56 protein-coding genes and 1 CRISPR repeat array are annotated in these 57,671 nt (G+C 40.9%); of the genes, 26 read left to right on the top strand and 30 right to left on the bottom strand.

Translation table 11 applies throughout. The features are described 5' to 3' along the window. Window positions 1-114 precede the first annotated feature (114 nt). Complete coding sequence (gene acs, locus V7K98_RS19245; protein WP_335024641.1) at window positions 115-2,088, top strand: acetate--CoA ligase; 1,974 nt, start codon at window positions 115-117, stop codon at window positions 2,086-2,088. Between the two features lie 117 nt (window positions 2,089-2,205). Here acs and V7K98_RS19240 read toward each other — a convergent pair whose 3' ends face one another. Further along, window positions 2,206-2,328 (bottom strand): hypothetical protein, encoded by a 123-nt coding sequence (locus V7K98_RS19240; RefSeq protein WP_335024639.1) that lies wholly within the window; start codon window positions 2,326-2,328, stop codon window positions 2,206-2,208. 221 nt (window positions 2,329-2,549) lie between these two features. Continuing rightward, complete coding sequence (locus tag V7K98_RS19235; protein WP_335024637.1) at window positions 2,550-2,693, bottom strand: hypothetical protein; 144 nt, start codon at window positions 2,691-2,693, stop codon at window positions 2,550-2,552. Between the two features lie 27 nt (window positions 2,694-2,720). On the opposite strand from V7K98_RS19235, the gene V7K98_RS19230 reads away from it, so the two are divergent. Beyond that, window positions 2,721-3,401 (top strand): tetratricopeptide repeat protein, encoded by a 681-nt coding sequence (locus V7K98_RS19230; protein WP_335024635.1) that lies wholly within the window; start codon window positions 2,721-2,723, stop codon window positions 3,399-3,401. A gap of 256 nt (window positions 3,402-3,657) precedes the next feature. On the opposite strand, the gene V7K98_RS19225 is transcribed toward V7K98_RS19230, so the two are convergent. From V7K98_RS19225 to V7K98_RS19215, 3 genes are all read right to left on the bottom strand, one after another. Then, window positions 3,658-5,589, bottom strand: a complete 1,932-nt coding sequence (locus tag V7K98_RS19225) for an ABC-F family ATP-binding cassette domain-containing protein (protein ID WP_335024633.1) — start codon at window positions 5,587-5,589, stop codon at window positions 3,658-3,660. Between the two features lie 70 nt (window positions 5,590-5,659). Further along, window positions 5,660-6,076: a DUF1824 family protein gene (locus V7K98_RS19220; RefSeq protein WP_335024631.1), complete on the bottom strand. Its 417-nt coding sequence runs from the start codon at window positions 6,074-6,076 to the stop codon at window positions 5,660-5,662. A 130-nt stretch (window positions 6,077-6,206) separates the two neighbouring features. Next, the gene (locus tag V7K98_RS19215) at window positions 6,207-7,055 is read right to left on the bottom strand and encodes a prohibitin family protein (protein ID WP_335024629.1); all 849 of its coding nucleotides are present in this window, start codon (window positions 7,053-7,055) and stop codon (window positions 6,207-6,209) included. A gap of 28 nt (window positions 7,056-7,083) precedes the next feature. Here V7K98_RS19215 and V7K98_RS19210 point away from each other — a divergent pair, with 28 nt between their 5' ends. Then, window positions 7,084-7,209 (top strand): hypothetical protein, encoded by a 126-nt coding sequence (locus V7K98_RS19210; protein ID WP_335024627.1) that lies wholly within the window; start codon window positions 7,084-7,086, stop codon window positions 7,207-7,209. A 181-nt stretch (window positions 7,210-7,390) separates the two neighbouring features. After that, window positions 7,391-8,932: a phytoene desaturase family protein gene (locus V7K98_RS19205; RefSeq protein WP_335024625.1), complete on the top strand. Its 1,542-nt coding sequence runs from the start codon at window positions 7,391-7,393 to the stop codon at window positions 8,930-8,932. On the opposite strand, the gene V7K98_RS19200 is transcribed toward V7K98_RS19205, so the two are convergent. The 4 genes from V7K98_RS19200 to V7K98_RS19185 all read right to left on the bottom strand — a co-directional run bounded on the left by V7K98_RS19200 (window position 8,919) and on the right by V7K98_RS19185 (window position 13,923). Further along, entirely contained in the window at window positions 8,919-9,593 is a 675-nt protein-coding gene (locus tag V7K98_RS19200; RefSeq protein WP_335024623.1) for a hypothetical protein, read from the bottom strand. The genes V7K98_RS19205 and V7K98_RS19200 overlap by 14 nt on opposite strands. 616 nt (window positions 9,594-10,209) lie before the next feature. Next, on the bottom strand, window positions 10,210-10,671 hold the full coding sequence (locus V7K98_RS19195; protein ID WP_335024621.1) for a hypothetical protein: 462 nt from the start codon (window positions 10,669-10,671) through the stop codon (window positions 10,210-10,212). A gap of 27 nt (window positions 10,672-10,698) precedes the next feature. Beyond that, window positions 10,699-12,537, bottom strand: a complete 1,839-nt coding sequence (locus V7K98_RS19190) for a bifunctional serine/threonine-protein kinase/formylglycine-generating enzyme family protein (protein ID WP_335024619.1) — start codon at window positions 12,535-12,537, stop codon at window positions 10,699-10,701. Window positions 12,538-13,194: 657 nt separating this feature from the next. Further along, a complete protein-coding gene (locus V7K98_RS19185) occupies window positions 13,195-13,923 on the bottom strand; it encodes an ABC transporter permease (protein ID WP_335024617.1) in 729 nt (242 codons plus the stop codon). Between the two features lie 875 nt (window positions 13,924-14,798). Between V7K98_RS19185 and V7K98_RS19180 the strand changes: the two genes are divergently transcribed. After that, the gene (locus V7K98_RS19180) at window positions 14,799-15,884 is read left to right on the top strand and encodes a glycosyltransferase family 4 protein (protein ID WP_335024615.1); all 1,086 of its coding nucleotides are present in this window, start codon (window positions 14,799-14,801) and stop codon (window positions 15,882-15,884) included. A 66-nt stretch (window positions 15,885-15,950) separates the two neighbouring features. Here the strand turns inward: V7K98_RS19180 and V7K98_RS19175 are convergent, their stop codons facing one another. Continuing rightward, window positions 15,951-17,582: a DUF655 domain-containing protein gene (locus V7K98_RS19175; RefSeq protein ID WP_335024613.1), complete on the bottom strand. Its 1,632-nt coding sequence runs from the start codon at window positions 17,580-17,582 to the stop codon at window positions 15,951-15,953. Between the two features lie 217 nt (window positions 17,583-17,799). Between V7K98_RS19175 and V7K98_RS19170 the strand changes: the two genes are divergently transcribed. After that, the gene (locus V7K98_RS19170; RefSeq protein WP_335024969.1) at window positions 17,800-18,969 is read left to right on the top strand and encodes a cysteine desulfurase family protein; all 1,170 of its coding nucleotides are present in this window, start codon (window positions 17,800-17,802) and stop codon (window positions 18,967-18,969) included. Window positions 18,970-19,037: 68 nt separating this feature from the next. On the opposite strand, the gene V7K98_RS19165 is transcribed toward V7K98_RS19170, so the two are convergent. Next, window positions 19,038-19,853 carry a hypothetical protein gene (locus tag V7K98_RS19165; protein WP_335024611.1) on the bottom strand — a complete coding sequence of 272 codons (816 nt, stop codon included), beginning with the start codon at window positions 19,851-19,853 and terminating at the stop codon, window positions 19,038-19,040. 299 nt (window positions 19,854-20,152) lie between these two features. Here V7K98_RS19165 and V7K98_RS19160 point away from each other — a divergent pair, with 299 nt between their 5' ends. The 3 genes from V7K98_RS19160 to V7K98_RS19150 all read left to right on the top strand — a co-directional run bounded on the left by V7K98_RS19160 (window position 20,153) and on the right by V7K98_RS19150 (window position 21,076). Continuing rightward, entirely contained in the window at window positions 20,153-20,380 is a 228-nt protein-coding gene (locus tag V7K98_RS19160) for an antitoxin (RefSeq protein WP_109011474.1), read from the top strand. Then, window positions 20,381-20,782: a type II toxin-antitoxin system tRNA(fMet)-specific endonuclease VapC gene (gene vapC, locus V7K98_RS19155; RefSeq protein ID WP_335024607.1), complete on the top strand. Its 402-nt coding sequence runs from the start codon at window positions 20,381-20,383 to the stop codon at window positions 20,780-20,782. 117 nt (window positions 20,783-20,899) lie between these two features. Continuing rightward, the gene (locus V7K98_RS19150) at window positions 20,900-21,076 is read left to right on the top strand and encodes a hypothetical protein (RefSeq protein ID WP_334915413.1); all 177 of its coding nucleotides are present in this window, start codon (window positions 20,900-20,902) and stop codon (window positions 21,074-21,076) included. 172 nt (window positions 21,077-21,248) lie between these two features. Here V7K98_RS19150 and V7K98_RS19145 read toward each other — a convergent pair whose 3' ends face one another. Then, window positions 21,249-21,545 (bottom strand): hypothetical protein, encoded by a 297-nt coding sequence (locus V7K98_RS19145; RefSeq protein WP_335024605.1) that lies wholly within the window; start codon window positions 21,543-21,545, stop codon window positions 21,249-21,251. Window positions 21,546-21,662: 117 nt separating this feature from the next. Then, window positions 21,663-22,787, bottom strand: coding sequence for a magnesium chelatase ATPase subunit I (gene bchI, locus V7K98_RS19140; protein ID WP_335024603.1), 1,125 nt, complete (start codon window positions 22,785-22,787; stop codon window positions 21,663-21,665). Window positions 22,788-22,989: 202 nt separating this feature from the next. On the opposite strand from bchI, the gene V7K98_RS19135 reads away from it, so the two are divergent. The 4 genes from V7K98_RS19135 (at window position 22,990) to V7K98_RS19120 (ending at window position 26,730) form a co-directional block, all read left to right on the top strand. Further along, the gene (locus tag V7K98_RS19135; RefSeq protein ID WP_335024601.1) at window positions 22,990-24,090 is read left to right on the top strand and encodes a HindVP family restriction endonuclease; all 1,101 of its coding nucleotides are present in this window, start codon (window positions 22,990-22,992) and stop codon (window positions 24,088-24,090) included. A gap of 4 nt (window positions 24,091-24,094) precedes the next feature. Continuing rightward, window positions 24,095-25,072: a DNA cytosine methyltransferase gene (locus tag V7K98_RS19130; protein ID WP_335024599.1), complete on the top strand. Its 978-nt coding sequence runs from the start codon at window positions 24,095-24,097 to the stop codon at window positions 25,070-25,072. A gap of 10 nt (window positions 25,073-25,082) precedes the next feature. Next, window positions 25,083-25,445, top strand: coding sequence for a hypothetical protein (locus V7K98_RS19125; RefSeq protein ID WP_335024597.1), 363 nt, complete (start codon window positions 25,083-25,085; stop codon window positions 25,443-25,445). Between the two features lie 61 nt (window positions 25,446-25,506). Then, window positions 25,507-26,730, top strand: coding sequence for a glycoside hydrolase family 10 protein (locus V7K98_RS19120; protein WP_335024595.1), 1,224 nt, complete (start codon window positions 25,507-25,509; stop codon window positions 26,728-26,730). A 259-nt stretch (window positions 26,731-26,989) separates the two neighbouring features. On the opposite strand, the gene avd is transcribed toward V7K98_RS19120, so the two are convergent. The 6 genes from avd to V7K98_RS19090 form a co-directional block, all read right to left on the bottom strand. After that, entirely contained in the window at window positions 26,990-27,280 is a 291-nt protein-coding gene (gene avd / locus V7K98_RS19115; protein WP_335024593.1) for a diversity-generating retroelement protein Avd, read from the bottom strand. Between the two features lie 96 nt (window positions 27,281-27,376). Beyond that, window positions 27,377-29,503 carry a caspase, EACC1-associated type gene (locus tag V7K98_RS19110; RefSeq protein ID WP_335024591.1) on the bottom strand — a complete coding sequence of 709 codons (2,127 nt, stop codon included), beginning with the start codon at window positions 29,501-29,503 and terminating at the stop codon, window positions 27,377-27,379. Further along, a complete protein-coding gene (locus V7K98_RS19105) occupies window positions 29,504-29,896 on the bottom strand; it encodes a sugar ABC transporter permease (protein ID WP_335024589.1) in 393 nt (130 codons plus the stop codon). It lies immediately after the preceding gene. Window positions 29,897-30,024: 128 nt separating this feature from the next. Further along, a complete protein-coding gene (locus tag V7K98_RS19100; RefSeq protein WP_335024587.1) occupies window positions 30,025-30,327 on the bottom strand; it encodes a type II toxin-antitoxin system RelE/ParE family toxin in 303 nt (100 codons plus the stop codon). Further along, window positions 30,327-30,593, bottom strand: a complete 267-nt coding sequence (locus V7K98_RS19095) for a type II toxin-antitoxin system ParD family antitoxin (RefSeq protein WP_335024585.1) — start codon at window positions 30,591-30,593, stop codon at window positions 30,327-30,329. The genes V7K98_RS19100 and V7K98_RS19095 overlap by 1 nt, the downstream gene beginning before the upstream one ends. Before the next feature lie 86 nt (window positions 30,594-30,679). Beyond that, a complete protein-coding gene (locus V7K98_RS19090) occupies window positions 30,680-31,417 on the bottom strand; it encodes a Ycf66 family protein (RefSeq protein ID WP_335024583.1) in 738 nt (245 codons plus the stop codon). A 330-nt stretch (window positions 31,418-31,747) separates the two neighbouring features. Between V7K98_RS19090 and gndA the strand changes: the two genes are divergently transcribed. Then, the gene (gene gndA, locus V7K98_RS19085; RefSeq protein ID WP_335024581.1) at window positions 31,748-33,178 is read left to right on the top strand and encodes an NADP-dependent phosphogluconate dehydrogenase; all 1,431 of its coding nucleotides are present in this window, start codon (window positions 31,748-31,750) and stop codon (window positions 33,176-33,178) included. Window positions 33,179-33,440: 262 nt separating this feature from the next. Here gndA and V7K98_RS19080 read toward each other — a convergent pair whose 3' ends face one another. Further along, window positions 33,441-34,601, bottom strand: coding sequence for a serine/threonine-protein kinase (locus V7K98_RS19080; RefSeq protein ID WP_335024579.1), 1,161 nt, complete (start codon window positions 34,599-34,601; stop codon window positions 33,441-33,443). Window positions 34,602-34,694: 93 nt separating this feature from the next. Continuing rightward, entirely contained in the window at window positions 34,695-35,786 is a 1,092-nt protein-coding gene (gene cax / locus V7K98_RS19075; protein WP_335024577.1) for a calcium/proton exchanger, read from the bottom strand. Between the two features lie 578 nt (window positions 35,787-36,364). Between cax and V7K98_RS19070 the strand changes: the two genes are divergently transcribed. Continuing rightward, a complete protein-coding gene (locus V7K98_RS19070) occupies window positions 36,365-39,040 on the top strand; it encodes a DUF3536 domain-containing protein (RefSeq protein ID WP_335024575.1) in 2,676 nt (891 codons plus the stop codon). A 289-nt stretch (window positions 39,041-39,329) separates the two neighbouring features. On the opposite strand, the gene V7K98_RS19065 is transcribed toward V7K98_RS19070, so the two are convergent. Next, complete coding sequence (locus V7K98_RS19065) at window positions 39,330-40,805, bottom strand: AAA-like domain-containing protein (RefSeq protein WP_335024573.1); 1,476 nt, start codon at window positions 40,803-40,805, stop codon at window positions 39,330-39,332. A 499-nt stretch (window positions 40,806-41,304) separates the two neighbouring features. On the opposite strand from V7K98_RS19065, the gene V7K98_RS19060 reads away from it, so the two are divergent. The 7 genes from V7K98_RS19060 to vapC (V7K98_RS19030) all read left to right on the top strand — a co-directional run bounded on the left by V7K98_RS19060 (window position 41,305) and on the right by vapC (V7K98_RS19030) (window position 45,191). Beyond that, on the top strand, window positions 41,305-42,099 hold the full coding sequence (locus V7K98_RS19060) for a peptidoglycan recognition protein family protein (protein WP_335024571.1): 795 nt from the start codon (window positions 41,305-41,307) through the stop codon (window positions 42,097-42,099). Between the two features lie 704 nt (window positions 42,100-42,803). Further along, the gene (locus V7K98_RS19055) at window positions 42,804-43,703 is read left to right on the top strand and encodes a hypothetical protein (protein WP_335024569.1); all 900 of its coding nucleotides are present in this window, start codon (window positions 42,804-42,806) and stop codon (window positions 43,701-43,703) included. Between the two features lie 21 nt (window positions 43,704-43,724). Then, window positions 43,725-44,144, top strand: a complete 420-nt coding sequence (locus V7K98_RS19050; RefSeq protein ID WP_335024567.1) for a hypothetical protein — start codon at window positions 43,725-43,727, stop codon at window positions 44,142-44,144. A 30-nt stretch (window positions 44,145-44,174) separates the two neighbouring features. After that, window positions 44,175-44,372, top strand: a complete 198-nt coding sequence (locus V7K98_RS19045) for a hypothetical protein (RefSeq protein ID WP_335024565.1) — start codon at window positions 44,175-44,177, stop codon at window positions 44,370-44,372. Then, entirely contained in the window at window positions 44,362-44,559 is a 198-nt protein-coding gene (locus V7K98_RS19040) for a hypothetical protein (protein ID WP_335024563.1), read from the top strand. The genes V7K98_RS19045 and V7K98_RS19040 overlap by 11 nt, the downstream gene beginning before the upstream one ends. Window positions 44,560-44,583: 24 nt before the next feature. Continuing rightward, window positions 44,584-44,778: a type II toxin-antitoxin system VapB family antitoxin gene (locus V7K98_RS19035; protein ID WP_335024561.1), complete on the top strand. Its 195-nt coding sequence runs from the start codon at window positions 44,584-44,586 to the stop codon at window positions 44,776-44,778. Between the two features lie 2 nt (window positions 44,779-44,780). Then, the gene (gene vapC, locus V7K98_RS19030) at window positions 44,781-45,191 is read left to right on the top strand and encodes a type II toxin-antitoxin system VapC family toxin (protein ID WP_335024559.1); all 411 of its coding nucleotides are present in this window, start codon (window positions 44,781-44,783) and stop codon (window positions 45,189-45,191) included. Between the two features lie 241 nt (window positions 45,192-45,432). Here vapC (V7K98_RS19030) and V7K98_RS19025 read toward each other — a convergent pair whose 3' ends face one another. From V7K98_RS19025 to V7K98_RS19015, 3 genes are read right to left on the bottom strand one after another with little or no spacing between them, the layout of a single operon-like run. Beyond that, window positions 45,433-45,678: a hypothetical protein gene (locus V7K98_RS19025; RefSeq protein WP_335024557.1), complete on the bottom strand. Its 246-nt coding sequence runs from the start codon at window positions 45,676-45,678 to the stop codon at window positions 45,433-45,435. Between the two features lie 35 nt (window positions 45,679-45,713). Then, entirely contained in the window at window positions 45,714-45,959 is a 246-nt protein-coding gene (locus V7K98_RS19020; protein ID WP_334857208.1) for an HNH endonuclease, read from the bottom strand. A 7-nt stretch (window positions 45,960-45,966) separates the two neighbouring features. Further along, window positions 45,967-47,064 carry a Gfo/Idh/MocA family protein gene (locus V7K98_RS19015; protein ID WP_335024555.1) on the bottom strand — a complete coding sequence of 366 codons (1,098 nt, stop codon included), beginning with the start codon at window positions 47,062-47,064 and terminating at the stop codon, window positions 45,967-45,969. A gap of 123 nt (window positions 47,065-47,187) precedes the next feature. On the opposite strand from V7K98_RS19015, the gene V7K98_RS19010 reads away from it, so the two are divergent. Continuing rightward, the gene (locus V7K98_RS19010) at window positions 47,188-48,696 is read left to right on the top strand and encodes a BamA/TamA family outer membrane protein (RefSeq protein WP_335024553.1); all 1,509 of its coding nucleotides are present in this window, start codon (window positions 47,188-47,190) and stop codon (window positions 48,694-48,696) included. 643 nt (window positions 48,697-49,339) lie between these two features. Then, a CRISPR array of direct repeats spans window positions 49,340-51,324; the repeat unit is 37 nt; unit sequence ATTGCAATTTATCTAAATCCCTATTAGGGATTGAAAC. A gap of 84 nt (window positions 51,325-51,408) precedes the next feature. Here V7K98_RS19010 and V7K98_RS19005 read toward each other — a convergent pair. Further along, window positions 51,409-52,428: a metal ABC transporter solute-binding protein, Zn/Mn family gene (locus V7K98_RS19005; RefSeq protein ID WP_335024551.1), complete on the bottom strand. Its 1,020-nt coding sequence runs from the start codon at window positions 52,426-52,428 to the stop codon at window positions 51,409-51,411. Between the two features lie 54 nt (window positions 52,429-52,482). Between V7K98_RS19005 and V7K98_RS19000 the strand changes: the two genes are divergently transcribed. After that, window positions 52,483-53,211 (top strand): metal ABC transporter ATP-binding protein, encoded by a 729-nt coding sequence (locus V7K98_RS19000; protein ID WP_335024549.1) that lies wholly within the window; start codon window positions 52,483-52,485, stop codon window positions 53,209-53,211. After that, window positions 53,211-54,095, top strand: a complete 885-nt coding sequence (locus V7K98_RS18995) for a metal ABC transporter permease (protein WP_335024547.1) — start codon at window positions 53,211-53,213, stop codon at window positions 54,093-54,095. The genes V7K98_RS19000 and V7K98_RS18995 overlap by 1 nt, the downstream gene beginning before the upstream one ends. 193 nt (window positions 54,096-54,288) lie before the next feature. On the opposite strand, the gene V7K98_RS18990 is transcribed toward V7K98_RS18995, so the two are convergent. Beyond that, window positions 54,289-54,459, bottom strand: coding sequence for a hypothetical protein (locus V7K98_RS18990; protein ID WP_335024546.1), 171 nt, complete (start codon window positions 54,457-54,459; stop codon window positions 54,289-54,291). Between the two features lie 119 nt (window positions 54,460-54,578). Between V7K98_RS18990 and V7K98_RS18985 the strand changes: the two genes are divergently transcribed. Beyond that, complete coding sequence (locus V7K98_RS18985; protein ID WP_335024544.1) at window positions 54,579-54,884, top strand: hypothetical protein; 306 nt, start codon at window positions 54,579-54,581, stop codon at window positions 54,882-54,884. A 191-nt stretch (window positions 54,885-55,075) separates the two neighbouring features. Here V7K98_RS18985 and V7K98_RS18980 read toward each other — a convergent pair whose 3' ends face one another. From V7K98_RS18980 to V7K98_RS18970, 3 genes are all read right to left on the bottom strand, one after another. Continuing rightward, complete coding sequence (locus V7K98_RS18980; protein WP_335024542.1) at window positions 55,076-55,837, bottom strand: metallophosphatase; 762 nt, start codon at window positions 55,835-55,837, stop codon at window positions 55,076-55,078. Between the two features lie 66 nt (window positions 55,838-55,903). Then, window positions 55,904-56,713: a metallophosphoesterase family protein gene (locus tag V7K98_RS18975; RefSeq protein WP_335024540.1), complete on the bottom strand. Its 810-nt coding sequence runs from the start codon at window positions 56,711-56,713 to the stop codon at window positions 55,904-55,906. Further along, on the bottom strand, window positions 56,710-57,483 hold the full coding sequence (locus V7K98_RS18970; RefSeq protein WP_335024967.1) for a GTP-binding protein: 774 nt from the start codon (window positions 57,481-57,483) through the stop codon (window positions 56,710-56,712). The genes V7K98_RS18975 and V7K98_RS18970 overlap by 4 nt, the downstream gene beginning before the upstream one ends. Window positions 57,484-57,671 lie beyond the last annotated feature (188 nt).

Here is a 57,671-nt window from a genome sequence, read left to right as displayed (position 1 = left end):
AAACTAAATAACTCGGCAATTTCCACCTAACTTAACGAAAATCTAAACACCGTGTAGCACAAGTAAGCTAAGAATAGTTTTTAGTAATAATAGCGATCGCACTCATAACTAACCATGCCTGAACCAAATATCGAATCAATTCTCCAAGAGAATCGCCTCTTCCATCCCCCTAGTGAGTTCTCGCAGAATGCCCACATCAAAAGTCTAGAAGACTATCAACGTCTGTATGACAAAGCTAAAGCCGATCCGCAGCAATTTTGGGCAGATTTGGCGGGAACAGAATTAGAATGGTTCCAAAAATGGGATACGGTATTAGACTGGCAACCACCTTTTGCTAAGTGGTTCGTTGGCGGTAAGATGAATATTTCTTACAACTGCCTTGACAGACATCTTACTACTTGGCGCAAAAATAAAGCAGCCTTGATTTGGGAAGGAGAACCAGGTGATTCTCGTACCCTAACTTATGCCCAACTGCACCGAGAAGTTTGTCAGTTTGCCAATGTGTTGAAGCAACTGGGTGTCCAAAAAGGCGATCGCGTTGGTATATATATGCCAATGATTCCCGAAGCTGCGATCGCCATGTTAGCCTGTGCGAGAATTGGCGCACCCCACAGCGTAGTATTTGGTGGTTTTAGTGCCGAAGCTTTGCGCGATCGCTTAATTGATGTTCAAGCTAAATTAGTAGTCACAGCTGATGGTGGTTGGCGCAAAGATGCGATCGTTCCTCTCAAGGAACAGGTAGATAAAGCCTTGGCTGATGGTGCTGTTCCCAGTGTCGAAAACGTCCTCGTTGTCAAGCGCACCGGACAAGAAACTGATATGCAGTTGGGCGGACGCGATCATTGGTGGCATGATTTACAAAAAGGAGTATCAGCCGATTGTCCCGCCGAACCAATGGACAGCGAAGATATGCTGTTTGTCCTCTATACTTCTGGTAGTACAGGTAAACCGAAGGGCGTAGTGCATACAACTGCTGGTTATAATTTGTATACCCATATCACCACCAAATGGATATTCGACCTCCAAGACACAGATGTATATTGGTGTACCGCAGATGTAGGTTGGATTACGGGACACAGCTATATAGTATATGGCCCTCTTTCCAACGGTGCAACAACCGTGATGTATGAAGGTGCGCCTCGTGCTTCTAATCCTGGTTGTTTCTGGGATGTAATTGAAAAATATGGCGTTAATATTTTTTATACTGCACCTACGGCAATTCGGGCATTTATTAAGATGGGCGAACAACATCCCAATGCGCGAAATCTGTCTTCATTGCGATTGCTGGGAACCGTCGGCGAACCCATTAACCCCGAAGCTTGGATGTGGTATCAGAGAGTAATTGGTGGCGATCGCTGTCCAATTGTTGATACTTGGTGGCAAACCGAAACTGGCGGTATCATGATTACACCGCTACCAGGAGCGATCGCCACAAAACCAGGTTCCGCAACTCTTCCCTTCCCTGGAATTATCGCAGATATCGTCGATTTAGATGGAAACACCGTACCTAATAACGAAGGCGGTTATCTGGCAGTGCGTCATCCTTGGCCAGGAATGATGCGGACAGTCTACGGCGATCCAGAACGCTTCCGCCGCACCTATTGGGAACACATTCCGCCCCAAAATGGGAACTATACTTACTTTGCTGGTGATGGCGCTAGACGGGATGAAGACGGCTATTTCTGGGTCATGGGTCGTGTAGATGACGTACTGAATGTATCAGGACACCGCCTTGGTACAATGGAAGTAGAATCAGCCTTAGTTTCTCATCCAGCCGTTGCAGAAGCGGCGGTAGTGGGTAAACCAGATGAACTCAAAGGTGAAGAAGTAGTTGCTTTTGTGACATTAGAAGGCACTTATCAGGGAAGCGAGGAACTGATTAAAGAACTTAAGCAGCACGTCGTCAAAGAAATTGGTGCGATCGCACGTCCGGGAGAAATTCGCTTTACCGACGCTTTGCCCAAAACGCGATCGGGTAAGATTATGCGGCGCTTATTGCGGAATCTAGCTGCTGGACAAGAGGTATCTGGTGATACTTCAACATTAGAAGATAGAAGCGTGTTGGATAAATTACGGCAAGGTACTTGACACTCCCCGCGATAAATCGACGGGGATTCTTGGTTCAACGAGACCACTTAAACTAGGTTCCTTGCGTTACCTAACCCAGAGGTGGGACTCTCCCCAAGCGTTAACTTTGGGTATGCCCTACCCTAGTTGCATTGCTGAGGCAGTGCATTGGGCGGCTATGCCGACTTGTTCGCGCAGCGTCTCCCCTTGGGAGAAGCAACTGCCGTGCAAGTCCTGTTTAGTTTGAAACAAATAGTTCAAAAATCTGATTCGTCTAGCTCCTATAAATCTTTTACCTACTGCTAGGAGGAAACTAGAACAATGCAGTAGAACCGCATAGATGAGGCAGTGCAGTCTTGGGGTCTCCCCAAGTAGAGCAACTGCCGTTCAATTGTCAAGGTTCAGGTGTCTTTCGACGACAAGGTTTTTTAAGTGGTTGATTACCTTTCCACTATCATTACTATAGTGTATTGGTACACTAATTAATTGAAAGCCGTCGTAGAACGACGGGGCTTTAAACCCAATTTTTCGGTAAATAATTCCGAATCATCTTGTAGGGATGCACAGATGTGCATTCCTACTTGTGGTACATCACACCTAACGCACTCACATTTTATGATGGACATAAGAACATTATTGAGGCATTGAGGGCGATGAAGCTGAAGAGCAAACCCAAATCAGCATTTGTTCAACCTTTTAGCTGTATGATGCTGGGTATTTTAACTGTAATTGGTCTATCACCATTAGCGTTAGCCGTTTCTGCAAAAGTTTCTTTGCATTCGCCAGAACAGGATGCAGAGATACAACCACAAAAACTAGCACAGTTTTCAGACACCGGATCGCCAGAGCGATCGCAGATGTTGCAACAAGCCAATGCTTTATTTAATCAGGGAGATTTAACGGGTGCAGAAGAAAATTTACGCAAGTTAGTTAAAAAATTCCCAGATGATGCATTTGCACACTTTCAACTAGGAAATGTGCTTTTTCGGCAAAAGAAACCAGAAGAAGCAATTAGCGCCTATCAACAAGCCATTCGTCTCAAGTCAAAATACGCTCTAGCTTACAATGCGATCGGCATGGTTTATGCTAGCCAAAGTCGCTGGGAAGAAGCCATGACTGAATATAAAAAGGCTCTAGAAATCAATCCTAATTATGGCGAAGCTCTAACTAATTTTGGACTGGTATTGTGGCAAACAAATAAAAAAGATGAAGCACTATCTTCTTTAGAAAAAGCTTTAAATATTTTCAAAGCACAGAATAGAGGTGAAAAAGTTAACCAAGTTGAACGATTGTTAAAAGAGATCAAAACCGATAACGATCCTAATGTTTCCTGAGATAGGACTTACCCAAAATTGTCTCAAAAATCTGATGTGTCGTAACGGTAATTAATGAATTACCGCTACTTCAGAATTTTTTTGCTTAGGGCTTTCCAACAAATAAATTATCCATTTTGTGGGATGGGCATCTTGCCCGTCCCCAATATTAGGACGGGCAAGATGCCCATCCCACAAGAGAATTTGGGATATTTTTTTATTTGGAAGTCCCTTAAGTCCTGTGAGAATAAGATTATCGGGGGATGTAATAGCCTCATTATGTAGCTTCCATCTCAGCCAATTCTAACCAGCGTTCAGTCGCCACATCGATCGCGTGCTTGAGCTTTTCCACGCGATCGTAGAGTTTCTGTACTTCGCTGTAATTCTCCGGTGATACATTCCCTAGCTTTCTCTCAGTTTCTGTCTTCTCAGCCTCTAACTGGGCAATTTTACCTTCTAACTGCTCAAATTCCTTCTTTTCCCAATTGGATAATCTCCGTCGCTTTGTATTTTCTACATTCTTGGGTGAAGCCGCACCATTTTGGACTTCGACATTTTTGGGCTTCTCCTTAGTGTTCGCAGCCTGTTGTTGTGCCTCTTCAGCCTTCTTATAGTCCAGATAAATTGAGTAATTACCTGGATATAGCCGCAGATTACCGCCTTCCTCAAAGGAAAATACTGTGTCGATGGTGCGATCGAGAAAGTAGCGATCGTGAGAAACTACAATTACACACCCGACAAAATCTTCTAAATAATCCTCAAGTACTGCCAATGTCTGAACATCTAAATCATTTGTCGGTTCATCTAAAATCAAGACGTTGGGCGCACTCATCAACACCCGCAATAGAAATAAACGGCGTTTTTCACCACCCGAAAGTTTACTAATTGGGGAATATTGTTGATTACCAGGAAACAAAAACCGCTCTAACATTTGCGAAGCAGTAATTTGAGTTCCATCGGTAATTTTGATAAATTCTCCTTCTTCTTTGATGTAGTCAATCACGCGCTGACTTTCGTTTAAAGCTGTGAGCAATTCTTCAGAATGCTGGTCAAAATAACCAATGTGAATTGTAGTCCCAATATCTGCAACACCTGAATCTGGCTTAATTTGTCCAGTAATAATATCCATTAAAGTGGATTTACCAGCACCATTAGCGCCGATGATGCCGATGCGGTCTTCTGGACTAAATTCGTAGCTGAAATTATTAATCAGGGTGCGTCCATTGTATGCTTTAGAAACGTTATTTAATTCAATAACTTTTTTGCCAATACGACGACCAACTGTAGAAATATCAACTTTACCCTGAACTTCTTTAAATTCAGTATCCCGCAGAGCATGAGCGCGGTCAATTCTAGCTTTTTGCTTAGTACTCCTAGCTTTCGGCCCTTTTTTCAGCCATTCCAACTCCCGCCGCAATAAGCCTTGATGTTTCCGTTGGCTACTTACGGCAGAATCTTCAGCTAAAGCTTTCTTTTCGAGGTAATATGAGTAGTTACCTGTATAGGTGTAAATGTCGCCTCGGTCGATTTCAACGATCCGATTGGTGACGCGATCTAGAAAATAGCGATCGTGGGTAATCAGAAAAAGTGCGCCGCGATAGCGATTTAAATAACTTTGTAACCATTCAACAGAAAGAGCATCTAAATGGTTTGTCGGCTCATCCATCAGCAAAGCATCTGGTTTTGCTAACAATGCTGATGCTAAAGCAATCCGCTTGCGATAGCCTCCAGATAAAGTGCCTATCTTGGCATCAAAGTCAGAAATTCCTAACTTTGTGAGAATGATTTTAGCGTTGGTTTCTAATTCCCAAGCATCATTCGTATCCATCTTTTGCATCACCACAGAAAGGCGAGACATCAGTTGACTATCATCTGGATAGTTAGCTAATTTACCTGATAGTTCTTCATACTCACGCACCAAAGCCGTATGTTCACCACTGTCAGCAAAAACTTGCTCTAAAACTGTGTGATTCTCATCTAAATCTGGCTGCTGGGGTAAATAGATAATTTTAGAACCAGAGTTGATGATAATTTGACCGCTATCAATGGATTCTAACCCGGCAATCATTTTTAACAGGGTTGATTTTCCAGAACCATTAGTACCAATTAAACCAACTTTATCGGTAGCATCGAGGCTAAAGCTGGCATCTTTTAAAAGTTCTTTGATGCCAAAGTCTTTTTTAACCGACTGGAGTGTAATAATACTCATAAAATCTAGTAATTTTTCATTGATAGTTAGTTAGTAGGTAAAGTACATACTCTACCTACATTGCCGAATTCTATACAAATAAATCCAAGGGTAAATGTCCATACATTTCGTTGATTCCATCTTCGTGGTAAGACTGACAAGATACTAATACACCACGATGATGTCCAGAGTATGAATCAAGATAGCATAAGCCATTTTTACCATTTAATTTGATATAAACTGGCCCTTCAGGTGTCAATAAGTTGTTTGGTGGTTCATAACCCAAAGCCAGAGAATAGGTTTTCATCGCCAGTATTCCTTCTTCTGCTGTATCAGCACAAATTCCTAAAATTTGATAATCAGCAAGCTTGGTGAGCAAAATTAGAGCATCACGAGTTACTACTTTCTCTGATGGCTTGAGAATCGGCGCAATATCTAAACAGTTAAATTTATTCAGTAATTTTTTCGCTTCTTCGGCGGTGAGATTTTCAGGATTGAGGCTTGACATAAACTTTGATGATGTTTTTGTTGGTTTTTCTGTTGTGTTTGAGTTGGGACTGGCCCAACTTACTAAGTATTATTTACTCAAATTAAAGCCTCAACAAAGCTCACTTCGACTCCGCTCAGTGAACACAGCTTTAAGGTTGATTTTGGACATTTCCAAGGTTGAATAAGAAAGGAACACCGCTTTTTGAGTCACTACCCATAACGAGGACTTTGGGCATCTGAGCGCCGCCACTTTTCCAAGCTTCAATTGCTTCTTTTTGCAAAACTAACTGTCCTCCTTGGGCTTTGAGTGTCTCTGCTAAAAGTCTTTGAGCTTCTGCCCTACCTTTCGCGCGATTCACATCTGCCTGTGCTTCTTGTTCTGCTTCCCGTGCTACATAAACGGCTCTTTGTGCCCGTTGTTCAGCAATTTGTTTTTCTTCCACTGCTTTGGCAAATTCTGGTGAGAATGCTAAATCAACTACGCTAGTATCTAACACAATTATCCCATATTTGTCTAAGCGATCGCCTAACGCTTGATCGAAGTCTTCTTTTAATTCACTTCTTTTAGTAATTGCCTCTTCTACTGTTCTTCTGGCGGCTGCAATTTTAAATGCTTCTTGAGTCTGTGGTGCAATGATTTTCGATACAATATTCTCTAAAGTTCCTTGTTTCCTTCTAACTTCAACTACCTTTATCGGATCGAGGCGAAAGTTGATTGCAAATCTCGCAGATAAATTTTGCAAATCTTTAGTAGAACTCTCTGCTGGTACTTCAAATTTTTGGACAGTTAAATCATACACATCTATCACTGAGATAAAAGGCGGTTTTATGTGAATCCCTTCCAATAAAGCGCCATCTCTCGCTTTACCCAAGATGCTGATCACTCCTGCTTGTCCTGGGTTGATAATGATAAAGGAATTTAGTCCGAGAACCACTAGTGTTGCTAGCACAATTCCTAAAACTGTGCTTTGCCAATTTCCAAATTGCTGATTTTTCAAATTCCTTTCTCCAATATCAATTAGTCATTTGTCATTTGTCATTTGTCATTGGGCATTGGGCATTGGGCATTGGGCATTGGGCATTGGGCATTGGGCATTGGGCATAGTTATTCACCTTTTCTTCTCGCCTTGTTCCCCATTCCCCATTCCCTAGTTTAAGCTTTTCATTGGTTTGTCTAAATGAAATATTTCATCTCAAGAACTTAGCACTGACGGTTTTATGTCCATCCTTAGTGATGATATCAAGCAATTAGAGCGGTTTCTGGATGGGGGAGCTAATGATATCATCCAAGTTTCCACAACTGTTTTAACTTATTGTTGCAAACATCAGGGATATGCAAAACACAGATATAGTTGTTATTGGTAGCGGTATTGGCGGTTTGAGTTGTGCTGCTGTTTTGGCACGCTATGGTTTTGATGTGATAGTTTGCGAAAGCCACTCCATTGCTGGAGGCGCTGCTCATGGTTTTGAGCGCAATGGCTTCAAGTTTGACTCAGGCCCGTCTCTCTACTCTGGACTATCTTACAGCCCCTCAGCTAACCCTTTGCGACAAGTTTTAGATGCAATTGGTGCTGAATTACCATGCGTCACCTACGATACTTGGGGTTGTTGTCTACCAGAAGGTGATTTTGACACGGCGGTTGGTGCAGAGCAATTTTCTGAAGTGCTGATGAAGTTTTCTGGTGATGATGCTGTTGCCGAATGGCAAGAACTCCAGCGCGTTATGGAACCATTTGCTAGTGCTGCAACTTCCATACCACCAGCCGCATTACGCTTTGATTTTGGTGCAGTTAGAACTGTGGGCCCGTTTCTCCCATCTCTGACAAAAAATGTGGCGAATATAATCAAGCTGACAGGCCCCTTCAGCCGGATTATGGATGGGGTTGTTAAAGATTCCTTTACCCGAAACTGGCTGAATTTACTTTGCTTTCTCCTTTCTGGATTACCCGCAGATGGCACTAGCGCCGCAGAGGTAGGATTTATGTTTGCAGATTGGTATCGGCCAAATGCAATTCTGGAATATCCCATTGGTGGAAGTGGTGCTTTAGTTGACACCCTTGTACAAGGATTGGAGCGTCACGGCGGAAAGCTGATGTTGTTAGCTCATGTGGAGGAAGTGCTTGTAGAAGGTAATCGGGCGGTGGGTGTGCGTCTGCGCGATCGCTCCGAAATTCGCGCTAAACGAGCAGTGATTTCTAATGCCTCGGTTTGGGACACACTGAAGTTACTACCAGAAAAGGCAATACCCAAAAAGTACCGCAGTAAACGACAAGCAACACCAGAATGTGATAGCTTTATGCATCTACATCTTGGTATTGACGCTCAAGGATTACAGTCAAATTTGCGGTGTCATTACATCGTAGTTAATAACTGGGAATTGGGCGTAACAGCACCTCAAAATGTGGTGGTGATCTCCATCCCTTCAGTTCTCGATCCATCTTTAGCGCCAGCAGGTAAACACGTGATTCATGTGTATACACCTGGTAATGAGCCGTATGCCATTTGGCAAGGAATGGATAGAAGGAGTGAAGAATATGCCGAACAAAAGCGATCGCGTGCTGAAATAATGTGGAAAGCTTTAGAACGGGTAATTCCAGATATTCGCTCTCGTTGCGAAGTCACACTTGTTGGTACACCTCTAACTCACGAGCGTTATCTCCGCCGTCATCAAGGTTCCTACGGGCCAGCAATTCAGGCTGGAAGTGCTATGTTTCCTGGCCCCAGCACACCCCTACCAGGACTGATGTGCTGTGGCGACTCAACATTTCCTGGTATTGGTTTACCAGCAGTTGCCGCCAGTGGACTGATTGCTGCCAACACCCTTGCACCGATTAATAAGCATTTAGCAATGCTTCAAGATATCAAGTGTATTTAATTTTTTGAGTATAAAATCTAGTTGCCAAGAGAGCCGCACCTACTGCCAAAACTGCTAGTACACTATCAGGTTCGGGTACGGCAGCAACTTGAGCATCAATTCGTGCAGTTCCAGCAAATAAACCTGTCAAGTTAGGTTTGTTTAGTATCTTTGCAAACTCTGGAGAAACCAGCAATTTAACATCAGGGATGGTTAAATTTTGACCATCAAATACCGCAGGTTCTGGAAGACTCAAATCAAACAAAATTGTATCTAAAGAAAATGTGTCTCTTAAAACAAATCCGCTAGCACCTTCGGTAGTACGCCCCGGAGCAAAACCAATTGAAAAGTCACCAACAGTAATTTGATTATTGAAAGTAACAGTACCAGTATGCTCGATTGTCCCTGAGAGCGGAGTAAAACCGCCCTCGTCGCTAAATGTAAAGTTAGTAGCGGAGTCGATGTTGAAGCCAACTAAATAATTACTCGGAATTGGTGCGACTGTATTATTGCTGCCTGTCAAGTCTAGCCCGATACCTTTAAGAATATCTTCGTGATCGCGATCGATGCTAGTAACTCCTGATATCACTTTAAAAGTTGCAGCTTCTACCTGCATAGGCGCAATTGATATAAAAGCTGCGGTAGTGCAACCAACAATCCCTGCAAACTGAGAAAAACGCATATATATCCTTGACGATATTCGTAATTTATTTTATCTAAAAAAAACCTCATAAAAATCCTCTTTATTAATTTGCAAACTTATGCATTATCGCTAAATGTTTACTCTCAAAAGAGAAAAAACACTTTTTTAAAATCTATATGAGAAAAGTGTCAAGCTAATAACAAAATTTCAGTCATACAGTTATGAATACAAAGTAAAATAAGTAGGCACAAATAAACTTAACTCTTCATGAAGAAGCACAAAAATTAAGGAATAAGGCATTAAGGATAAAATTTTATAAAAATATAGCTACTTTTAATCATGCCCAATATCAATTATTTAGCTTTAAATCTATTAATCATAATGTGGTCAAAGATAAGTTTTTCCTGAAATTCTTGATAAGATTAGGTTAAGAGGCAAAGCACCGTCTTAAAGAATTTATAAAGTAAGTGGCGTGGCAAGGCTAAAATAGTGTAATAGTTAAAGGCTGAGAATAGGAATTTAGCGCCAAAAACTCATAAATCTCAGGCACAAATTTCGTCGCTACGTCAGATGTTTTTTACACTAAGTTGAGAGCAATCAACGCACTGGCGCTTGCAAAACACATAGTTTAATTTCCTCTTGCCTACTTACTTGTTCACAAACTTGTTCTAATCCACCAGCTTATTTTCTCCAAATTAGAATCTATTTCCTGCCAAAAGCTTGCTGATGAGTCTGCTTCTCTTGTTGCTGCGAATATTTTCTCTATACTGTCGAAGTTTTTCTGAATCAACTGCTTATCTAGTTTAGAAATATCTAATTTAAGATATTTCAGACGGTTGGGTAACTCTACTTTCTCTTTTGTCGGCAAGTTGGAAATCTGCTCAACTTCTTCTAAAATTTTGTCTATGGATGCGACGACTTCTTCAAGACTCGGTTTTTTAGTTTGTAATTGTAAATCTTTCTCTTCAAAAGTTTCTTCTTGATTGCCTAACTTCACTATTACTATTTTGACGAAGAAAATATTGTAGTCAACCCCACTAACTTCGCCCACCTGATTATGATATTTTCCACTTTTATTAATAATTACTATGTCACCCTTCTCAATTTTGTCTTTCATAATTTCTACAACCTCTAAATCAAATTGCTAGATAATCTCCTCTACAGAAAATACCACTCTAAAGCCACAAACCCTCAGCCCACCGTCTGACTCATTCCAGCTACGGCTGGCGCTGCGACACAGTTCGGCGTTGAAACTCCAAGAACCACCACGTAGCACTCGGCGATTAATATCACCGCCAGTTTCCCAGGCTGTTCCATCTGAGGGTGCATCGCTATAATTGTTGTGCCACGAATCAGCGCACCATTCCCAAACTAGCCCGTGCATATCGTACAATCCAAAGGCGTTGGCAACTTCAAAACTACCGACGTTTGTTGTTTCTTTACGGAATTTGCTTTTTGGTTCGATAGTGCAACTAACTAACTCAGAGGTAATAGTTTCGCCAAAGTGGAAGGATGTTGTAGTTCCAGCCCGACAAGCGTATTCCCATTCTGCCTCACTTGGTAAACGATAGTCGCGTCCGGTTTTTTCTGATAGTCTGAGACAGAATTCTACAGCCTCATACCAAGATACATTTTCTACTGGTCTATCTAAACCTTTGAATTTTGATGGATGGGGATTTAAAGCTTGTTTGACTTTGGGTAAAGCTGCTACTACTCTCCATTGTGCTTGAGTTACGGGAAATTTCCCGATAAAAAATGGTTCGACGGTAACTTTATGTCGAGGACGTTCGTCAGCATCTCCTTCACACTCTGGTGAACCCATCATGTAAGTACCGCCAGAAATTGATACCATTTCTAATGTGATAGATTTACCCAATTCTTCGGCAAAGAAGTTTGCATTACCAATTACACGGGTTACTTCTCTACCACCTGTGTCTACTGTCACTACGTCAAATTTAAAGGTTTCTAACGCGGGTAATGGTACTATTACTTTTTGTGGTGGCGGTGGTAGTATAGATTGAGATATTGAAGTAATTTTAAGGGCAACAGGTTCAATATTCGATGTTGTAAACTTCAAATCATTGATAACTTCTACTGCTGTTTGATATCTTTCGCTAGGTAGATGTTTTAGTAATTTCTCTAAAATTCTCCCTAAGTCTTCGCTGATAGTAATAGCTTTTTCTTGTAATCGTTCGCGCCACAACCATTTAGCATTCATGGCATCATAAATAGGGTCATTAACCTGTCCAGAAGCATCTTGCAAAGGCAAACATCTAGTTAAAAGACGCACGCAAGTTACACCCAAAGCATACAAATCGCTACCATGACAAGCAAATCCAGCCATTTGTTCAGTCGGGGCATAACCAAGAGTATAAATTACTGTAGCTTGTCTTCCTAAACTGGTTTGTGTTACCTGTTTAGCACCACCAAAGTCAATTAATACAGGCTTTTCATCACTTGCACGGCGAATAATATTTTCTGGTTTGATGTCCCGATGAATGACGTTATGGGCATGAATGAATTCTAGAACTGGTAATAAATCAGCTAAAAGTTCCCAAATGTGTCTTTCACTATAGATTTGTTGCTGAACTTCTTGTAAGAGAGTTTTTCCTTGAATAAATTCTTGAACAAGATACAAACTAGTACCTTGTTCAAAATAAGCTAGTAATCTGGGAATTTGGGTATGATTCTCTCCCAGTTCATACAACCGAAAAGCCTCTTCTTTAAAAAATTCTGCGGCTTTGGTGCGTTGTCCGGTTCCCTGAAATTGTGGGAAAAATTGTTTGATGACGCAAGGGGCGTTTAGTCTGTCTACATCTTCTGTAGCATAGGTTCTACTAAATCCACCTTCACCTAATAGTCTTAATACACGGTAACGGCTTCTTAGAAGTTTGCCAAAGTTGCTTTGTCCGCAACTCACACAAAATCTATTGCTATCAGAGTTGAATGGATTTGAGCAATTGGGATTTTGGCAAATTTGCATAATGAGGGGGAAATAGCATCTTCTCCAAAGTTAGCCCCAATATTATCTAATTGAAAACAGTTATGTACAGAAGCGAACACTGAAGTTTATTCATGTGTTTAAACTTCTTTTAACAGGAAAACAAGAAGATGAATAAATTTTATATAAGTAGGTAGACATAATTAAATATAAGATCAAACCTCACCTTCAATTACTCTCCAAAGTATCGGAGAGGGAAGCCGGTGGCAGGGTGAGGTTTTATATTTAATTTGATCCACTTACTTATTTAGATTGGGACGTTTATAAATATTGGTAAATATGAATACATGAGGAGAATGAATGTAGAGATGTTATACCAATTCTGTATGAACATGCGCCAAACTATATAAGGAACGAACCGCAAAGGGCGCAAAGGACACAAAGAAGAAAGGAAGGAAGCCAAGAGATTTGGCGCAACTTCACGAAGAAATGGTAAGCTGTCGTGCATTTAATTTGGACAGCTAGGGCGGGCAAGATGCCCACTCCACAAGAGATTTATTTTTTTGAGGATGCAAATTAAAGTATTTTCAGCTTATTACATTGCAACGTCTTTTTTAAGATAGCTTTTTTTGAAATCCGAAAAAGTTCACGGAGAACCAAGTTATCCATAATTTTGATTATTAATTACAAGTCTTATTTTCAGCTTTTATTTTCTCCAGAAGCGCGAATTAATTCAGCTATCAAAGCAACGATCGCAGATACTGAAATTAACATGACGCTTAAAGCGTTAATATCAGGCTTGACTCCTGTTCTAATGCGGCTAAAAATCTCCATTGGTAGGGTGTTAGAACCGCTACCAGCAGTAAAGCTGGAAATGAGAAAGTCGTCTAGGCTGAGGACAAAGGCTAAAAGACAACCAGCCAAAATACCGGGCATCAATTGAGGTAGCAATACTTGGATGAAAGCTTGGGTTGGTGTAGCGCCTAAATCTAGGGCTGCTTCTTCTAAATGGGGGTCTAAATTAGTGAGTCGGGAAGCAACCACAAGTCCAACGTAAGCCAGACAAAACACGATATGGGCTGCAACTATCGTCCATAAACTCAGGGGTATGGCAAAGGCGGCTAGACAAACTAGGGTAGCTACTGCGATCGCAATATCTGGAATAATCAATGGTAGGTAAGCAACACCCCGATACAATTTCTTGCCAGGAAATTCGTAACCCGCCAAACCAACCGCCATCAAAGTCCCCAACACTGCTGAAACCCCAACTGCACAGCCAGCAACTATCATACTGTTTTGCAAAGCTGATAAAATGCGATCGTCGCTGAACAACTTGCGATACCAATCGAGGGTGAATCCTTGCCAAGTTGCGCTATACGGCGATTGATTGAAGCTATAAAAGCCAAGTACCAATATGGGCAGGTACATGAACACAAATATCATTAGTGAGAAAACCGCCTGCCATGAGACACGCGGTTTTTTGAGAGATGGAGAGATATTCACGTTTATATTTAATTCTTATTGATAGCAATATAAAATATCATATTTCATGCAATAAGTCAATTACTTAACTCTCCTCTCTATGTTTTGAGCAATTTATTGAACCACAGAGGTGCAAAGAACACAGAGAGAGAATAAAGGAATTTATTGACCAAAATTTTTACCTGCCTTGAAAGGCTTATTCTCTTCTCTCCCTTTCCATAAGTGCTAGGGAGTCTAGTTCGTGGAATGAGTCGGGAGAGTTTAATTTTGGGAATCTTTTTATTACCTTTTAAAGTGAACAAGGATACAGTTAATTGTTATTGCTAAGAGCTTCTAATAAAATTTTGCCGCTTTTGATTTCAAACGAACTACTTCACAAAAGTTTATTTTTTAGTGACAACGAGTTATCTTTGATAGTACGGAAAGCCGTCAGGAGTGGTCTACACACTCTATACTTTAATTAACATTTTGAAATTCGATAATTTACAGATAATAACAGAGTTTTTTAGCCAAATATCACTATATAGCTTGTATTTAGGCAGTTTTTTCAAAATTATATTTGTCAAAAATATTATATTTAAAATTGTACTAAAGCACGAAGATTTAAGAAGTTAGAATACATTTACCTCTTTAGGAGTGGGTAATTTCCGTACTAGGATAGACAAAGAATATAGAAGAAAGAGTATAAGATTTGGTGAAAGTTGTTAATAAGTTTAGTATCTAGAAGTTACTTTCTGATGCCAAGTCAATCAGTTACAAGCACTAAAACAACAGAAATAAAAAACTTCTAAATTCTAGTTTTATTTTTTAGGAGGTTTGTGATGCGAATTGCTCAAATAGCTCCATTATGGGAAAGAGTTCCGCCTCCAGCTTATGGTGGCATAGAACTAGTAGTGGGGTTACTGACCGATGAGTTAGTCCGACGCGGACACGAAGTTACTTTATTTGCATCGGGAGATTCTATAAGTCTGGCAAAACTAGTGTCAGTTCATCCCCGTGCCCTCAGACTCGATCGCACTATCAAAGATTACGGCATTTATGAAATGCTAAATCTAGCTTCGGTGTATGAACGCGCAGAAGAGTTTGATATTATTCACTCTCACATAGGGCATGGGGCAATGGCTTACGCGAATCTCGTCAAAACCCCTACGGTTCACACGTTGCACGGTATTTTCACCCCTGACAACGAAAAGATGTTTAGTTTTGGTAAAAAACAACCCTACGTCAGTATTTCCGATTCACAACGAGAACCAAGGTTAGGGTTGAACTATCTGGCAACAGTCTATAACGGAATTGATGTTAGCAGTTACAATTTTCACGCGCAACCAGAAAATCCGCCCTATCTAGCGTTTTTGGGTCGAATGTCTCCTGAAAAGGGAGCGCATTTAGCAATAAAAATTGCAAAACAAGCTGGTTGGTGTTTAAAAATGGCAGGTAAGGTAGATGTTGTTGATGTGGAATACTTTGAGAAGGAAATCAAACCACACATTGACGGAGAGCAAATTCAGTATCTGGGCGAAGCTAACCATGCTCAAAAAAATGCTCTTATGGGAGGTGCAGTAGCAACTCTGTTCCCCATTACTTGGCGGGAACCCTTTGGATTAGTGATGATTGAGTCAATGGCTGCGGGTACGCCAGTGATTGCGATGAACTTGGGATCTACTCAGGAGATAATTTCCCACGGTAAGACGGGTTTCCTCTGCAATAATATTCAAGAGTGCATTAGTGCGATCGCTCGGGTAGTAGAGTTAGACCGCTATACTTGCCGCCAATATGTCGAAAATAATTTCAGTGTTAACCAAATGACTGATGGTTATCAGGCAGTTTATCAAAAAATAATAGCAGAACGATTTTCTCAAAATGGGCATTCACGCAGTTTGATTGGTTTAAGTAGCGATCGCATTTAATTTGTATGCCTCTCAGATCCCCGACTTCTCAAAGAAGTCGGGGATCTTGTTTTTTAGCAAAGTGTGCTACCAAATTAGGCGATCGCGCCATTTTTCCAATGTCTTCGCTTTAACTCCTGGAATTCTTTCTAAATCTTGTAAAGATGTAAATTTCTGCTGTTGACGGCTAATAATTATCCGTTGTGCTAACTTCTTACCCACGCCAGGGAGAGTTTCTAATTCTTCCAAACTTGCAGTGTTAATATTTATTTGTTTAATTACTTTTAGTTCACTTGATGAAGAACTTTTTATCTGTGGACAGCGTGTTTTTTCTAATTTAACTTTTTCTTGAATTGCTGGTGGTAAGCCTGGTTTTACTTTGGCATAAAGACGAGTAAATTCTCGCACGTAATGGGCAGCAACTATAGGATTTTGAATTACTACAAGTGTCTCATCATTACCATTATTCGCAGCATCTGACCAATTATGAGAACCTGTAATTACTGTTTGGCTATCAATCACACCAAATTTGTGATGTAATAAATCACCCTTGGGTAACAGAGGTACGCCTACGGTAGTAATTGGATTTTGCCAAGGATGATTGTCAACTTCATATTTACATTTATTACTAAGAGCAACTCCCATCATATCTAAGGCTTCACTGTATGGACGGTAGGCAAATTGTGGTTCAATTAAAGCGCGAATTTGCACACTTTGTTGATGGCGTTTTTCTAGAATATCGGCAAGACGTTGATCGGAAAGGACAAATAATGCCATATCAACAGATTTAGTTGCTGAATCTAAAGTTTTACCAATTAAACCATTACTACTGTTACTCCAAGATTGAGTTGGAGAAGTAGGCGAAAATTGCACAGTAATTGTGCTTTGATTTAATGTAATTTGTTTAGGCGATCGCATCGGTTTTTCCAAACCAAATCTACTATCAGGCTTACCTCCTGGCCCATCTCCCCACATAATATTAAACTCTTCTGTAAATAAAGATGCTAGTTCTGGGCTGTCAATCTGCAATAAGTTATTAGCATTGCCTAAAGTGTTGGGATTTGTAAAATCACCATAAGTATCACTTAAAGTAAAATTGGCCGAAGTGATAATTACAATACGATTATCCACAATCACAAATTTGTGATGCATTAAGCTGCTACCTGCTGAACCATCGGCTCGATCGTCTATCCAGGGAATTTTAGCATTCTGCAAAATTATCAAAGCATCTCTTTGATTAATTTCTGCTGGACTGAGTTGATTATCTTGATTAATATCGATAAATTGGCGAAATTCTTTATAGCGTTCCTGCTCCCTTTTATCTAACTTACCTACCTCAGCAGATGTTAAATTACTCCAAGGTCGGCTATAAGTATTTTCTAAAATTATCCTGACTTTTACCCCAGCTTTTTGTCTATCAGCCAGTGCTTGAGCAACTTTGGGTAAACGTAATTCTTGCACAGCCACATCTACTGTAGATTTAGCGTGCGTAATAGCATTGACAATCTGTTTTTCTAAATCATCCCCAAGGCGAGTTTGCTGACGGTAAGGTTCCTTGTATTCTGAAGACTCAGAATGGTTAAAGTAAACTTGAACTAACGGATCTTGTGGTAAAGGTGCTAAACGCTGATTATAAGACTGGACTCGTTGACAACCAGCGAGGGAGAATATCAGTAAAAAGATATATAAAAAATATCTTTGTCTAGAGATAAGTTGCACTGTAATCTGTTAAAAGTGGATTAGGAATGGATAGATTTATCATTCCCAAAATTTTGTATTCTGAATTAAGTAGAAAAATAACTTTCCAACTAAAGGGAAAAATCCACTGCTAAAGGCAGAATTACAGAGATTTTTTCAGGATTTGTCTACTCAAACTGTATATGCTGACAAGATCAGCAGCCTACTACTAACGTGTGTTCTCACCATTATCGGTTATATGCAAATTTATCTAGATTACAGCGCCACTACTCCGACTCGAAAAGAAGCGATCGCAGTTATGCAAACAGTCCTCACTCAACAGTGGGGCAATCCTTCCAGCTTACATGAGTGGGGACAACGGGCGGCAACGGTTGTAGAACAAGCCAGAGTCCAAGTTGCTGGTTTAATTAACGCCGCCAGTCCTGAATCGATCGTTTTTACCTCTGGTGGCACTGAAGCAGATAATTTGGCAATAATGGGTGTGGCTCGGTTGTATGCTGTTCCTCAACATCTAATTATTTCCAGCGTCGAACATTCTGCAATTTCGGAAACAGTAAGGTTGCTAGAAATGTGGGGTTGGGAAGTTACACGCTTGTCTGTAGATGTTAAAGGTAGAGTTAATCCCCTAGATTTAAAGGCGGCGTTGCGACATAATACAGTTTTGGTTTCGATAATTTACGGTCAAAGTGAAGTTGGAACCGTGCAACCGATCGCAGAACTGGGTAAAATTGTGCGATCGCATGGGGCTTTGTTCCATACAGATGCGGTGCAAGCTGCGGGACGCTTACCCATAGATGTGCAAGAACTCCCAGTAGACTTACTTAGCCTTTCCAGTCATAAAATATATGGCCCCCAAGGTGCAGGGGCGCTATATGTGCGTCCTGGTGTGGAATTAATGCCCTTACTGGTTGGTGGTGGACAAGAAATGGGGCTGCGTTCTGGTACGCAAGCAGTACCCGTAATTGCTGGATTTGGTGTAGCAGCAGAGTTAGCAGCGCAAGAATTGGCTACAGAAACACCACGGTTAATTGAATTACGCGATCGCGCTTTTGCCCAATTAGTTGAGATTCCTGGTTTAATTCCTACAGGGCATCCGCATCACCGCTTACCTCACCATATCAGTATGTGCCTAGAAAACGCCGATGGTAAAAAATTGAGCGGTAAAACCTTGGTACGACAGCTAAACCTTGCTGGCATTGGCATCAGTGCTGGTGCTGCCTGTCACAGTGGTAAACTTAGCCCTAGTCCGATATTGTTAGCAATGGGTTATTCCGAAAAAGCCGCTTTGGGCGGAATTCGCATTACATTGGGGCGTGATACGACGCAAGCTGATATAGATTGGACAGTGATGGTGTTGAAGCAAGTTTTGCAAAGGCTAACACCGGATTTGTCTTTAGTTAAGCGTTGATCGCTCATACTAACTAAAATTTAGATACAGCTAGAGTGATAAATCTAATAACTCTCACTCATGTGAAGCTATGGGTAAATAATACCTGTATATAGCTTATCTGATTTGATATCTAGATTATATTGGTCTTGCACAACCTCTCCAATACTAATTAGAGATTTCTCTAATCTAGATTTTGGTAATGGAACTATAAGTGGTTCAGCAAAACTCTGATCGGCAACAATTTCGGCTTTAACTCCATTAAAAGAATCACTTATGCAATATAGATCGGGAATATCACCTGACGCTTCATTTAGTTCCCAAAACAAAGCTTTTGCTGCTTTCCACCAACGGTAAGCAAGCTTGGTGATTTGGGACTTCGTTCCATAAGCATTCCAGATTAGAATTGTTGTAATTGATGCCTGTCGAACCTGACAGCGTAAGATTCGAGCTACGTGGCGATGTTCATTTAAGGTAAACCCATCACGTCGTCTAGGGAGATTAGATGGTGGGTGAAGCCCTTGTGAGGATTGTTTTTGAAATTCTGGCCTAAACCCATTAATAAACTCACCATTCAACTGTTCGCGTAACTCGCTTTTTCCGTAATAACAATTCACTGGATCAAGTTCAGGAGCGTAACCATCCTTAAAAAGGATGTGATTGGGTAAAGTTTCAGCACATACCGCATTATCGAGTTCCCCCTTAAGCTCCGAAACAGTACTCTCAAGTTTACAAGCTAGCTTGCAAACTTTTGCAGTTTTGCCATAACACCAGCTAGAAACAGTACTAAGATTTAGAGCTTCATCTCTCCGGTGCTTAATATATTGCCCAAAATATTTGTGCTGTTCAAAGGTAAATCCCCTATCGTTTTTATTCTTTATCGACTCTCTGGCTGCCTTAACCATACTCAGATCCTCTTATTGTTGACAGACATTTTACCACGTTGATTATTTCACCACGGACATTGATGGTATTGAAGCAAGTTTTGCAAAGGCTGACACCGGATTTATCTTTAGTTAAGCGTATTGGCAACCCTACTAAAATTTAAACCGTGTAAAGTCAAGGAATTCTTCATTGTCAGTGTAGATGTAAAAAATAATGAAACTTATTCAGGGCTTACGGGAAGAAATTAAAATAGAAAATAAGCAAGACTTAATCTACGACTAGGTTATGAAATACTGGCTTATTTAAGGACAACAACATCATGAACACTGCTAAACTCACTACTGATGGCACTCACCAAATCGTTATTTTACCCGAAGACTTTCAACTCACTGGGACTGAAGTTTATATCAAAAAAATTGGTAACGCCATTGTCCTCATTGCCAAAGATAACCCTTGGGAATCCCTGATAGATAGTCTAGACAATTTCTCCGATGACTTCATGACTACCAGAGATCAGCCAGTTATTGACACTAGAGAAAGTTTTTAAATGCGATACCTGCTTGATACGAACATCTGCATTTACCTGATAAAGCAAAAACCCCAAAAAGTACTGGATAAATTTCAAACTCTTAGTATTTCTGATGTAGGTATCTCGTCTATCACCATTGCTGAACTAGAATATGGAGTTGCCAAAAGTCAACAGCAAGACAAAAACCGCATCGCCCTGATGCAATTTCTGCTACCTCTAGAAATTGTCGAATTTAATCAAGCATCTGCAACAATTTACGGCAGCATCAGAAGCGATCTCGAAAGTCAAGGACTTATTATTGGTGCAATGGATATGCTCATTGCTTCTCATGCGGTGAGTTTAGGAGTTACCCTTGTCACTAATAATGTGCGAGAGTTTTCTCGTATTTCTACGCTCCTATTAGAAAACTGGGTTGAGTAGTTGTGAATAGGCGAGGTGTTCGGTATTGTTAAACGAGTTTTTCCCAAAAGGTAATATTTTGAGTCATAAAGGAGTTCAAGCACGACTTATTTTGATTACTTTTGAGGCTCATCTGGAATGAATAAATTCATCATTGGAATTGGGATGTTTATGGGTTCTACGATTGGCAGCTACATCCCAGTATTGTGGGGTGGAAGTTTGCTATCGTTCACCTCGATTTTCTTTAGCGTTATTGGTGGTATTGCAGGGATTTTGCTTGCGTATCGCGTATCAAAATATCTAGGTTTTATCTGAATCGGCGCTCTATTCGATTGTCGCTGAAGCCTTAAACGAGGCTTTTACCATCGGGTTATTCCGAAAAAGCTGCTTTGGGCGGAATTCGACGCAAGCGGATGCGGATTGGACGGTAATGGTGTTAAAGCAAGTTTTACAGAGGCTAACACCGGATTTATCTTTATTTAGACCGTTAAAGACTGTACATTAAGTCAGCAAAACCATAGAGGCTGATGATAAGTAATAGTGATGCTGTTAGTTGGGTAATTCGCGTCTGGTGTGAAGGCGCGATCGCTTCCCGCACTAAAATAGAAATAGATGCCCCTACTACTAGGCTCAAGCCTAAAATTAAATAGGGTCTATCAGGTAAAATAGTCGCTATTGCCAGCATAGCGATCGCTAATAAGAGCATCAATAATTCTACAAACCTGGGCGGATTGTATTGGCTAGATAAAACAAAGCTGTTGAACCAAAAAGACCAAAATCTCATATTCCAGTGCTGAGTAGCTGTTAGCGGGGCGTTTAGCCCGTTATTAGTGCTGAGTTATGAGTGAGAAGTTAGGAAGCCGCGTTTGATTCAAAACTCTTAACTCCTAACTCCTAACTTTTAACCCCTAGCCCCTAACTTTTGACCTGTGCCATTTTTTTGTGCAGTATCACTTTCTGGTAGTTCTACACCAAAGACGCGGCTAAAAACTTTGGCAACTTTGTAGCCAGAATCAATCGATTCTAAGGGGTCTTTCCGCAGCCTGTGACGCAAACATAGGGTAATCACACGGCAGATATCATCAACCGTAACTTCAGTGCGTCCTTCATAAGCTGTTAAGGCTTTAGCGGCGCGGTTACTAACAATGTCACCCCGCAAACCATCTACATCCAGTTCAGAACAGACTTCAGAAATTTTTACCCGTAGATCGTAGTCAATTTTCACTTCTGGCAAAAGCTTTTGAGCATTGACAATTTGCTCTTGCAATGCTTCTTGCTGGGCTTTGCAGCTTTCGAGAAACACTGGAGGATTTTGGTCAAAATCCGCCCGTTGTTCGACGATTTGCACCCGCAAGACTGGTTCTTTGACTGTGCGAATTTCTGCGTGCATCCCAAAGCGATCGAGCAGTTGGGGGCGTAGTTCGCCTTCTTCAGGGTTTCCAGAACCCACAAGCACAAAACGCGCTGGGTGACGGATAGAAATACCTTCCCGTTCTACAGTGTTCCATCCACTGGCGGCGGAGTCGAGTAGTACATCTACAAGGTGGTCATCTAGTAAGTTGACTTCATCCACATAGAGAATGCCCCGGTTAGCCTTTGCCAGCAGTCCTGGTTCAAAAGCTTTGACACCTTCAGATAAAGCTTTCTCGATGTCGATTGTGCCACAAACCCGGTCTTCTGTGGCTCCTAGAGGTAGGTCTACCATTTGGACTTTTTTGTGAGTTACAGGAATTTCCGCCCCTTGTTCTAAGAGTTGGCGGACTTCATCGCTCATTAAGTCGGGGTCGCTAGGATCGCTACTGAAGGGGTCATTGGCAACCACAGAGATTTCTGGCAGCAGATCCGCCAGCGCCCGGATAGTTGTGGACTTACCGGTACCGCGATCGCCCATGATCATTACACCACCAATTTTGGGGTCAATCACGTTCAATAGGAGCGCCAGTTTCATTTCTTCCTGGCCCACAATTGCCGTAAAAGGAAATACCACGCGACGCGTACTTGCCGTGGATTGAGCAGTTGGACTCACTAAATTACCTTAACAATATTTTTCTTATTACAGTTTTCTATTGTGACACAGTTGGGGTGTGGAATAGGTTAGCAATTCTGAAAGTATTATTCAATACATTGCCTTAAGTATATACACTAAAATAATAATCATTTAATAGTGTCGCTGTCAGATAAGTTGTTGCAGAAGATGCTATTTAAATGAATATATAACCGACAAACTAATGAATCAAAATACAGTACAACCTGGTCTTTTTGGATTAGCTAAATCTAATAGGGATTTCTCTCAAGCTAATAGTTGGGGGAAAAATCAATTTAATAATTCTTTCCCTGCTTCTTTGGCTTGTTATATGCACAGTCAAGGGCTACAGCTAGTCTATTTAACTCTTGATAAAAGCCTAAAAATTAAACATGGGAAAATTGATGTTACTGATATTTTTGGTATTACACCACTATCCCCCAACTTATTTTTCGCATTTGAAAGCGACTATCTTCCTTATAGAAAACTAGTCATAGGAAAATTGCCAAGGGTAGATTTAGTTACATTGAATACTTCTAATAGTGATGCTTGCTTGCGTAGCATAGAAATTAAATTAACAGCCTTACCAGATAATTCAACTTGTCGCTTACCCGATCATAAATATGGTTGTGAGATTGTTACTCGTCCAGATACCATAGTCTATCTAACATTAAGTATCGCTGATAAATTTAAAGATTCTAGAGAACAAATACTTAAATATCTTGATCCGGTTTGTAGTGAAATTACTGATTGGATTAGTATTAGTAATATGCTTCCTTATATTTCAAGATTGACAGAGAGTTTAGATAATTTACTTTATGATCATATAGAAATGCAATCTCCATTAGTAATGCAGCCAGTATGGAAAACTGTAGGTAAAACATCAAAGTTATATCAAAACTGTTTAGATATATTTATTTGGAGTGATTTTGGTTTTACTAGGTTGTTTTTTGATATTACAAAAAGATTACCAATTGGGACAGAAAGTATTCAACGTCATGCACGAACTGTAATATGGCTGGCAAGAATGTTATATGAATTTGCTATAAATGGTAAAATACCACACGCATCAATAATTGATATATTGACGTATCATACTAAGAACGATAAAGCTTTTGCATCAAGTGGATTAAATACTCATCCTTATATGATTTGTGATGAATTGATTAAACCTAGAATTACTAAAGAAGAGATTGGGAATATTATTTTAGGTGGAGGACAAAATTACTTAAGTCCTGAAAGAAGATTTGATGGTATTATTCTAAGTAATCCAGAGATATTTGATGAAGTATTAAAAAAAATATAAATGTATGAAAGAAAAATATATAGATGATACCAAAAACTCTTCACTTAGAGTTTTAGACCTTTTTGCTGGTTGTGGGGGGTTATCTTTAGGCTTTCAAAATGCTGGTTTTAATATTGTAGCAGCATTTGATAATTGGAAGCCAGCTATAGATGTTTATCAAAAAAACTTTAGCCATGAAATTTTTGATTACGATCTTAATAATTTGAGTAGAAATTATGAAATTTTTAGAGAAATATGTCCTCAAATTATTATTGGTGGCCCACCATGCCAAGACTTTTCTAGTGCCGGGAAACGCAATGAAAATTTAGGAAGAGGAGATTTAAGTATTGTATTTTCTGAGATAGTTACAAGTGTTCTTCCTCAGTGGTTTTTGATAGAGAACGTAGACTTATTTCGTAAAAGCAATAAATATACAGAGGTTAAACAAATATTGAAAGACGCTGGATATGGTTTAAGTGAAATAATTTTGGATGCGAGTTTGTGCGGTGTTCCTCAAAAGCGAAAAAGATTTTTTTGTTTTGGAGAGCTACAAGGAAAAGATGAAAGTCTAGAACCTTACCTGAAAAAGAGGTTAGCAGACAAACCAATGACCATTAGGGATTATCTGGGAAATAAATTAGAAATTCAATATTACTACAGACATCCAAGAAGTTACCAGAGAAGAGGAATTTTTAGTATTGATGAACCTAGTCCAACAGTAAGAGGAGTTAATCGTCCTATTCCTAAAACCTATAAAAAACACCCTAAAGATCCAGTAACTGTTACAGAAAACTTGCGCCCATTGACTACAATTGAAAGAAGCTACTTGCAGACTTTCCCGGAAACGTTTATTTTTGAAGGTACAAAAACAGACCTAGAACAAATGATAGGAAATGCTGTCCCAGTCAAGCTTGCAGAGTATGTTGCTAAAACTATCCTTGAATATATCAAAGATAGTTTAAATAATTCTATAAGATTTACAGTAGAAAATTGTCTTTCGTAATTAATTTAAAATGAACAATAAAATGGGAGATGAAACCTCTCAAGTTCTTTTTATTTTAGTCATTAGTTTAACTTATATTTTTAAATGTTTACATCAAGTTATTAGTGGAAAATTATGCATCAGTGATTATCGTTTCTATACATTTGTGATTTTATTTTTTGGAAGTCCCAAAGGGAGATGGAATATAACCAATGCCCAATGCCCAATTCCCCATTTCAATCTCTATTGGGCAACTAATGACTATTTGCTACGTCAAGCATCTTATAGGTCTGCTTTAGTTTTTTTGGTGCAAAAGTTCCATAAGCAGGGAACGAACAACTACCAACTCATCAGTTTTGTACTAAGCATAAATACTTGTAGACTATATGCTTAGTAGATTAAATCCTAAAAGCGAACAATGGCGTGTGTGAGTAGCTAATGCATCATTCAAATTTATGAAATCACTTTTTATTGCTCAAAGTTGGCGGCGACTATTCAAGTCTCTTTTTCCGATTCTCATTTTAATATCCTTTATTACAGTATTGCTGGTAGACAGTTTCGCCCCTGCGATCGCAGAAGGTTGGGGTTTTGGCGCGATCGCACAGCTACCCCGTCAAGAAATTCGCGGGGTTTGGATGACTACCAATGATTTTGACACCCTCAAGGATCGCGCCAAAGTGCAGGATGCCGTGAGTCAATTACGACGGCTGAACTTTAACACAATCTATCCTGTGGTGTGGAATTCTGGTTATGTAATGTATCCGAGTGCGATCGCACAACGTGCAGGTATTCAACCTTTTGTTTACAAAGGTTTAGATGGACATGATATTCTTGCAGACCTAATTACCCAAGCCCATCGCAAAGGATTGCTAGTAATTCCCTGGTTTGAATTTGGTTTCATGGCTCCCCCAACGTCAGAATTAGCACTGAATTATCCTGATTGGTTCACACAAAAGCGGGATGGTAGCCAAACTTCAAATAGTGCGGCTGGTGAGGTGATGTGGCTCAATCCGTTTCATCCAAAAGTGCAACAGTTCATCACCAACCTCGTGCTAGAAACTGTCAGTCAATATGATGCCGATGGCATTCAGTTTGACGATCACATGAGTTTGCCCTACGAATTTGGCTACGACCAATATACAGTTGCCTTATACACAAAAGAAACTAAAAATCCTCCCCCAAAGGATGCCCAAGATGCGGCATGGGTACAGTGGCGGGCAGATAAAATTACAGCATTTATGGTACAACTTAACCAAGCTGTGAAGCAAAGAAAACCACAAGCAATTTTCTCTGTTTCTCCTAATTACCATGATTTTGCTTACAAGTTTCACCTGCAAGACTGGCTGACTTGGATGCGGCAAAATATTGTAGACGAGTTAATTGTGCAAGTTTATCGTCCCGATATGCAAAGTTTTGTGGCTAATATTTCTCGCCCAGAAATTCAAGAAGCACAAAAAATAATTCCAACTGGAATTGGTATTATGACTGGGTTACGAAATAATCCAGTTCCTATGCAGCAAATTAAGTCTCAAGTGCGGGCTGCTCAAGAACGCGGCTTAGGCGTAACTTTCTTTTATTATGAAAGTCTTTGGAACGATGCTCTAGAATCCTTAAACGAGCGACAAGTTGGATTTGGAAGTCTCTTTCCATCTCCTGCACTCCGCGCCAGAGTTGAATAACTTTTCTGTTTGATATGGTTTCTATAAACAAAACTACCAACTTATTTTTAAAGTCGGTAAGCGTAATTAAATATAAGATCAAACCTCACCCTCAATCCCTCTCCGATACTTTGGAGACGGAAGCCGGAGGCAGGGTGAGGTTTTATATTAGGGACTTCCAAATAAAAAAATACTCAACTAGTTCTTGTGGGGTGGGCATCTTGCCCGCCTCTGTATATGGGCGGGCAAGATGCCCACCCCACAAGATTGGGTAATTTATTTATTGGAAGTCCCTTTGGGCATATTCATAACGCTCTGTTTTAATTAAGTTAAATTCTAAAAGCAACCGAGTTTGATAACGTAAAATATCTAGCTTGCTATTTAAGTCTTCTAGTTGAGCTAATTTTTGCCTTACATACCGTGCTACAATTAAACCATCTAATAGATCGTATAGTTCTGTAATAATCCGATTTCCTAGCAAAAATTTATGATCTCTAGGAAGGCGGTTTAAAATTGGTATATACCACTTGATTAAATCATAAGTTTTTTGTATTATTGGTAAATCCTGCATAAAAGGTTAAAAAAAATTATCGCGCAGAGCGCGAGACATTAAGTAGGGTAAAGAAATAAAGAGCAAAGTGCTAAAGGGCAAGAGTGCAAAGGGCTACTAAGTCCTGCCACGAACCACCACAACCCGAAAACCCACGCTGTTGCGCCTGCTGTCACGCGCGTAATAGCGGCGAAACGCCGAGCGGCAATCCCTGGGATCGCTGCGCCACGAACCACCACGCAGCAGCCGATTTTGGTTATCATTATCACTTAACCAGGCGCTCCCATCTTTAGGCGCTCCGTTATAATTTTCGTGCCACTCATCCAGACACCATTCCCATATATTACCATGCATATCAAATAAACCAAAGGGGTTAGCAGGAAATTTCCCTAGATATGTTGTTTGCTTACGATATTCACCCTTTGAACCAGAATTATAGACATAATTCCCGTCGTAATTAGCCAAATCCGTTGTAATCATTTCGCCAAAATAAAAAGGCGTAGTAGTTCCCGCTCGACAAGCATATTCCCATTCTGCTTCACTGGGCAAGCTATAGGTTTTCTCAGTCTTTTTAGATAGCCGAGCGCAAAACTCAATTGCATCATCCCAAGAAACCACTTCAATAGGTCGATTAGCACCTTTAAAATAGGATGGGTCTGGATTTAAATCAATATTAACCTTGGGTAAGGCGGCAATCGCTTTCCATTGACTCTGAGTTACTGCAAATTTCCCCATGAAAAAGGGTTGAATAGTGACGGAGTGCTGTGGACTTTCAGAGTTACGTAGTTCTGGCTCACTCTCTGGCGAACCCATAAGAAATGTACCGCCTGGAATTGCAACCATATCCAGAAATACACCATTACCTAAGTTTTCTGTAAAAAACTCGGCGCGTCCACGACTACGGTTAATTTCATAGGTTTTTTTCCCCATACCCAAAAATCCTGCTGATTTAGGGGTTAGGGTGGCGGTGTCAAACTCAAAAGCTTGAGTTTGAATACCTGAGCGAGATGATTCTTTTTCTCGTTCTTTTTTTAATTCTGCTTGCTGTCTTTGATTTTCGGCTCTTTCTTCTTCTTGCCGTAATCTTTCTGCTTCCCGTCTTTGATTTTCGGCTGTTTCTTGTTCTTGGCGTAATCTTTCCGCTTGCTTTTGCTGGCGCTCATATTCTACTTGTTTTGATGCCAGCACTCGTTGTTCAATTGTTTCTATATCTTCATCCCGAAGATTCAAGATATTTTGTAAGCGTTTTAAGCCATTACAGTCTTTGTTACTGAGGGGATATTGTTTTATCTGAGATAAAGCTTGCTCATAACGTTGCAATTTTTGCTGACGCTGGCGATAAGGTTCCAAAACCTCAAGCTCAATTGCATCAGCCTCATCAGCAGATAACCTCAAATTATTCCGCAACTCATCCAGATAAACACGGTTGATTCCAGAAATATCTCCTTCATCCTCAAGGGCAATAATATCAAATTCCTTGCGATATTTGAGGCTGGGGTCATCTTTGGGCGACTTTGCCAGAAAAATCCGATAACCATCCTTAAAAGGATAAAATTCTGGTGTCATCGCGGGAGATGCTTCTTGGACTTTGATTTTCGCATACCGATGCAACTCATCTACCGCAATCAAGCCATCGCCGTCTATATCGGCTGCACCTTTCTCAATTCCTTCTACCAAGTAGTGAGTGTAAACCGAAAGCTCTAAACCATCAGACTCAAAAGCATATTGTGTGGAAGTTGAAGCTGTGAGAATTGCCCGCCCCTCGCCGCCTAAATGCTGTTGTAGGTCAATAGTACCAATATCTTTGGGAGTCCAGCCCTTGGCAAAAGCCCCACTAAAGCAGCAATCTAAAATTACTACCAGTCGCTTAGATTTGCTCTGGTTCATCCAACTATGGACATTTGTGGCTGCTACGGCTGAAGTGGGGATTAATTTTCCCTGATTTTTCTGGGTGATGGAAGTTGAGAAGTAAAAATCACCACTTTCGACTATCACGCCATGACCAGAAAAATAGAAAAGTACTAAATCATCTTTCTGACAATTGGCATACAACTCATAAATAGCAGTTTCCATCTCTTGCCGTTGGGGATTTTTCAGCATCGTGATATCTGCTTCGGCAAAATCACCCATTTCTGGGTTTACCAAAACTCGCCGCATCGCCTCGACATCTTTAACAGCATTTGGTAGCAGTGGTAATCCTGGCTGATATCCACTAATCCCTATAAGCAGTGCAACTTTTGCCATTTAGCTGTTTGACTTATTGTTCAAAAAATCCTGGGCTTTCTGGAGGGCAAATTCAAACTCTTCTCTACTACTAGCTTCGATGTTGAGTTCTCTGCCATCGGGGGCTTTCACGCCAATTTTAATTGGTTTGTTGCCGAAGCGATCGCTCAGAAATTTAAACAAACTCTTGATATTAGAAGCTTTAACTTGTGCTTTTAACAATCCCCATACAAAGCCACTGATACTCTTTGTCCCCTTGGGTGCGTTTTCTACTGCAACTAAATCTGCATCTTCTACCCCATCCACTTCTCTTAACTGAGGTAATAAATTTTGTACTTCTGTTTGCAATTCCTCATCGTCTAAACCCAGTTCAGCTAGAGAAATTGTCACCTGAACGTTAGATATTGCTACCATGATGAATCGCTTAAGTATTTTTTGGGTATTTTTTAATGATTGTATCGTTAATTCTGGCTAATTTAGTAAATATTCGGGGAGCGATACTTACAGCAAAGACTTCAGCCTAAATTAGACAACTCAAAAATCTACTCATCATCCACATCTGCAAATATGGATTTTAAATCACGATAACCACTAACTACTCGCACAATCACAACACTATCTTCAAAAACTCGATAAAAAATAATGTAGCTATTTAAGGTTATTCCTCTAAGGCTTAGATCAAACTTGGCATAACTTCGCCCTATATTTGGAAATTGGGCTATGTTTTGGCACTTCTGATTAAATCCTTGAATAAATCTTTCCCCTGCGTTGATATTGCGAACTAGAAAACAATCCAAAATTTCATCTAAATCTTGGCTTGCTTCTTTGGCAATAAAATATTCCATTATTCTTGAATCTCACGCGCTTTGCGTAATTTATCTGATAGTCGCGCCATCACCAATTCACCATTTATTACGTCTCCACGTTCAATAGAAGCAAGCCCAACAGCTATTTTTTTCTGGGTTTCTTCTTCCCATTCCTGATAACCCTTCTCCCATTCTTCTAGCAGTTTCAAGGCTTTAGCAATCACATCTTCAGCATTTTCATATCTACCTGTAGCAATTCGGGTTTGTATAAATTGCTCGTATTCCGCTTTAAGTTTGATGTTCATAATTTTTTTGAAATTAGCCCTCAAATAGCTTGATGTAAATAGTAAAACCCAACATTATATTAGGTTAACGTTGGATTTTACTAAATTCATCCAGCTTGATTTGGCGGTGTTGCTTCCGGTGGTGTTTCCGCCGGGGGAGCGAGTACCGCATCCGGCGCAATTTCTTCTCCGATAATCGGTTGCTTATCCTCAATTTCAAAATCTGGTTGCGCTGCTTCCACCAGTTCAGGAGATGGGGGATGTGGTGGAATTGCTTCCGGTATACTCTCGGTTTTTACTTCTGTGTCGGTAGTAATCGTCTGCGGTGCTGGTTGTTCTGGTATGACAATAGTTTTGTCAATAATCTCAACAGCAGGTTGCTCTACCAGAACAGAAGTGATGTCTTCAGGTTTGGGGGTTGTGGGTGGCTTTTTATTCCCAGTCTGTTGCACCTTGTCTTTCGCGCCACTGAAGGTACTACCAATACCTTTTTGCAATTGGCCTAATCGTTCTTGAAGGGACAACTTATTTACCTGTTCCTGAATACCAGTTTTCACCGTTTCAGCACTAGGTACTTGGGTTTGTTGTGCCAGGGGGGTAAGTTGGCGACGTAATGATAGAGTTTGCCAGCCAAACCAGACCAAAAGAGCCACACTAGCCACATGACCAAGCAATAAACCTCCAGTAATGCGTGGTGCAAACACCCATAAAACTAAGGCATAGAATAGTCCGACACCACTCCAGATAAAATCATTCTTCCGGTGGATTTCTGGAAAAAAGAAAGCTGCTATATAGATGGCTAAACTACCAAGACCGACCACTAAAGCTAGGACATACGCCAGCATTATTTGGTTACTCCTTTGACTAGGGATTGGGGACTGGGGATTGGGGACTGGGTATTGGGTATTGGGTATTAGGAAGAAAAACTAATTTAGTAAATTAAATTCTTTCCTAGTCCCCAGTCGCCAATCCCCAGTCCCTAGTCCCTCAACTAACAATTTTGCAAATTTTGCCAGTCAATTGTTGATTTAGATACAATTTAAAATTAATTATCCATGCTAGTTGTGGATTTTTGTCGTTTAGATCAAGTCTTAAGGTCTTCTTTAGGGGAGAACGGAAAATATCGGACTACCCTTATAGGTAAAGGATCTGCAAGAGTTAGCCAGAAATTTTTTATGACACTACAAAGCTTTGGTGTGATTGGATTAGCCGTTATGGGTGAGAACATCGCTCTCAACGTAGAGCGCAATGGCTTCCCAATTGCAGTTTACAACCGCTCCCGAGAAAAAACGGATGCGTTTATGGCGCAGCGTGCGCCAGGAAGGAACGTCAAAGCCGCCTTTACTCTGGAAGAATTCGTCGCCTTATTGGAACGTCCCCGCAAAATTCTAGTAATGGTGCAAGCTGGTAAGCCAGTGGATGCGGTGATTGCTCAACTAAAACCTTTGTTAGACGAAGGCGATATCATTATCGACGGTGGCAACTCTTGGTTTGAAGATACAGAACGACGCACTCAGGAATTAGAACCGGCTGGGCTTCGGTATCTTGGTATGGGTGTCAGTGGCGGTGAAGAAGGGGCGCTGAATGGCCCATCTCTGATGCCTGGAGGTACAACAAGCTCTTACGAGTTTCTATCACCAATTTTCAACAAAATTGCTGCCCAAGTCGATGATGGCCCTTGTGTAACCTATATTGGCCCTGGTGGTTCTGGCCACTATGTCAAAATGGTACACAACGGTATTGAGTATGGCGATATGCAGCTAATTGCTGAAGCCTACGACTTGCTGAAAAATGTCGCTGGATTAAACCCTAGTCAGCTACATGATGTGTTTGCTGAATGGAACACCACCGATGAACTCGATTCATTTTTGATCGAGATTACGAAGAATATCTTCCCATATATTGACCCAGAAACAAAAAAACCCCTAGTGGATTTGATTGTTGATGCAGCCGGTCAAAAGGGAACTGGACGCTGGACTGTGCAAACTGCATTGGAATTGGGAGTTGCTATTCCTACAATTACAGCAGCAGTTAATGCCCGGATTATCTCTTCGATTAAAGATGAGCGGGTTGCAGCATCGAAAGTCCTCACAGGCCCCAGTGGCAAGTATGACGGGCAAACCAAGGACTTTATCAATAAAGTCCGTGATGCTCTCTATTGCTCAAAAATCTGTTCTTATGCTCAAGGGATGGCGTTGCTATCCACAGCTTCAAAAACATATAACTGGAATTTGGATCTGGGCGAAATGGCGCGGATTTGGAAAGGTGGTTGTATTATTCGCGCTCGCTTTTTGAATAAAATTAAGAAGGCTTTTAGCGAAAATCCAGCTTTGCCTAACTTGCTGTTAGCTCCCGAATTTAAGCAGACAATTCTTGATAGACAGACTGCTTGGCGGGAAGTAATTGCAACAGCTGCAACAGTAGGAATTCCAGTACCCGCATTTAGCGCATCCTTGGATTATTTTGACAGCTATCGCCGCGATCGCTTACCTCAAAATCTAACTCAAGCACAACGCGACTACTTTGGCGCACATACCTACCTGCGTCTTGACAAGCCCGGAAGTTTCCACACTGAATGGGTACCTATTGCTGAAGCTGGGAAGTAAATTTTCACACATCTACATCAGAAGATTGTGAAAGTTTAAAAGTTTCAGAATACAGATTTAGAAGTGGCTCTGAGTTTCAGAGCCACTTTTTTAACGAACCGCAGAGGCGCAGAGAACACAGAGGAAGAGAGGAAGAGAGGAAGATAATAGTGATTTTCTGTTGAGTGAGGAATAATGACACCTCCCCGCTCTTCGAGAGTAGGCTATGATGTACTTCATTTGATTAGGAAAAGCTGTAGCGATTCTTTATTTTTTATTGATTTTAGGGGTTATTATTACCAAGATATTTAGCTTTTAATTCTTCTAATTCTTCATCTATTTTACTTTTACTAGTAGGCTGAGATGTGGGGTTTGTTGGTTGTATTTTATTTGGTTGAGGTTGTTTGCTACCCGAAAATTGAGTCTTCATTTCCTCTAATTCTAGATCAAGTTGACTAGGAGATGGCGATACAAATTTGGCTGGAGGATTGGGTGGTGACTGAGAGATAGGTTTTGGTGCGAACGCCGGTGTGGCTGCTACTTGTGCTTGGTGATTTAAGTCGTTGAGAACTGCATCCACTGTTTGATAACGCCGAATGGGAATGCCTTCTAGCATCTTGTTGAGAATGCGATTCAACTCATTACTAACAGGAGTTTTCAGATATTGCTGCCAAATCCAAGTATCGTTGTGGGTATCATAAGAATCGAAAGGCGATCGCGCTGTTAATAAATTAATACAAGTCGCACCCAAACTGTAAATATCGCTGGCGAAAACAGCCCTACCTCTCATTTGCTCAGGGGCTACATATTCTGGACTACCAATACTTGTACCAGTTTGATTTAAGGCAGCGCCAGTGGCAGATTTAGCCGCACCAAAATCTACTAACACTAGTTTGCGTTGGGCTTCGCCCTTGCCGTAGGCATCGCTCTCACGAATAATATTTTCTGGCTTTATATCGCGGTGAATTACGTGTCTGGCATGACAAAATTTTAATACTGATAATAAATCATTTAATAGCTGCCGGATTTGCGTTTCATTAAAAGCCCCTCTATGCGCTAATTCCTGGGCTAAGTTGTGCCCGTCGATAAATTCTTGTACAAGATACTGCCGGTCTTCTTGGGTAAAATACGCCAGTAATTCGGGAATTTGGGGATGTTTGCCCAATTCATCTAACTGCACCGCTTCTTGATTAAATAACTCCACAGCTTTGGCAAGAGTGCTAGTGCCTTGGGATTGGGGATAAAATTGCTTAATTACGCAGCGTGGTTTTGACGGTTTATCCTCATCCACAGCTAAGAAAGTTTTGCCAAAACCACCTTGTCCAATTGGTTTAATAGCACGGTAACGTTCTTTGAGGAGTAACTTGGTACCACAAGTCCGGCAAAACTTAACATCAGCAGGATTTTCAGGCTTGGGACAATGGGGATTAAGGCAGTAGCTCATACAGGCGATCGCTCTTATATGTCTTTATTTTACTGGCGTTGAGGGTGGGGACTTCCATGAATCCGTTAAACTATGAGCGATCGCACTGCTAAACTATCCCATACCTTCCATAACTGGATGGAAGTAGAACGCAAACCCCAATACTGTATAGGCAGCTAATAACAAAGTACCTTCCAGCCAATTGGACTTACCATCAGAACTAATACTGTTTGCAATTAACACTGACACAACCACAGCAACTAATTCAAAGGGTTTGAAATCCAAATCCATTGGTTTACCCAATATCCGCCCAGCTATCACCAACACAGGCGCGACAAATAAGGCAATCTGCATACTCGATCCCACAGCTACCGAAAGGGAAAGATCCATCTTATTTTTCATCGCCACGGTGACTGCTGTGGCGTGTTCAGCCGCGTTACCGACGATGGGAACCAAAATCACCCCTGTAAACAGCGCCGTCAAACCTAGCTGAGATGTGGCCACTTCCAGAGAATCGACCAACATTTCTGACTCAATTGCCACTAGCAAGGTACATACTAGCAGTACGCTAATCCACAACATCATATTTGGTTTAGCATGAGGGATTTCTTCTTCTTCTGTCTCCGCTACACCCACATCATATAAATAGGAGTGGGTTTTCATCGAAAATAGCAGGGTTAAGCAGTAAACCAGAATTAACACCACAGCAACGGCAATAGAAAGATTTTGCAGTGTTTCTTCGTTAATTCCTTCAGAGGTATAATTCATCGCCGTTGGCATCAAAATGGCAATTACTGCCAAATTCATCGAAGCAGCATTTACCCGCGCCACAATTGGCTGAAATGTCTGTTCTTTGTAGCGCAGTCCTCCCAAAAGCATGGAAAAACCCATTACCAGTAGTAAGTTGCTAATAATCGATCCCGTGATACTGGCTTTGACTACATCTATTAACCCAGCATTTAGCGCTACGAGGGCGATGATTAATTCTGTTGCATTGCCAAAGGTGGCGTTTAACAAGCCCCCCAATGACGGCCCCACTACCACAGCAATTTCTTCTGTAGCTGTACCCATCCAAGCTGCTAAGGGTAGAATCGCTAATCCGGCTGTAATGAAAACTGTCAATTCTCCCCACTCCAGAAAGTGGGCTACTAGGGAAACTGGGATAAACAGTAATAAAACGAAAAGAATAATGTTTTTGGTTGACATTTGGTCTTTTGGGTTGAGGGTATCATTCACAGCGAGCAATCCTAAATTTTAAATTGGAGTGTTGAATTAAAAATTACTTTCACTCATCACTCCGATATGGTACTCTCAACATCCTGTAGACCAATTCAGAAATTGTACTGTTTTCAGTTCACTATAGTGTATGTAAAATAAGATTGCGATTTAAGGAGTTTTTGTAATCTTTTGTTGCAAAAGTATGAATGTGAGCAAAAATACTACACCAAGAATAGGGTTTAATATATTAAAAGACAATTAAAATTTTGATTAGGATTGCTAACCAGAAAACCCCTAACTGAGTTTTTGTTCAATGGCTAATTACATTTGAGCCTTCAAAGATAGAGTTGTCTTGCAAAGTTCCTTCAAGTCGGCAGAGCCGCCCAACGGACTTTGCGCTGTGCGATAACGCAGATTTCCCACTACAATGAGGAAGATTTGTCAAAAATTTGGTTAGTATTCCATAGTTGTTGTTTATACCGGATTTTGCGCTCAAACCATTGGAGAAAGGTTTACGCACAACGTTTTCGGTGCAACTGTAAATTTTTTGTTTTGGATAAATATACATGACTTCTGCTGCTGAAATGCCGGCTAACTCTGGCTCAACGTTAACATTCCATTCAGATCCCAATAACACTAAAGAAAGCGATCCCCTGAGAAAGGCTAATGGTGTTTATGTGACGGTGCATGGTCATTTTTACCAGCCACCAAGGGAAAACCCTTATCTGGACGCAATTGAACGCCAACCGAGCGCTGCACCTTTCCATGATTGGAATGAGCGGATTCATTGGGAATGCTATCGCCCAAATGCCTTTGCCAGAGTCTTAAATGACCAAGGCGAAGTAGTGAAAATTGTCAATAATTACGAGTATTTTAGTTTTAATATCGGGGCAACGCTGATGTCGTGGCTAGAACGCTACGATGTGGAGGTTTATCAGCGTATTTTAGAGGCTGATGCTAAGAGTAGCGATCGCTTGGATGGTCACGGAAATGCGATCGCGCAAGTATACAATCACATCATCATGCCTCTAGCGAATGAGCGCGACAAATATACCCAAATTCGCTGGGGTAAAGAGGACTTCCGCTCCCGCTTTGGCCGCGATCCCGAAGGGATGTGGTTAGCGGAAACTGCTGTAGATTACGCCACCCTAGAAGCCCTCGTTGCTGAGGGTATTCGCTTCATTATCCTTGCACCATCTCAAGCACTGCGTTGCCGTCCCCTCCCCACTCAAGATCATCCCCATCCTGAATGGCTCGAAGTCGGCGGTAGTCAGATTGATTCCACCCGTCCCTATCGTTGTTATTTGAAAGATACTCAAGAGTCCAACGAAACAAATAACAAACCCTACATTGATATCTTCTTCTACGATGGGCCGATATCGCGGGATATGGGTTTTAGTGATGTCGTTTATAATTCCAGTCGCTTTGCCGGACGGATTGGTTCAGCAGTCCGTGGGGATCATCGTCCAGCACAGTTAATTTCTGTGGCGACAGATGGGGAAACCTTCGGACATCACAAAAAGGGAACTGAGAAAACTTTAGCTTATGCCTTTACTAAAGAGTTTCCTCAACAGGGTTGGACAGTAACGAACTTCGCTCACTACCTCAGCCTCAATTCTCCCGGCTGGGAAGTGGAATTGAAGTCAGTCACAGCCTGGAGTTGCGCCCACGGTGTAGACAGATGGCAGGATGACTGTGGTTGCGGTGGAGAAGGCGGTGTTTGGCATCTGAAATGGCGTCGTCCTTTGCGGGATGCCCTAAATTGGCTGCGGGATCAGCTAACTGAGGTGTATGAGGAACATGGCAGACAGTTATTTCGCGATCCCTGGCTAGCACGAGATGAATATATCCAAATACTGCGCGATCGCTCTGCTGCCAATGTCAACCGTTTTCTCGCCCGTCATCAAACCCACAAACTAACAGCAGCCGAACAAGTAGACGCTTTGCGCCTATTGGAAATGCAGCGTCACGCTTTGTTGATGTTCACAAGTTGCGGCTGGTTTTTTGAAGAAATTTCCCGTCCAGAGGGGACGCAAATTCTCCGCTACGCCTCCCGTGCTTTGGAATTGGCGGGGGAAGTGGCTGGTGTACAGTTAGAAAAAGGCTTCGTCAAACGCCTAGCTTTAGCCCCCAGTAATGTCGAACAGTTCAAAAATGGTGCGGAAATTTATCGGCAACTCGTATTAACTGCCCAGCTTGGCTTTAAGCAAGTAGCAGCCCATTACGCCATTACTTCCCTGTTTAATAATCAGAAGCCAGCACAGACACACAATTCTTTGCCTAGAAAAGATGTCGCTGACAAACAGTCTCAGCGTTACCACAAAAAGGTTTATTGCTACGCTGCTAATGAGCTAGATTACCAACTACAACGCATGGGATCGCTAACTCTGGCTATCGGAAGTTTAAAACTGGTATCAGAGATTACTTGGGAAAGCGAGCATTTGGTATTTGCAGTTCTGCATTTGGGAGGCTGGGATTTCCACTGCTGTATTCAACAATTTACCGGGCGGCGTGATTACAGCCAAATCAAAGAAAAGCTGTTTGGGGCACTACAACAAGCTAGTGCGGCTCATACCATCTTGGCAATGACACAGCTATTTGGCGAAGAGGCTTTCAGCTTACAGAATCTATTTGCTGAAGAACGCCACCGAATTATGGGGCTGCTTAGTCAGGAAACGCTGACACGCTTAGGACAGTTGTATACCCAAGCCTACCGTGATAATTATGGCGTGCTGATGGCGTTTCATCGAGATGAAATAGCAGTACCGCAAGAGTTGCAGGTAGCAGCCGATATTGCTTTAGGGCATCGCTGTCTGATGACATTGCGATCGCTTGAGCAAGATATCGCCGATCCCCAAAAGAGTTGGAGTCATATATTAGAATTGGAAGCGATCGCTACTGAAGCAAAACATCTGCGTTGTAAGCTAAATATTCCCGATGGTAGGCAGATGTTAGAACAGTTAATTGCGCGATCGCTTTGGCAATTGTTGCACGATGCCAATGGTAGCTTTAATGCAGATATCCAATTACTGGAGCGATTGATTGATGTCGGGGATCAACTAAATATTGACATTTCCCTACAGCGATCGCAAGAACTCTATTTTAGTTGTCTGCAAAGTCAAATTGCGCCGGTGTGTATTACTAGCTTTGGCAATGAAGCAGAGAATCAGTGTCTTCAGTTGCTTAAGTTGGGTAAAAAGTTAGCCGTTGATGTTAGCGCGATCTCAAATCAGTTGGGATAGATGTAGGGACTCACAGAGGTACATTAGTATCAACTTAGTGTACACACATCTTGGTAATGAATGTTAAACAGGTAAATGTAGCGCTATGTTTGCCTGTTTCCAGTCCTCTCTCTTCCTGTTGAAGTCGGAAATATCCTTCATTATCCTGAAGTTCTTGTACCTCATTTAACTGAGAACCGCTATAAGTGATACTTCAATCAGAATGGACGATAATATATAAGAATTAAGGAGCCAGAATGAGCTAAACCTTAGCTATCCGCTAACAGAAGTCAGAATAGTTAAATTACCCCTAACTGTTGATTTGCAACAGGCGATCGCCAAAAAATGGCCGAAATAACTCACAGGCGAGACTTGACATTTCACCATGCAGATGCATCAACCCCATCTTGTACAACTGAGAGGCTTGCACCCCCTCACAATCTACAAAATTTGATTGCTTGACGATTTCTGTAAACGATGGCAATAAATCAGGATAGCCTTGCAGGTTCCACCATTGTTGTTCTAGATGCTCTGCATAGATGGTGGTGACGAATGCAGAATTTTGTAATAGTTCTTCTAGGGTTACTGTCTGTTGCTGAAGGTAATAAAAAGCCAACTGTAAGCGATAGGGATGTCCTCCCAAAAGGGTAATCAATTGCTCAATTTGTTGCACCGTCATTTCCTCTCCCCACCGATTTGCCAATTCCTGCACCTGAGCCGGGGTAAACTCAGGTAACTCAATAACCAGCCCAGTATTCAACAGTGAGGGATTGATCGAGGGAGGCATCAGGATTTCAGTAGAATGAACCGTCACCAGTCGCAGCTTGTGCCAAGGATTAATGTCTGCATCGCTTTCTTTGGCTCGCTCAGACCAGGTTCGCAGAAGTAGGAGAAATTCACGAGCAATATCCGGGTAAGCAAAAAGCTCGTTGAGTTCATCGATGGCAATCACCAGGGAGCGATTCTCCCTTAAAGATAAGATCACATTCTCGAAATAATCAGTGGCATTTGATTTGCTACCCAAGGAGTTATCCCAAAAATTAGCCGCATCTGGCAAGTCTAACTGCTTGCTGACTCTGACACAGAACCATTGTAGGAAGCGTTCTAGGTTCTGTAAAATCTCGTCGTCGGCAAGTTGCAAGTTCACAGAAACAGTGCGATCGCCCAGGGAGTTAGCGTAAGCCAGGATGCGGGTCATTAGGGAGGTTTTGCCCATTTGCTTGGGGGCACGGATATTGACCAGCGCACCAGGTTCCTGGATCGCTTCGTAACAGAGGGATTCGAGGATGGGACGGTCAATGTAAAAGACTGAATCCAGGGGCATCTGCCCTCCTGGTACGGTTGTGCGACGAGGTTGCAGATTGTCTAGCGTTCGGCTCTGCCGTCCCTTCGGAAATCGTTCCATTTTGTGGGTTTGAGGGGAATTACTGCGAGAGTTGCAAACTGATTCGATAGGACAGATGGTTTCATTCATGGACATTGAGCTAATCTCGGCAATATTGTCTTTATCTGACTCCAGGTAGAGATAATCGTCCTTTAACAAAGTTAGATTAAAGGCATTGAAGCAGCACTCCAAGGTTCGCTTATCGACTCCAGTTGAGGCATTAAAGACCTTGCTGAGGGTATTGGGGGTTAAACCTGTTTTTTCACTGAGGTCTTCGAGAGTGTATCGCTTAAAGTTTTGCTCAATTTCTACCTCAGCTTTTGCTTGATTGAGTTTCTTGAAGCCTTGAGCAGTTAGAGTCGCACCCCGCCGTCGTAGTTGATTTTTTGATTGTAATTGCATTTTCAACTGTAAATCCAAGTGTAAAAATCTGCTTATTAGTAATAGGTGGATATTGTTATTACTTATGCACTTTACAAGTTTACGCAGCATAGTTACAAATCTTAATGATGCAATTCCAGAAAGTTTATTTTGAACGCGCCTATCCTTGACAAATTCATAAAAAACCTATATTTTCAATATTTTTAAATACATAAATATATAATTTTTGAATTGAAGTTTTCTATGGGAAAGATAAACGTAAACATAGTTCTTAACTTGGGGTTTTTTCCAAAGTTAAGAACGACGTTAACTAATGGTTGTTAAGCACTTAAATTTTCGGTAACTGAAACCAATACGGGGAATGGCTTTGGGTATTCGCTGGTGCTAAATCCTTAACTTTTTTCTTAAAGTTGTAAACTTTGCTGGTGTTGGCGGTATAAATTCCTCAAGATAAAAATATTAAAATCACAATCACCCGCAATATTTTAGTTTCAACTTACTCTAACAAGGAGAACAAAAAATGCCTTTTACTGCCAAAGTTATTACAACTGATGAATGGGGAGCAGAATCTGCTGGTTCATTTAAGAAAACAGTTCCTAAATTTATCGTGATTCACAATACCGATAATAAAAATCCTCCTGATGATGTCTCACAAGGAACAGTAGACGGTGGCAAAAAATTAGCCCGTCAGATTCAAGAAGATCATATAAAGAGAAACCGCTGGAATGATTCTGGACACAATTTTCTGAATACGACGGGAGGAATTATTTTAGAAGGAAGACATGGAACCCTTAATGCAGTCAAACAAGGAATGTGCGTTGTCTCTGCTCATGCTAAACAAGACGGAAACCGACTTGGTGGTGGTAATAATTCCCCTGGAATTGAGAATGAAGGCAACTTCAAGACTTTTAAAATGCAGCAAAAACAGTGGGATAGTTTGGTCGAGTTATGCGTTTCCTTGTGTGACTCTTGCAACATTAATCCTAAGAATATTCGAGGGCATCGAGATTTTAGTAATACTGACTGTCCAGGTGATTGGTTATATGGTGAATTACCTCGGTTACGACAGGAGGTTGCTGATAAATTAGGCACTACTCTTAAAGAAGATGAACCATTACTTCAACTGGATGCAATCGGTCAAGATGTTATTGAACTTCAACAAAAACTAACAGATAAAGGCTTTTCTCCTGGGGCAATAGATGGTGATTTTGGCGAAAATACAAGACAAGCTGTTATCGCTTTTCAACGTTCTGTTGGACTACTTGATGATGGTATTGTTGGAAATGATACTCGCAAAGCTTTAGGCTTAACTTAAATGGCTTTCTCGGATTTTGTGGGAAAGTGACTCTAGTTTGAAAAAGTTGCTTGAAGATGTTTCGGGTAAGACAGATTGCGATACATTTATCAAAGTCTCGAAAAGCAACAAAAAATTTGCTATCGAGTATTGCGCCAGACTTCTTAGGTTTACCCTCAACCATCATGGGCCTGTGAAAAGAAAGCAAATCAATTATTGGTTAAACCCCGATACTGTGAAGGAGTTTCAGGGTTTTCTATCCGATTGAATTTTTGTAAGGGGTTACTAACGCCCCCAATTTCAAACTGACGACAAACTTTTTTCTAAGAATGAAATCAGCACTGGCTTTGTAAATGTGACTTCTGGTTCAGCCATTTTTTATCGAACAGAATTCAGGAGTCAGGAGTCAGAAAACAGACATGAATTCTGTACGACTGGTGGATGAATAATTGGGTTTAAAACCCCTACTGAACTACCGTTCAGTAGCTCAAAATCCTGCGCCGGTCTCTCTTACAAAGTTGCTCCTCTTGGGGAGACCCCAAGACCGCACTTTGCGCTGAATCCCCGACTGATTTATTCTGACTCCTGTACGCGAATAGCGGGGCGTTCAGCCCATTCTGACTTCTGAATTCTTCTTCAACTCTCTGGTTCACTTTTCTAACACTCTCTGAGACTACTTGATGAAAAATCCAGTTCAATTAAAAAGTATCCTGCTTTTTTTGATAATGAGTATCGCTCTAAGCGGTTGCAGTTCAGAGAGGAGAGCAGTACTGCGACTGACGGCACTGAACTTCAAAACTCAGGCAAGTGATGCGATTGAATCTGTCAAAACTATCTATCAACTCAATCCTCTACCACGCTCAACTGTTGAACGGCGGAGAATACTGCTTAAAAGACTCTTAAGCGATCGCAAGATAGACTTTGCTGATATAGACAAAGTATCGAATATGATTGAAAACCAACTTCGGACAAATCCCCGACCAAGTCCTGTTAATAACGTTCTCAACGATCTCAAGCAAGAATATATCGTAGCAGGCGAGACTTTTAATAATATTGAACAAGCAGGATTCTTAGGCACTGAGGCGGGTGCGGTTGCTAGAGCAGCTGAACCTTCTAGGCGGTTAACTGTCAAAATGCTACTTCTAGCTGAACTTATTGCTCAAGATCCACCCTCACCGAAAAATCCAGATCGAGTTGTGATTCTTTTTCGGTTTAGCAAACTCGGAACGCAATTTCAGAATGCTACTTCTGAGGAAGAGAAAACACAAATATCCAATCAGGCAGAGCAACTTTTAGATGAGTTACTTAGCGTCAATACAGAAGATAAAACAATGATTTGTCAAGCTAGAGCTAAACTTTTGCTGACAGCCGATACAGGAGCAAAGCTTTCCCAACTAATCGGAAAATACAATGATATAAGCTTTGATGAAGTTGTGGCAAAAATCACCACAATTTTAGGAGTAGCCTCTAGTTTTGGGTCAGATATTACTACTATAAATGTAAGAGTCAAAGAGATTCAAACAGCAATTCAAGAAGATCCAATTTTGAACGATATGTTAAATAAACAAAGACAGAATCTATCTATTGCAACTTCTGATTCTCAATCTCTCGAATGTTCATCATAACAACATAGGTCAAAATTAAAAATGATTACATTAACTAGCCTCGACAAGATTAAAGAAGATATCAAACAGATTATTAATAGCATTGATTCCATAGCAAATCTGTCTACTGGTAAGCCTATCAACTTGCAAGTTTTCGAGCAAGCAAGAAAAAGTCTAGAAAACATCCTCTCTAGATTACAATTTGCACTCTCAGAAGCACAAGATGAAGAGAATTGGGAACTTGAGGATCTCCTTTATGAATCTATTAAAGAATGTGAGGATGCATTCAATGCGGTGACATCGGCTCGATTAACACAAGTTCTGATCCGTCCAGATCACGACCAAATTATTGCCGATCTGCGAAACATCAAACAAGATATTGACGCTGCAATTCAAACAGAGAAAGTGTTGAATTTCTTTATTAGCTTGGCTCGTGTGGTGATTAGATTTGCAGGAGTATGAGATTGCTTGAATTATTGAACTGCTTTTGCCTTGCAAATTCGAGGGTATTTCATTTACCGTAATTCTATCAAATACGATGGCCTATTTTATAGCGACTATATTAAAAGGAGGGCGATCGCACCATATATAAATTTTTACACTAGAGCGATATCTGTTCGTCTAAATGCGATCGCTAATGTGATAGAGACAGTCTTAAAAGTAATGCGATCGCCTATGTATGAAGGTTGATGAGCGTGGGATGTCTGTTCTCAAGAGTGCGATCACCGAAGACGGGGCTTCGCCCATCGCTATTTTTGTAGAGACTGTTTTAAAAGTAATGCGATCGTTTTTTGGTATGGGTTGTGGAGTGCGATCGCTTCTAATGGTTGATGAGCGTGTAATGTCTTTTCGTCCAAGTGCGATAATATTGATTTAGTCAGTTGTTGGATCGGGAGCGATCGTGATTACACAGTTCAACATCAACGATACATTGCTGCAAGAGGCACTTGCCCTGGATGACCAGATAACCGTTGATGCCCTGGTCGAAACTGCACTGCGCGAATATATCCAACGTCGCAAGCGACTCAAAGTGTTAGACCTCTTTGGCACTATTGATTATGACCCAGACTACGACTACAAACAGCAACGTCAGTAGGCATGAGGGTCATAGTTGATACCTCTGTTTGGTCGCTGGCTTTGCGTCGGAGAACCCCACCCGATTCTTCCCCTGTAGTTACCCGATTACGCGATTTAATTATCAATGACCAAGTTGCTTTGCTGGGTGCGATTAGGCAAGAAATCCTTTCTGGCATTCGCAGTTCGGAACAGTTTACCCGTCTACGAGATTACCTGCGGATATTCCCAGATATGGAACTCTTATCTGAAGACTACGAACTTGCCGCAGAGTTTTTTAATACCTGCCGTAGCAATGGTATCCAAGGTTCAAATACTGATTTTCTGATTTGTGCAGTTGCCCATCATCGAAGCTACAGCATCCTCACAACAGATAACGATTTTCAGAGTTTCCAAGCACATATTCCTATTATTCTATTGAGTGTTGAAGGTTAGTGCGATCGCTTCATTTGTGGTTATAATCTATTCTTTTCCGAGTAACTCAAAGAACGTTTCTTTATCAATACCAATATATTGAATCATACCCATTAGAGTACCTTGTTTTAGGTCTTTTCCCGAATATATAGGAATTACAACCCTTTGTCCATCCATTACTATCTTTGATTCGTCTCAAATCCAGGTAATGCACCCTGTTTTACTTCAGAATTCTAACTCTTGAATTTTGCTGTAACTTTATTTACTTGATGTGAGAGCGATCGCAATGGTAGGGATAAAGCCATTCACACTTAAAGAGTCCGTGCGTATGTTTTTCAAAAAAGGTTCCTGCATGGCGGCCAGGTGATATATCGATCCCAGCTTTGGTTTTAACCTCATATAGCCACGGAAAGGCTACTACTAAAACAGCGATGAAAGTGAATAAGTAGAGAATTGTAGTTTTAATGTTGGGGAATCTTAGGGAATTGCTATTGTGATTTTGAGGCATAGAAATAAGAAACGAATAGCCCATACTATCGTAACCTAAAGCTCAAAATATCGTCGGAAGCGGGGATCGATGTTATCTGTTTTTTGCTGATTGCAGGTAAGACAGAGAGTTTGTAAATTGCTGATATCATTTTGACCACCACGGGCAAGGGGAATGATATGGTCAATACTAAGGTGAGTTTCTGTAGTAGTTTTACCGCAACTTTGACATTGATATTTGTCACGTTCAAAAACGTATTTCTTGACTTCCGGTGGGATACGAATACGGGGAGTTTTGTTCATTTTCTCTCTAGTGGTTAAGAAACTCTTCTAAGCTAGGTACATCTACCCAACTGGCTTTTGTATGCGATTCATGGGATAAATCCATCAACAATTGAGAATAAATTCCTTCTCGTAGCGATGGTGTAATTTGCTGGTTGTGTTCAATTCCTTGTACCCATTCGTCTACTACACGGATAAATGCACAAATGCGTCCATCAGCATAATTTTTAGGAAAAATTAACCTATTTGGTATTTCTATTTCCGTCAAGGGTTTACCTGGCTGGGAACCCCAAACCCGAAAACCGTGGATATAATCTTTTTGATTTTCACTGCCCACAATTAATGTACCGCGATCGCCATATACTTCTACCCAATGGGTTCTTGCTGCATGAACAACCGCACTGATAGAAAGTTGGCAAGGTGTACCATTAGCTAATTCCAGAGTTAATATACAGTTGTCATCTGTATTCACTGGCTTAGATTCCCCGCTAACAGGGTCAACTCGTGTAGGAATCGCAGTAGTTAAATGGGCGTTTAATCTCCGAACTGGCCCGAATAACCAGTGAATGTAATCGAAGGCGTGAGAACCTAAAGATCCTAATGCACCGCCTCCTTTTTCTTTGTCAGAATACCAATTCCAAGGGCGTGAAGTATCAGCACGAGAAGAACCTAACCAATCAATTTTAATTAATCGTAACTCACCCACATAATCTTGTGACAATAGTTCAGCAAACAACTGCCATGCAGGGACAAAGCGAAATTCAAAATCTACAGTTGCAATTACGCCTTTTGCCTTTGCTAATTGATAAAGTTCTTTAGCCTCAACTGCATTTAAGGTTATCGGTTTTTCTAGTAATAAATGTTTTCCAGCTTCCAGTACAGTTTTTGCCATTTCATAGTGCAAAAATGGCGGTGTAGAAATACTGACTGCTTGCACTTCTGGTAATGCCACAATATCAGCCAGAGAATCAGAGGCGTGGGGGATATTATGGGATGCTGCTATGGCTTTGGCTTTATTTATATCTCGATGATAGACGGCAACAACCTCAGTCTGAGGATGTGCTTGGAATCCAGGGATGTGAACTTTTTGACCAAATCCAGTACCTGCGATCGCAATTCCAATCATATAATTTTTCTTCCTATATTTATGTGATTTTTATTATCGTAAAACTCTAAAGGTTAATATTGAACTTACGCACAAGACAACCGCTCTATTCTGTAAACTTAACAACACTAACGGATTTTCAATATGCGAGTTCAAATAACTGTAGTTGCGTTCCTTGCCGCCGTAGGCATCGCAGCAATGTTAGTGAGTGGTAAAAATCTAGAAGCTCTTGCAGACTCGCAACCATCTATTCAAGATGGGGCTGGTGAGATTGTAACACCAAAAGCTACGATCCATATAGAGGGAGGGTACGCCCAATATGGTGATTATATAGGAGTTAGTTTAGGAGATAGCCAGACACTGGAAGTTTCCCAAAAAATTGTCAAAGATATCCAGATTCGTTTTATTAATAACAGAGGTTTGCCAATCAAAGGGCGAACTCAGAAAGATTTTATCATTGGTTTGCTGAAACTCAAACCAGGTCAGGTATTTAGTGAAGATTTACTTCAAGCAGACTTGCAACGATTGAGGAGATTAGAGTCATTTAATCAAGTCAATGTCTACCATAAAGAAGATGCTGACAGTGTTAATATCCTTTATGCAATCAAAGAGCGTAGCTTTCCTTCTCTTATTTTAGGAGGCGGTAATAACGATGACGTTGGGCTATATGGTCGAGTTGGTTATAAAGATGAAAACGTTAGCGGACTGAACGATAAACTAAATACAATTTTGCAGTTTAGCACTAAAGATGTCCAATTTAATGGTCAATTCACTAGTCGTTATCGTTCTGAAGAACCAAACCGCTTAGGTTATAGCATTAGAGCTTTTCGTAGTCGCAACACATCGGGAACCTTTAACGACGATATCAAATTAGCTGACGGCAGCAAAGTGCGAGAAGGAAGATTTGGTGGTTCTGTGGCACTTTTACGATCTTTTGATGAGTGGGATACATCTGTAGCGCTCAACTATACCAGAATTAGTCTACGCGATGGAGACTATAACGTTGTCCAGGTTGATAGATTGGGGAGTCCTCTATCTGTGAGCGGCACTGGAATTGATGACTTATATACAGTATCATTTGCTGTATCTAGAGATCGACGCGATCGCCGAGACAATCCGACTCAAGGCTCAATTCTCACCTTTAGCACAGAACAAGCCATTCCCATTGGACTAGGGAATATTTCCAGCAACCGCTTACGGGGAGACTATATTCAGTATTTACCAGTCAGTTGGATAGGTAATGGTAGACCAACCGACAACCCAGAAATGTTGGCTATTAATTTACAAATTGGTACAACTATTGGAGACTTCCCACCAGCCGATGCTTTTAATATTGGTGGACTAGATTCTGTCAGAGGTTACGGTTATGGTAAAGTTGCCAGTGGTCGGAGTTATGGTTTAGCTTCTGTGGAATATCGGTTCCCAATTTTTCAGTCAATAGGGGGAGTTGTCTTTACTGACTTCGCCTCAGATTTCGGGTCTAGCGACACCGTGTTAGGAGAACCAGGAGTCTTACGAGACAAACCTGGAAGCGGCTTTGGTTACGGGTTAGGATTGCGGCTGAAGTCATCTTTTGGTTTGATTCGAGGCGACTTAGGAATTAGCGATCAAGGTGAAGTTAGATTTGAAGTTACCACAGGTCAGCGATTTTAATCCCATTACTTTTTACTTTGCGTTTAAAATCGCCATGATTTCACGCAAAGCTTTACTTAGTTAAGTATTTAATTAACATATAGCGGATTTGATTTGACAATACCTTACATTGTTAATGCAGTGACTTGTTATGTTAATGCGGTGGCTTGTTATGTTAATGCAGTGACTTGTTATGTTAATGCGGTGGCTTGTTATGTTAATAGGACTTACGCAAAACTACACGTGGTAGGGGCAATTCATGAATTGCCCCTACCGGAAACTCAGGGTTTAGGCTATTCTTTGCGTAAGTCCTGGTTAATACAGTAGCTCAACAGATGGATTTAGATTATTACGGGTTTGATGCCATTTCTTCTTTGCTGAGTTGCCTTTTGCTTAAGTTTCTGTACGTCAAATGCGCGAAAGGGTAGGTGTACAAATTCCACACCCCCAAAAAAGTGCTTCTATCCCAACACCAGCAAGCTTTCACCCCACTAATCACCCAATTATTATCCGCGCAATCCCTGAAATGCTTACAAAAATTGGGTTTCAGCCTTTAAATTTTCTTGACACTCTTTCCAAACAAATTCTGTAATGCTATGATTGCTTTTAAGTCGCGCAACTGCACCTTGAAAACCAAATACAGCTTAGGTTTCAGCCTCCCGCTATTGCAATTTATCTAAATCCCTATTAGGGATTGAAACTTTACTAGGATTGTATTCTACACTCACCCTTTTAAATTGCAATTTATCTAAATCCCTATTAGGGATTGAAACAGCCTTCTGCTTCCAATCGCCTTTTCCAGTAAGAATTGCAATTTATCTAAATCCCTATTAGGGATTGAAACCAACGTGAAGATGAGTACCACTACTACGCCCAGTCATTGCAATTTATCTAAATCCCTATTAGGGATTGAAACCTTTGCATTGCAACCACTGGATCTTTCCAGATACAATTGCAATTTATCTAAATCCCTATTAGGGATTGAAACAAATAAACATTGCTATTTTGCTCTTTAGCGTAGGATTGCAATTTATCTAAATCCCTATTAGGGATTGAAACCTTTGACTTCCCAGCCCGAACAAGATGAATATCAATTGCAATTTATCTAAATCCCTATTAGGGATTGAAACTTATAATATAATTGATGAAATAACAGAAGAAAAAAGATTGCAATTTATCTAAATCCCTATTAGGGATTGAAACCTATCTAATGATGGCAATCAAGAATTTAAAATAGATTGCAATTTATCTAAATCCCTATTAGGGATTGAAACATGCGGCCCTGGAGAGCGATCGCCTCCCATACCGTCCAATTGCAATTTATCTAAATCCCTATTAGGGATTGAAACTGAAACTAGATATTATTGACACATCCAAACAATTAGATTGCAATTTATCTAAATCCCTATTAGGGATTGAAACATAGAGAAGGCACATCTGCGCGATATCATCCGAAATTGCAATTTATCTAAATCCCTATTAGGGATTGAAACCATAATATTTTTAATAATACTTTTGTACTATTAAATTGCAATTTATCTAAATCCCTATTAGGGATTGAAACCTTAACAATCTTGTTGACGAAGGAATTCAGGGGATTATTGCAATTTATCTAAATCCCTATTAGGGATTGAAACAAAAACAAGGAAAAAGATTATGGCGCGGTCGCTGGAAGAATTGCAATTTATCTAAATCCCTATTAGGGATTGAAACTTCGCCATACACACCAGAATTACTCTCGTAGCGAAATTGCAATTTATCTAAATCCCTATTAGGGATTGAAACGGCAGGAAGAAAAACCGTATCTACCTGGGCAGTGTAGGCAGCATTGCAATTTATCTAAATCCCTATTAGGGATTGAAACGCAGCAAATATTGGAGGAGGGACAGAGGAATGGAATTGCAATTTATCTAAATCCCTATTAGGGATTGAAACCGGGAGATTGGAGAGGCGATCGCTAACCACGGCGATTGCAATTTATCTAAATCCCTATTAGGGATTGAAACGTAGACATCGCTTTCACTCTACAATCAGTTTATTATTGCAATTTATCTAAATCCCTATTAGGGATTGAAACTGCCTTTCACCGTGGAATGGAAGGGTTACGGCGAATTATTGCAATTTATCTAAATCCCTATTAGGGATTGAAACGTGCATTAATTCATCCCGATAAAACTGGAATTATGGATTGCAATTTATCTAAATCCCTATTAGGGATTGAAACTTGTTGCCTGGGGCGATCGCTACTGCCTCCGCAGATTGCAATTTATCTAAATCCCTATTAGGGATTGAAACTACGACAAGCTTGCACGATGGTAGACAATGATAATTGCAATTTATCTAAATCCCTATTAGGGATTGAAACGGGATTCCAGGCTTCAGCATCTTTGATTTCCTTGATTGCAATTTATCTAAATCCCTATTAGGGATTGAAACTCCAATAAACTAGCCATTTCCCTCTGAGTAACATCATTGCAATTTATCTAAATCCCTATTAGGGATTGAAACTCAAATATTCCAAAGTGTGAGATGTAAGAGATATTGCAATTTATCTAAATCCCTATTAGGGATTGAAACAGCTTAGGTCTTACTCGTACTTCGTTTAGTCGTTTATTGCAATTTATCTAAATCCCTATTAAGGATTGAAACCACAGAAGGGTTTTATAAAAGCGATCGCTTCTACTATTAGGCTCTTGTATTCACCAAGACAGCGATCGCCTACACAAACCCTAATTACTTAAGCTTAAACTCCGTATACTTCCCTCCCAAACCTTCCACAATCGTGCGTGTATTGGCAATCAACATTCTCTGGTAAGTGTCGCCCTCTGTTCCCTTTTCTCCCAAACCATCAGCAAATAATTCTCGGTCTGAAACCTTAACTTTTGCTTCTTTTGCTACCGCTTGTATGAGTTTAGGGTTAATCGTCGTCTCTGCAAAAATCGTTGGTACACCCTCTTTTTTAATATCCTTCGACAATGCACCTACTCGCGCAGGTGTCGGCGCTTCTTCTGTACTAATACCCCCTAGCGCCCCTTCAATAGGAATTCCATAAGCTTTGGAATAGTAACCAAAAGCATCATGAGTGGTAACTAATTTGCGTTGCTTAGGTGGAATTGTGGCTATTTCTGATTTAATCCAAGTGTCTATCTGACTGATTTCACTGGTTAGCTTTTGAGTATTGCTGGTATAAGTGGCAGCATTATTTGGGGCTAGCTTTGCCAATTCTTGAGAAATCGTTTGTGCGATCGCTATCCCATTTTGAGCATTGTGCCATACATGGGGGTCGGTAACAGTTTTACCATCATCCTCAAATTGTTGAGGTTTAGGGACTGCAACTTCATCTACAGCTACCTTGGGAGCAGAATTTGAAGTAGCTTTGATTAACTTAATTAAACCAGGTTCAAAATTGTAACCGCCGTAGAAAATTAACTTAGCTTGCTCAATTGCTTTGCTATCCTCCGGCTTAGGTTGGTATACGTGCGGATCGGAACCGGGATCGATTAAGCACTTAAGGTCAATGGTATCGCCTGCGATTTCTTTAGTTAAGCCACAAGCAACGGTGTTGGTTGCCACTACTAAGGGGCTTTTACCGCTAACTTCTGCAACAGGTGAAGTACCTGTTTGGGGAGCCACCACATTATTAGGAGGTGTAGGAGTCGATTGGCTGGTTTCTGATGTTGGACTACATCCAAGTACCCCGCATGTTAAGGCAAGAGCCGCTAAAGATTTCAATCGTAGTTTGTGAGATATCATAAATCTGATTGCTTCAGTTATATTGATTATCATTATCATATAAACAGTAAATTTATGTTAGAAGTTAAACATTTAGCTGTAAATTATCGAGGAGTGACGGCGGTTGAAGATGTGAGTTTCCGCTCGTTACCGGGACAACTTGTAGGTGTGATTGGCCCAAATGGTGCTGGTAAAAGCACAATGGTGAAGGCGATTTTAGGTTTAGTACCGACTACAAGCGGAGTTGTCAAGTTTCGCGATCGCGCTTTGAAACAACAATTGAGTTCTGTTGCGTATGTACCACAGCGATCACAGATTGACTGGGATTATCCCATAACAGTGTGGAATGTAGCGCTAATGGCGCGGACGGTGCATACAGGGTGGTTTCGCGCACCTTCACGATCATCTCAAGAAATAGTTAAAGATGCTCTGGCGAGGGTGGGAATTTTAGAATTGCGATCGCGTCAAATTGGAGAATTATCAGGCGGACAACAGCAGCGAGTATTTTTAGCAAGAGCTTTAGCACAACAAGCTGAATTATTATTTTTTGATGAGCCGTTTGTCGGAGTTGATAAAAAGACAGAAGCCATCATGTTTGATGTGTTTGAAGAACTAAAATCTCAAGGTAAGATTTTGCTAGTAATCACTCATGATTTGGGAACAGCCTTGACAAAATGCGACCAGTTACTCTTATTAAATAAACAGATGATTGCTAATGGTTCGATGAAAGAAGTGATGACAGCAGATAATATTCAACGTGCTTATGGAGATAGCATATTTATATTGAATAGGGAAGTAGCTTAATGTTAAATTGGCTAATTGAACCTCTAAGTTTTGAGTTCATGCGTGGGGCAATTGCTACAGCAATTCTGCTAGGAATTCTTTGTGCTGTTGTGGGTAATTATCTGATTGTGCAACGCATGGGAATACTAGGAGATGTAATTGCTCATGCAGTTTTACCAGGACTAGCTATAGCCTTCTTCTTAGGTATCGATATTTTCTTAGGTGCATTTATCTGCGGAACTCTCAGCACCTTTGTTATTTCTTGGATTCAATCTCAATCCCGCATTAAAGTTGATGTAGCAATGGCGTTAGTTTTTTCTGGTTTTTTAGCTTTGGGTATCATGCTCATCACCCTACTAAAAAGCAAATTAGACCTGCATGAATTTTTATTTGGCGATATTTTGAGCGTAACCGCAGATGATGTGAAAAGAACTGTGATTATCACAGTTGTTGTCTTGCTTTTAATTAAATTATTTTACAAAGAATTGTTATTTTACACTTTTGATCCACTCGGCGCTCAAGCAAGTGGTTTACCGATTAATTTGATTCACTTTGCCTTAAATGGTGCTATCACAATGACGATTGTTGCTAGTATGCAAACCGTGGGTGTAGTATTAGTTGTTTCACTGCTGATTGGGCCAGGAATTACAGCTTATTTATTAGTCAAAGAATTACATCAAATGATGCAATTAGGCGCAATTATTGGTGTAATTAGCAGTGTAACTGGGATGTATATTAGTTATTATTTAAATGTCCCATCTGGTGCTGCGATCGTTTTAGTTGTGTCTGTATTATTTTTGTTAGCATTATTTTTGAGTCCTAGTCAGGGAATTTTGACCAGGCCAGAAATGGCTCATCAAAGAGCTAGGCTTCTTAACCAGTTCAAATCTCAAAATCCCAAGTGAGCCATGCCTTCCTGAGCCATTTAATTAAAGAGTCAACTGACCAGTTCGCAACATTTGAAGCGCTAAAGTCCGACAACTAGAGCAATCACAGCCAAACTTGGCGTTAGCGACAGCTTACCGAAGGTATCGCTACACTCCCAACTGTATCACCATTTGCATCTAGGGAAAAAACTCGTGGATTCACTTGAACAGCCTAAGTTTTAGTGGTTTGTGTAGCAGAACTCTTTGTTGGGGAAGCAACAGTACCAGTAATGGGGATTGTAGCTACCGAAGGTTTACCTTCTGCGACAGCAGCATGGCTCATCAAGACAAACAAGTAAAAAACACAAGAGCTACTAAGCAGTGTGAGTATTGTTTGATTCATGGCAAAAATCTCATGTTGTAGTTTATAAAGTTAAAATTTAGCATTAGGATAAACATCTGCTATGGCTAAACTCAACTGTTTAGTTACACTAGGTATAACCAATTAATAAATACGCACTTATGAATAAGAAAGTGTTAATGCTCCTTGGCTACTCTGGTTCTCTAGCTACAACAATTCTAGCTCCTCACTCTGTCCAGGCTCTAATGCCAAATAAAATACCAGAAGCAAATGTATCTGTTCCAAGTGTGAATGTGACTGATACTTCTTCACAGTCAGATTTTCCACAAGAATCAAGAATGTCAGAGAGCATGGTTAAACAGTATGCTCAGACAAAGTTTGGTTGCACCTGTGCCAGTTGTATGAACTTGGCACGTCAAATGCTCCAGCAAGACGGCTCTGCGCCGACTAGCCCTGTAGGATTTTGAATTGCCCAAAACATAACCAAATTCTTAGGCACGAACCCGTCATAAAATGCCCCGTCGTCGAGAGTTACAAGTTTAGCAAGATTGACACTCTCAGTTCTGTTCGCGCTTGCGTCTCCCTTTGGGAGAAGACACTGAGATTCTTAGTTCGTGCCTTAAAATGTTGCAGCATTTCTCCCCATTGCTGGGCTTTCTTAAACCCCAGATTTGGATTTTGTAATCTGGCGCTGACTTTGAAATCCCTTACTATCGCCGTAATATACGGTCTTAAATTCCACTTGATTTGTGCCAGGATTGTAGAGAGTATAAGTAGCTTGACCTGGTGTGCGTCCCACATTGCCCACCCCAATTACTTGACGCGGATTAACGGTAACTGTTTGAGAAGACACTTGGTTATCAAGAGTAGTTAGTCCAGTTGTAATAGAACCACCTTGCAGATGATACTGAAAAGTTAAACCAGAACGTCCGCAAAATAGGTTATTTGCTTGCATCCGCGACAGTCTATCAAGCATTTGAATTGGGGGAGTTTCTGGGGTTAATTCTTCGCCCACACCTACCGTTGAACCGTGAATTAACAAACAATCTAATTCAAAAAAACCAAAATCTAGCGATCGCAACCATTGTACTGTCTTCCGGGAAACACAATCCCATAGCATCTTCACAGTGTCGCCCCCATATTTTGCAATTAATTCCGGTGCGTCCCCAGTCGGGCCTAAACCATGCAAAATCAAACACTGTTCTTCCCACCAACCTTTACAAATCAGGGGTTTTAATTCTCCACGACATGGGTTAAGTACTCGTTCTACCAAGTTCTCGGCTTCTGGTCTTGGCCCTACCAAGTCACCTAAAATATACAAAGCTTCTACGGTATTACCATGACGCTTAATATCAGCCATTACAGCCTCATAAGCTGCTAGATTAGCTTCTATTCCGCTTAAAATCGCCCATTTATTCATAGTTATTTTTTTTAACGCAAAGGAACGCGGAGGGAAACGCAAAGGAAGAAGAGGAGGAGAGAGAAATTACCTTGTGCAAACATGAGTCGGGTCATCGGCTCGTTCTGCATATTCCAACCCATGCGCTAAACGCCAAGCAAAAATTGCAGGTAAACCTTTTTCAATAATCGCTGCACAGGTTTTTTGGTAGTCGTAAGGTACTTCGCGTAGTTTGACTTCTTGAGTATCTGTGTCGTAAATTACATAAGTAGCATTCGGTCGTCCATGTCGGGGTTCTCCCACTGAACCTACATTCACAATCCTTTTGAGAGGAGATGTAAAGCTCATTTCCTCTGATTTTTCTCCTCTGTCAACGTGTATTTTTAACTGCCCACCATCAAGAGTCCGGGCATAAGGTACATGAGTGTGTCCACAAAATAGCACATCTGAATCTGTGGAAATTACCCGCTCTAATGCTACAAAAGCATCGAGTTGAGGTAGTAAATATTCATGGTTGCTATGAGGACTACCATGAACAAAAGCCAAATTTCCCTCTTTGAAACTGTGGGGTAACTTGGCTAAAAATTCGCGGTTTTCTGGGTTAATTTCTTTATTAGTCCACTCATGCGCCTGTATTCCTCTTTTTTCTGCCAACAACGACGGATAACTGCAATCGCAAGCGTTCAATCCTTCCACAATATCTTCATCCCAACAGCCGACGCAGGTGGGAATATCTAAAGCACGAATTTGGGCAACTACTGCATTGGGATGCGGCCCATATCCTACCAAATCTCCAACACAAAAGATTTTTTCAGCTTTTTGTTGGTCGATATCTAGTAATACAGCATCCAAGGCTTCGTAATTGCCATGAATACATGACATAACAGCTATTTTCATACTGGTTCCCTCTCTAATAGAATCTCTTTAATCTGTTGTTGGTATTGCAAAATCAACCCATCAGATAAACAGCAATCTGATAAGGTTTGCCTTAAAGTTGCTTCATCCAAGTTTTCCCCCACCACTTCTAATCCACTGAAACGCTGAGGTCTACCTTCCAAGTAGCGCGGTAAGTCTAATTCCAGAAAATCCGTTTGGGGAAGGCCAGCAACAAAATCACAATAAATTGACCTACCATCGTTAACGTCAAAAATTCCTTTGGCGCGGGTGACGATACCGTAAGCACCGTGGGTAATTTCGTACCAAAATTCTTCTAAACTGTTTTCGTCAATGACTTGACCGTTGCTTGCCGCCCGCCATAAAGTTTTAGCAGTACTGGTTTGGGCTGGTGCGCCACGCACAATCTCGTTCGCCCAAGAATGGTATTCAGAGTCTTTGCAGTCGGGTGGTAGGACTGCTATGGCACGGTAAGTTAGATTATCTAATATTTGTGTTATGGCCTCTAATTGCAAGTAAAACCCCAATTCGATGTAAACTGCCTCTGCTTTAGGTATTTGGTTGAAAAATTCAACTTCCTGACCATCACCAAAGACTTGGATACCAGGAAATTCAGTAGCTATGCGGTTTTGGTCAATGGGAACAGTCCCAGTCCCAGGGCTGTAATAAATTATTTTGTCAACAGCGGCGATGTCTCGCATTTGTTGGTAAACCCAAGTAGTTTTTCCAGCCCCAGATGAACCAGCGACAACAGTAATGATTGGTACAGATATAAGCATAATGATAATCATTCTAATACAATTTTGAATGTAGTAGCGAGAAAATTGCTGATTTTACCAATGCCACTGAGTTGTACCATCTGGATTTTTGAACCTCACACGACTTGAAGTCGTGTGATTCCTGCTTCAACGATCTCCGCTTGGATTGCACCAAGACTTACAAGTTCTCCACAGGCGTTTAG

It is taken from the genome of Nostoc sp., from assembly GCF_036917435.1.
In the GTDB taxonomy this organism is placed as follows: domain Bacteria; phylum Cyanobacteriota; class Cyanobacteriia; order Cyanobacteriales; family Nostocaceae; genus Nostoc.
The sequence above is the reverse complement of the archived record's forward strand: the minus strand, read 5'-3'. Positions and strand labels throughout refer to the sequence as shown.

Excerpts from the sequence above, each read along its gene's own strand:
- acs (WP_335024641.1), top strand. The coding sequence starts at position 115 with ATGCCTGAACCAAATATCGAATCAATTCTCCAAGAGAATCGCCTCTTC.
- V7K98_RS19235 (WP_335024637.1), bottom strand. The coding sequence starts at position 2,693 with ATGTCCATCATAAAATGTGAGTGCGTTAGGTGTGATGTACCACAAGTA.
- V7K98_RS19230 (WP_335024635.1), top strand. The coding sequence starts at position 2,721 with ATGAAGCTGAAGAGCAAACCCAAATCAGCATTTGTTCAACCTTTTAGC.
- V7K98_RS19225 (WP_335024633.1), bottom strand. The coding sequence starts at position 5,589 with ATGAGTATTATTACACTCCAGTCGGTTAAAAAAGACTTTGGCATCAAA.
- V7K98_RS19220 (WP_335024631.1), bottom strand. The coding sequence starts at position 6,076 with ATGTCAAGCCTCAATCCTGAAAATCTCACCGCCGAAGAAGCGAAAAAA.
- V7K98_RS19205 (WP_335024625.1), top strand. The coding sequence starts at position 7,391 with ATGCAAAACACAGATATAGTTGTTATTGGTAGCGGTATTGGCGGTTTG.
- V7K98_RS19200 (WP_335024623.1), bottom strand. The coding sequence starts at position 9,593 with ATGCGTTTTTCTCAGTTTGCAGGGATTGTTGGTTGCACTACCGCAGCT.
- V7K98_RS19195 (WP_335024621.1), bottom strand. The coding sequence starts at position 10,671 with ATGAAAGACAAAATTGAGAAGGGTGACATAGTAATTATTAATAAAAGT.
- V7K98_RS19190 (WP_335024619.1), bottom strand. The coding sequence starts at position 12,537 with ATGCAAATTTGCCAAAATCCCAATTGCTCAAATCCATTCAACTCTGAT.
- V7K98_RS19185 (WP_335024617.1), bottom strand. The coding sequence starts at position 13,923 with ATGTACCTGCCCATATTGGTACTTGGCTTTTATAGCTTCAATCAATCG.
- V7K98_RS19180 (WP_335024615.1), top strand. The coding sequence starts at position 14,799 with ATGCGAATTGCTCAAATAGCTCCATTATGGGAAAGAGTTCCGCCTCCA.
- V7K98_RS19170 (WP_335024969.1), top strand. The coding sequence starts at position 17,800 with ATGCAAATTTATCTAGATTACAGCGCCACTACTCCGACTCGAAAAGAA.
- V7K98_RS19165 (WP_335024611.1), bottom strand. The coding sequence starts at position 19,853 with ATGGTTAAGGCAGCCAGAGAGTCGATAAAGAATAAAAACGATAGGGGA.
- V7K98_RS19160 (WP_109011474.1), top strand. The coding sequence starts at position 20,153 with ATGAACACTGCTAAACTCACTACTGATGGCACTCACCAAATCGTTATT.
- vapC (WP_335024607.1), top strand. The coding sequence starts at position 20,381 with ATGCGATACCTGCTTGATACGAACATCTGCATTTACCTGATAAAGCAA.
- V7K98_RS19150 (WP_334915413.1), top strand. The coding sequence starts at position 20,900 with ATGAATAAATTCATCATTGGAATTGGGATGTTTATGGGTTCTACGATT.
- V7K98_RS19145 (WP_335024605.1), bottom strand. The coding sequence starts at position 21,545 with ATGAGATTTTGGTCTTTTTGGTTCAACAGCTTTGTTTTATCTAGCCAA.
- V7K98_RS19135 (WP_335024601.1), top strand. The coding sequence starts at position 22,990 with ATGAATCAAAATACAGTACAACCTGGTCTTTTTGGATTAGCTAAATCT.
- V7K98_RS19130 (WP_335024599.1), top strand. The coding sequence starts at position 24,095 with ATGAAAGAAAAATATATAGATGATACCAAAAACTCTTCACTTAGAGTT.
- V7K98_RS19125 (WP_335024597.1), top strand. The coding sequence starts at position 25,083 with ATGAACAATAAAATGGGAGATGAAACCTCTCAAGTTCTTTTTATTTTA.
- V7K98_RS19120 (WP_335024595.1), top strand. The coding sequence starts at position 25,507 with ATGAAATCACTTTTTATTGCTCAAAGTTGGCGGCGACTATTCAAGTCT.
- avd (WP_335024593.1), bottom strand. The coding sequence starts at position 27,280 with ATGCAGGATTTACCAATAATACAAAAAACTTATGATTTAATCAAGTGG.
- V7K98_RS19110 (WP_335024591.1), bottom strand. The coding sequence starts at position 29,503 with ATGGCAAAAGTTGCACTGCTTATAGGGATTAGTGGATATCAGCCAGGA.
- V7K98_RS19105 (WP_335024589.1), bottom strand. The coding sequence starts at position 29,896 with ATGGTAGCAATATCTAACGTTCAGGTGACAATTTCTCTAGCTGAACTG.
- V7K98_RS19100 (WP_335024587.1), bottom strand. The coding sequence starts at position 30,327 with ATGGAATATTTTATTGCCAAAGAAGCAAGCCAAGATTTAGATGAAATT.
- V7K98_RS19095 (WP_335024585.1), bottom strand. The coding sequence starts at position 30,593 with ATGAACATCAAACTTAAAGCGGAATACGAGCAATTTATACAAACCCGA.
- V7K98_RS19090 (WP_335024583.1), bottom strand. The coding sequence starts at position 31,417 with ATGCTGGCGTATGTCCTAGCTTTAGTGGTCGGTCTTGGTAGTTTAGCC.
- gndA (WP_335024581.1), top strand. The coding sequence starts at position 31,748 with ATGACACTACAAAGCTTTGGTGTGATTGGATTAGCCGTTATGGGTGAG.
- V7K98_RS19080 (WP_335024579.1), bottom strand. The coding sequence starts at position 34,601 with ATGAGCTACTGCCTTAATCCCCATTGTCCCAAGCCTGAAAATCCTGCT.
- cax (WP_335024577.1), bottom strand. The coding sequence starts at position 35,786 with ATGTCAACCAAAAACATTATTCTTTTCGTTTTATTACTGTTTATCCCA.
- V7K98_RS19070 (WP_335024575.1), top strand. The coding sequence starts at position 36,365 with ATGACTTCTGCTGCTGAAATGCCGGCTAACTCTGGCTCAACGTTAACA.
- V7K98_RS19065 (WP_335024573.1), bottom strand. The coding sequence starts at position 40,805 with ATGCAATTACAATCAAAAAATCAACTACGACGGCGGGGTGCGACTCTA.
- V7K98_RS19060 (WP_335024571.1), top strand. The coding sequence starts at position 41,305 with ATGCCTTTTACTGCCAAAGTTATTACAACTGATGAATGGGGAGCAGAA.
- V7K98_RS19055 (WP_335024569.1), top strand. The coding sequence starts at position 42,804 with ATGAGTATCGCTCTAAGCGGTTGCAGTTCAGAGAGGAGAGCAGTACTG.
- V7K98_RS19050 (WP_335024567.1), top strand. The coding sequence starts at position 43,725 with ATGATTACATTAACTAGCCTCGACAAGATTAAAGAAGATATCAAACAG.
- V7K98_RS19040 (WP_335024563.1), top strand. The coding sequence starts at position 44,362 with ATGAAGGTTGATGAGCGTGGGATGTCTGTTCTCAAGAGTGCGATCACC.
- vapC (WP_335024559.1), top strand. The coding sequence starts at position 44,781 with ATGAGGGTCATAGTTGATACCTCTGTTTGGTCGCTGGCTTTGCGTCGG.
- V7K98_RS19025 (WP_335024557.1), bottom strand. The coding sequence starts at position 45,678 with ATGCCTCAAAATCACAATAGCAATTCCCTAAGATTCCCCAACATTAAA.
- V7K98_RS19020 (WP_334857208.1), bottom strand. The coding sequence starts at position 45,959 with ATGAACAAAACTCCCCGTATTCGTATCCCACCGGAAGTCAAGAAATAC.
- V7K98_RS19015 (WP_335024555.1), bottom strand. The coding sequence starts at position 47,064 with ATGATTGGAATTGCGATCGCAGGTACTGGATTTGGTCAAAAAGTTCAC.
- V7K98_RS19010 (WP_335024553.1), top strand. The coding sequence starts at position 47,188 with ATGCGAGTTCAAATAACTGTAGTTGCGTTCCTTGCCGCCGTAGGCATC.
- V7K98_RS19005 (WP_335024551.1), bottom strand. The coding sequence starts at position 52,428 with ATGATATCTCACAAACTACGATTGAAATCTTTAGCGGCTCTTGCCTTA.
- V7K98_RS19000 (WP_335024549.1), top strand. The coding sequence starts at position 52,483 with ATGTTAGAAGTTAAACATTTAGCTGTAAATTATCGAGGAGTGACGGCG.
- V7K98_RS18995 (WP_335024547.1), top strand. The coding sequence starts at position 53,211 with ATGTTAAATTGGCTAATTGAACCTCTAAGTTTTGAGTTCATGCGTGGG.
- V7K98_RS18990 (WP_335024546.1), bottom strand. The coding sequence starts at position 54,459 with ATGAATCAAACAATACTCACACTGCTTAGTAGCTCTTGTGTTTTTTAC.
- V7K98_RS18985 (WP_335024544.1), top strand. The coding sequence starts at position 54,579 with ATGAATAAGAAAGTGTTAATGCTCCTTGGCTACTCTGGTTCTCTAGCT.
- V7K98_RS18980 (WP_335024542.1), bottom strand. The coding sequence starts at position 55,837 with ATGAATAAATGGGCGATTTTAAGCGGAATAGAAGCTAATCTAGCAGCT.
- V7K98_RS18975 (WP_335024540.1), bottom strand. The coding sequence starts at position 56,713 with ATGAAAATAGCTGTTATGTCATGTATTCATGGCAATTACGAAGCCTTG.